Genomic DNA, 49,627 nt, shown 5'->3' with positions numbered 1-49,627 from the left:
ATCAAGTGCGGATTGTGCCCGAAGAAGTGCCGGTGTGCGAATTTGGGTAACAATCAAGTGCGGATTGTGCCCGAAGAAGTGAGTGGGTGCGAATTTGGGTAACAAACAAGCGCTGATTGTGCCCGAAGAAGTGAGTGGGAATGAATTTGGGTAACAATCAAGTGCGGATTGTGCCCGAAGAAGTGAGTGGGAATGAATTTGGGTAACAATCAAGCCCGGATTGTGCCCGAAGAAGTGAAGGGTTACAAATTTGGGTAACAATCGCCCCCTCTGAACAACTAAAAAAAGTGTTATTTTTACTATAATAAAAAAGGTTGTGAATACCATGTGTTTAATCTTATTTGCATATAAGGTTCATCCTAAATACAAGCTAATCGTTGCGGCAAATCGAGATGAATTTTACCAAAGGCCGACTGCTCCTGTTCATTTTTGGGAGGATGATCCTGAGATTCTTGCCGGACGGGATTTAGAGAAAATGGGGACTTGGATGGGTGTGACCAAATCAGGAAAGTTTGCAGCTTTGACCAATTACCGTGACCCTAAAGAAGTGACGGAAGGGAAACGCTCTAGAGGGGAATTAGTGGCAGATGCCCTGCAGTACAAAGGCGATATGAAGGAATATATGGAGAGTTTAAGTAGAAATAATAACTGGTATCCTGGATATAACCTGCTGGCAGGGGATGGGGATGAGCTATACTATTATTCCAATGTTGGACAGGAGTTAATAAAACTAAAACCGGGGATCTATGGTGTCAGCAATCATTTACTGAATACAGAGTGGCCAAAAGTACAAGCTGGCAAGGAAGGGCTGGCTGGTTTATTAAATACCTATCATGAGGATTATATTGAGCCGCTGTTAACACTTCTCCAAAAAGCAGACAAGGCTCCAGATGAGATGCTGCCTCAAACGGGCGTCTCGTTAGAATGGGAAAGAATGCTGTCACCGATGTTTATTAAGAGTGAAAATTATGGGACCAGGAGTTCAACGGTTTTATTAATGAATGAAGAAGAAATTCACTACGTGGAGCGAGTTTTCACTTCTAATGAGGTAAATACTCAAGAATACACTATTAAATTGTAATAAAAAAACTAATCAAACGTTTGATTAGATCGGTTGCTAAACTAATCAAACGTTTGATTAAAAATTTTCTGAGTAAAATAAGGGTCCTTTAGGAATCCGTTGTACCTTTATCATTGGACTTTGCGGCCTCCGCATGTTTAACGCCTTTGCTTACATAAGGTTTAGCGCTTTTTGCCTTTTTTGCGCCAGCCTGCCAACGATTCCACCCCTTTTTACCTGTTCCTCTGCCTATTCCACTTTTCGCTTTTGCCTTGGGCATCTAACCACTCCATCATGTTCGAAGAAAGAATTTTTCTAAAATTAGGTCACCTGAGTTTCGTTCCCAAAAAAACCTAAAGCATATTTAATGCCCTCTTCAATTTCGTTTGTATCATAACCTTGTAAATCCTCATGGGTAATCTCCAGAGTTGTTCTTGACAAAGAATAGCCGCTGTCTAAATTAATATCAAGAAGTACCTCAAACCCATTCGCGGTATTCGTAATACTAATAATATCATAATCCAGTATAGGTGCACCTGTTTGGTATTCAAAGGGTTCTAATTCTGACATAACCACACCTCCAACATTACTTCTAGTGTATATTCGAACATAGGTTGTACAAAAGGAGGAACATTTATTTACCCTTCGTCACAAACGATCAAACAAAAAGGGGAAACGAATTGATATTTTGTCTAATGACAGAATGTTCTCAATAGGTATAATTAATATTAACTGAATTTTTACATAATTATAGTAAAAGACTCCAAGTATACCACCAAATAAAAGGAGTGATTTACATGCAGCGGCAAAAGCTATTAATTAATGGAGAACGTTTAAAAGACGAGCTTGAACGATTTGCGAATTTTGGCAGGACTGAAAACAATGGAGTGACCCGGCTTTCGTTATCGGAAGAGGATCGGGCAGCCAGGGATTTTTTTCGAACATGCTGTGAGGAGATTGGCTTAAATGTCAAGGTTGATGATATGGGCTGTATGTATGCCACGCTTGACGGAGTGGAGAATAAGCCTCCGATTTTAATAGGATCCCATTTGGATTCTGTTAAAAAGGGCGGCAGGTTTGACGGAGTATTAGGCGTATTAGCAGGCTTGGAAGTAGTTCGAACACTTGTAGAAAATAATATTAAGCCTCGCGTCCCGATTACGATTGTCAATTTTACAAATGAAGAAGGCGCAAGATTTGAACCTTCGATGATGGCTTCAGGGGTGCTGGCAGGGAAATTTGATAAGAATGTAATGGTGAATAAGAAAGATTCTGCAGGAATTGCCTTTAGTGAAGCACTCAAATGTATTGGGTATGAAGGGGAAGCAGAGAATCGTCTAAAAGAGGGTACTGCTTTCTTGGAATTGCATATTGAACAAGGTCCGATTCTTGAAAAAGAGAACCTTTCAATCGGTGTTGTGGAATGTGTGGTGGGGATGGCCTGCTATGACATAGAAATAACAGGTGAGTCTGACCATGCTGGTACGACACCAATGAGCATGAGAAAGGATGCGCTATTTGCTGCCAATAACGTTATTAACGAAATCCGCAGGGTATTAGGTCCATTAGATGAAGAGCTCGTCTTTACGATTGGCAGGGTGAATGTGTATCCGAGTATCCATACTGTCATTCCGAATAAGGTGATATTTTCCTTGGAGGCCAGACATAAGGATCCGGAGATAGTTCGTACGTTTAAAAACTTTGTTGAAAGTCTTCCAATCTTTGGATTAAATGAGGGCTGTGAGATAAAAACAACAAAGCTTTGGGAGCGGGATACTGTTTGGTTTGATACTGAAATTGTAAATCAATTAGAAAAATCGGCGCAATCACTGGGATATAGTAATAAAAGAATGGTTTCAGGCGCGGGACATGATGCTCAGTTTATTGCCAGCCTTGTGCCTTCAGCGATGCTGTTTGTTCCTAGTTTTAATGGAAAAAGCCATTGTGAAGAAGAACTGACCACGTGGGAAGAATGTGAAAAAGGCGTAAATGTTCTATTAGATACCGTTATGGCTCTATTATCAAAATAAAAAGAAGGAGACATCAGTGACTGTGACTGGTGTCTCCTTTTTTGGTTATTGATTCGATTCCTTGATTATTTCAGCATAGAATTTAATAGCCTGGATAAAATTATCTTTACTAATGTGTTCGTTTGTACCATGCATCCGGTTTAAATCCTCGGAAGTAATCTGCACGGGTAAGAATCGGTAGGTGTTATTGGAGATAGAGTCATAATGCTTGGCATCAGAACCAGCAAACATTAAGTAGGGGGCAATAACAGCCTCGTTATAAACATTCCTGGCAGCCTGCTGAATTGATTTAAATTCCCATCCATTAATGGAGGAGACCTTTGAAGCTTCACTGCCAGAGATTTCGACCTTAATCTCTTCATCTTCAATTGTATCTTCAATAAAGGTTTTGACATCCTCTAAAGAATCACCAGGCATCAGGCGGTGATTAATGATGGCAGCTGCTTTCTCAGGTAAGGCGTTATACTGTTCTCCTGCTTGGAAAATAGTTGGAGCGATCGTGGTTCGTATTAAAGCGGCTGTTGCAGGCTTCTGTAACAAGATTTGTTCAATAATGGGTTCAAAAATGACTTTATTTGCAAATACATATTTCATCGCAAAGCTCATTTCGGGTGCAACATATTCAAATAAGTCTTCGCCAGGACCGCGCAGGTCGCCCTTAAACTGTGTGTCCTCCAGCTTAGCAATCGCACTGGCAATTCTACCGATATTCGTTTTGTCTTTCGGCTGAGAGGAGTGACCACCGCTTCCTTCAATGGACAATTGGGCAGTGGCAGAACCTTTTTCGGAAACTCCAACGACTCCCACAGGCTGGTCAACGCCGGGGACCATATTTTCAACAATCGCTCCGCCCTCATCCAATACAAAGTCGAAAGTAATTCCTCTCTCTTTAAGAGTATTGACAATCGCTAAAGCTCCTTCATCTCCGCCAATTTCTTCATCAAAGCCAAACATCAAATAGATATCTCTAGAGGGCTTGAAGTTATCATTGACTAAAAACTCAACTGCTTCTAGAATTCCTATTACTCCAATTTTGTCATCCAATGTACCGCGTCCCCAAATTTTTCCGTTTTCTACTGTTCCGCTGAAAGGAGAATGTTCCCAGTTTTCTTCTGTTCCTTCTAAAACAGGAACCACATCATAATGACTGGTGAGTCCAATCGGGTTTTTAGTGGAATCTGCTCCTTTCCATTTAAAAATAAGAGCATATTCATTAATTTTTTCAAGCTCTAGGTGTTCGTGAACACCAGGGTAGCTCTCCTCGAGGAATGAAATAAACTTAGTAAATTCTGCAAAGTCAAACTTACTTCGGTCCTGGTAGGAGACGGTTTTAAATGTAATAGCTTGAGACAAGTGATCAACCGCTTTTCCCTCGTCAATCACAATGTCTGTTGGTTTAGGAGACGGTTGTTTAGAATTTACCATAAATGAATTGAAAGCGGTTACAATAATAAATACTAAAACCAGTCCGCCAATGATACGAAGAATTATTTTTCTTTTTTTCATATAAGGCTGCCCTCCATTCTTAATTTAATAATTCAATATTATGAAGGGAAAAACCTTTAATAGAATAGTTGATTTTCTATCCTAATTGGCTATAAAATTTATATCTGCATGAAAAGAAATAGGTCTGTGGAAAATAATTTGATTTTCGAAAACCTGCTAAATCTGATTTCTTGGTAAATTGAGGAACTATTTTAAAAATTCTTTGCAGTTTGGCACAATATTTTGTATATTAATATAGTTCATATTGTAGTTATTTTCTTATTTATCAATAAGTTATTTCAGGAAAATAATATATAATAGATAATTTTTGTAAAATGTGGATGAGCATTCCTTTTTTATATATTCAGCGGAGGGTTTTTATGGAGCGGAAATTACCATTAATAGAAATTATTGCGTTAGGCTTTTTTATGTTTGCCTTATTTTTAGGGGCTGGAAATATAATCTTCCCTCCACTATTGGGACAGCAAGCAGGAGATTCACTATTCACCGCCATAGTTGGATTTCTAGTAACGGGTGTTGGATTGCCGCTATTGGCTGTGTTTACAATCGCTAGATCAGGCGGAGATTTAAATGACTTATCTAACAGAGTGCATCCCACATTTGCGAAGGTTTTTCCAGTTATTATTTATTTAACGATCGGGCCATTCTTCGGAATCCCTCGAACCGGTACAGTAACTTATGAAATTGGTGTTGCCCCTTTTTTATCAGATGAAAGCAATATGGGGTTATTTATTTCAACATTCGTCTTTTTCCTTATCACCTTTTGGCTGGCACTTAATCCAGCAAAGCTAGTGGATCGTGTGGGGAAAGTCCTTACACCATTACTTTTACTATTGATTGTTGTGATCTCTATCAGAGGATTTGCTGCTCCGATTGGCTCTATTGAAGAGGCGATAGGAAAATACAGAGATGGAGCGTTTTTTGGCGGGTTTGTCGAGGGCTATTTAACAATGGACGCGATTGCTGCTCTCGTTTTTGGAGTGGTTGTAATAAATCGCGTGCAGGAAATGGGAATAAAGAGTGAATCTATCATCCGGTCTTATACAATAAAGGCAGGGATAATTGCAGGGCTTGGGTTATCATTTGTCTATATATCTTTATCCTATATTGGAGCTACAAGTGTTAAGGCTATTGGAGTTCAGGAGAATGGCGGTGCTATTCTTTCATCTGTTACTTCACTGTTATTTGGTCCATTCGGATCCATCATTCTTGCGTTGGTTATTACGGGAGCATGTCTAACCACTTCAGTAGGATTGGTTGCTGCATGCTCGGAGTATTTAAGTCAACGGTTTACGAGACTTTCTTATCCTGTGCTCGTTACGATTCTTTGTTTATTTAGTTTTATCATGGCAAATTTAGGATTAAGTCAGTTGATTTCTGTTTCAATTCCTCTCTTAATTAGTATTTATCCGATAGCGATTGTCCTGATTTTATTATCACTGCTGCAATCTTATATTCCGGTTTCAAGGGGAGTTTATATTGGTGCCATCATTGGAGCTGCGTTGATTAGTATTTACGATGGTTTTACCACTGCAGGAATTGAAATTGAATCCATTTCAACAGCTCTCACATTTATTCCACTTTACTCAAATGGATTAGGATGGCTGATTCCAAGCATTTTGGGCGGACTGTTAGGATTGTTATTAAAAAATACAAAGCCTCTTAGCTGAGGGGTGAGGGGCAGGGGGATGGTTCTCCTGTCCTTTTTTTGCATGAAAAGTGAATGAAAAAAGTCCAGGAGAACCGTCCCCATGGTCACATGGTCACCTTTAAGAGGAAGTGATCTGTCCGCCGTTAACGTGAAGGGTTTGCCCGGTCATAAACCGGGAATCGTCTGATGCTAGATAAACATATGCTGGGGCAAGTTCAAACGGCTGACCTTGGCGCTGCATCGGATTACTTGCAAGTGGAACTTGATCGGCAGAGAAGCTGGAGGGAATGAGCGGCGTCCATACCCGTCCCGGTGCAACCGCATTAACTCGGATTCCTTTATCGACTAAATTATTTGCCAATGCCCGTGTAAATCCTACATTCGCAGCTTTTGTCGCAGAATAGTCTATTAATTGGTCATTCCCGTAATAAGCGACGACGGATGCTGTATTAATAATGGAACTGCCTGCCTTTAGGTGTGGCAGCGCAGCCCTGGTAGTGTAAAAGTGGGAGTAAATATTAACCTTAAAGGTATCATCAAACTGCTCATCGGTAATGTCTAGTAAACTTAATTGCTGAAATTGAATGCCAACATGATTGCAGAGAATATCAAGTTTTCCGAAGGTTTGGACCGTTTTTTCGACTATTGCAATACATTGCTGTTTTTCCCTTAAGTCACCAGGCAATAAGAGACAGCGCTGGCCAATTTCTTCAATGCGTGCCCTAGTTCGGTTTGCATCTTCATGCTCATCCAAATAAGAGATGGCAACATCTGCTCCTTCCTTAGCAAAAGCAATTGCCACAGCCGCTCCTATTCCGCTGTCGCCTCCAGTGATAAGTGCAGCCTTCCCTGACAGTTTTCCACTGCCTTTGTAATTCGGATTTTCAATGATGGGCATTGGAACCATCAACTTTTCAACACCAGGCTGGCGAAGCTGCCGCTGCTCCGGAACCGTAAGAGGAATATCTTCATAACGTGTTATTTTACCGTAATGGGGATACATAGGATATTTTTGATTATCTTGTGTCACGGGAACCCTCCTAGAAAACCATTTTGGGTTTACTGTATGATATGTGGGCAAATGCCGTGCATGGTCTAACACATTCCTCCGGAGTTTTGAATAGAGTGAAGGAAAAATGGGGAGGTATTAAAGCTTGTACTTTTATAGATTAAACCGTGAAGTGAAGCTGTTGTTAATCAATCATTCGAATGAAAAAGAAGAGATTCAATATAATTCCAATGCAAAGCCATTGAAGATGCCTAAAATAGGTCCAAGACCGCCGTATTACACGAATCCCAGATATGAACCATATTTCCCTATAATCTAGAAGACTAGGCCTGGCGGCCTAGTCTTCTATCTTTTTTTACTACTTTTTGTCATTTTTAGGGGGACATGCGGATGGTTCCTGTAGCCTTTTTTTGCAGGAATAGTGAATGAAAAAGACCAGGAGAACCGTCCCTCTGGTCCCCTGGTCCACTCGCCTCGGTGACTTAAGCGGAGGTTTTCCAGTTAAGTTGCAGAATGGAGCTCGTTTAGGGATATATAAGGGGAGAATTTCCGGTTATTCAATGCAAAATAGGCTTTTTTTACATTTTTCAAGTCAATAGGCGGAATCTCTCCGTCTATTAAGCCACTTTTTTATGAAAATTAACATTTAAGCGGAATTCTTCCGCATATTGAGCGGGGCACGGGTGGGCGGGACATGGGGACGGTTCTGATGCCCTTTTGTTACAGGAAAAGTGATTGAAAAAAGACCAGGAGAACCGTCCCCCTGGTCCCCCCCCGGCCAGTCCTGCATCACTCCCGAATTAATGCCACACGATATGGGAAAAGGACAGCTTCCATGATTCCTTCTTTTACCGCTGGGTCATTTTCCATCAATTCTCTTGCTTCTTCCTCGGAGTCAACCTCGAGGATGACGATTCCCATTCCCGATGGGTCCATATTCAATGTTCTGCCTGCTAGGATTAGTTTTCCTTCTTGCAGTAATCCTTGAAGTACCTCGAAGTGATGCTGCACAATTCCTTCTTCTCTTTCTGTCCAATTGGCCTCATCGAGTAATGAAGGTATCAGGTTAAGCTTGTATAAAAATTGTAACTTTTCCATGGACGAACTTCCTCCTATAATAAAGGCTTGCAAATACGGTAATGACCTTTATTAGGCAGATAGCCTAAACTTCTATTTAGGTTTTGCATGGCTCCATTTCCAGCTTCCGTTTCTGTTGTCATACTGTAAGCCCCTTCATCGAGGGCTGCTTGTATGGAAAGAAGCTTTAAAGCTTTGGCAATGCCGCGTCCGCGATAGTATGGGCTTACCCCTGTATAATCCGTATACAAGACCCCGGTTTCTTCGGTACTAAACAGTGTGGACACCCCAACAAAGGTATCACCATCCATAGCAATAAATACCCATTTCTCTATGGAACAATCTTCTGGGAGTGCCTCCTTACGCCACACAGGAAAAGCGGGAAGGTCCCCAATCTGGCCTGGGTTGTCTTTGGATGTTTCTACATACAATTCATATAATCTCTTTTCTGACTCTTCACCAGCTATATCAGCTAAGGTAACAAAGGTAATACCAGAATCTATTAATCTATGTACGGTATCTCTTAATTTAGTTGTGTCTAGGTTCTTCAGGTCTAACTTTAACTCAAAAATATGTGCATCCAGTAGAAAACCATGCTTTTGTGCAAAGGGAAGGGATCCTGGAATCCAGTCCTTTATTTCTGAAAGTAAAACGGAAGCTTTCTGACTCGCGGCCCAATTCTCAAGATAAGAAAGAATCAATTCTCCGACACCTTGTCTTTGATAATCTGGGTGAACGCAAAAAGTACTCGCCAGTTCACCAGGATCACTCCACGGAGCTCTCCATGAGGAACCATATCCAATTACTTTCCCATCTGTATTTTCTGCTAACACTCTTATTCTCCCAAAACCTGTCAAGAGGCCAGTCTCATTTAATGCAAGTGTAGATGTTTGTGGGATATGGCGATCTTCTTCTCGAAGAGCTTCAACCGTAAGAGAACCAGGTTCAATAGAATTAAACAGTTGAGCTAAGTGTTTATAATCTTCCGGTACCTGAAGTTCTCGCAGCCTTACTTTAGTAGATGCATTATTATTTACTGCCACTGGCACTTCCTCCAACTTTTTTTGATTAGATTTAATAGTATTCTATTTTTCCCTAATAAAATCCTTCTCTTAACAGAAGCTGGAAATGACAGTTCCTCCGAAAAAATAGTAAAATAGGTATTTTAGGGGGGATTAGCATCATGGCAAAGAAATCACAAATCGAACGGGCGAGGAAAGAGATACGTGAAGGGATAGATGAAACAGCAGCGGCAGCGTATGCCGTTGAAACTAGATATAAAGGATCTACTTTTTCATGGAAATCAGCAAGAATACTAGGTCTCAAAAATATGGTTATGGTCCTTATAGTACTGGCTGTGATCCTTACAGGTGCCTGGGTATTTACAGGGAGTACCTTTAGTAAAGAAAGTACAACCTTCGTAGAACAGGTACAAGATTTGGCTGTTCTAGCAAGTGCTGAGGCACACGTAAAGGTGATTATGGAACAAGAGGATAACAAGTTATTTGGCAAGGATATTCAAGTAGATATTCCAGGCACAAAGCGAGAATTATTACTGGTTGTCCCGGCAACAGTGATTGCGGGCGTTGACCTTAAAGCAGTAACCGCAGACGATGTAAAAATAGATGAAAAGAACAAAGTAATGGAATTGACTCTTCCTCATGCAGATTTCCTTCAAGACCCAGCCATTGTGATGGATCAAGTGAAAACCTTCTCGGATGAAGGATTTTTCCGCAGCGAAACAAAATGGGATGAAGGTTTTAACCTTGCGGCAGAAGCGCAGGATGAGATTCTAGCAGAATCCAAGGCTATTGGACTGCTGCAAACAGCTGAAAAAAATGCCGAGAAAGTCCTAAAAGAATTTTTCGGAAACCTAGGTTATTCAGTAAAAATTTCATTTAAGTAATATATTAACGAAGGCTGTCTTAACGATATGTTAAGATGCCTTTTTTTAAGCCAAGAAATTGGATTATTGTAAAATAATAGAATAAAGTGTAAAATTACACTAAAGTCATATAAGTGATTTTTTAAGGAGGGGTATGTATGGGGAAAAATAAGCTTCAGATGTTTTTGTATTTTGGTGTCATTCCACTAGTTATCTCATTCATCACATTAACCATTACAATAAACAATTTTTTGATTGCGACGATTCTGCCGCTTTTCATTGGCGGGTGCATTGCTGGGGCAGTGGCCAGTAGAACACTAATTAATTCGGATTATAAAAGAGGGCTGCCTCTTATATTCCTTTTTCCGCTGGCATATACCGCTGTTCTTTGGGCTGTATTCATGCTGATAAACGGCGGCTTTTATGGAGCAGATTCTTGGTTAATTTACGGTATTTTACATATTGCTATGGCGCCAATCTTCTTTATAACGATGCTAATGGGTGAGGGGAGGTTGTTTCTATGGGCACCATTAGCCTATGAACTGGCCTTTGTTTCTGCTATTTTCGTATCACTCCTGATCAAAAAGGTGCGCCCTGCTTTTAACAAGAAGCAAGCAGTGACAATTCTTGTGATAATCATTTTGGCAATAGGTACAGGGCATGGTGTTCAGTGGCAGCGAAGTAAGACAGTACTGCCAACATATGGCTTTGAGTATGGCGGCGGCTATTCTTCTACAGATTTAACACCATATGACGTAACAAATCCAGGGAATATTCTGCCTAGACTAGACACTCCTTCTACCTTTACGATAAAAAATCCCGGCGAAATGCCTATATTAGATGGGGCAGAAGCAGCCTATCCTGTCTATTCAGCTTTTGCGAACACAGTCTATGAAAACATTAGTAAAGTAGAAAACGCATGGGATATTGTCAGTTTCACCAATACGATTTATTCCTTTGAACGGCTATTAACCGGTGAAGTGGACATTTACTTTGGTGCAGAACCATCAAAAGAGCAGCTGGAAATGGCTGAAAAGTATGGAAAAGAATTGGTTATGACGCCTATTGGCAAAGAAGCATTTGTGTTTTTTGTTAATCCAGATAATAAAATAGATAGTTTAGATGTTTCTGAGATTCAGAGTATCTATTCTGGGAAAATAAAGAATTGGTCAGAGCTTGGTGGGAAGAATGAAAAGATCATTGCCTTTCAGCGCCCCAAAAATTCAGGGAGCCAAACGCTTCTTGAAAAGATTATGGGAGACAACCCAATCATCGAGCCGTTGAAGGAAGATGTGCCAGAAGGGATGGGCGGTATTATCGAACAGGTGGCTGATTATCGGAATTACGATAATTCAATTGGTTTTTCCTTTCGCTTTTTCGTTACCGGTATGAGGAACAATCCGGGGATAAAACTGCTTGGTATTAATGGAGTAGAGCCCTCTCCTGAGAATATCGCCAGCGGAAAATACCCTTTCACGGCGCACCTTTATGCGATAACAGTAAAGGATAACAATAACACCATGATTGAACCCTTTTTGGAGTGGATGAAAGGAGCTCAAGGACAAGAGATTGTTGGGGAAATTGGTTATATAAAGAATTGAAATGGATTCAAAAACTTATAATTATAAAAAGAGGAACATCTTCACGATAACGAGGGTGTTTCTCTTTTTTTTTATTTTTTAGTAGTTAGAATAAAATTTGTAAAATTATTAAACAAATTATCTAAAAAATATTGCAATTGCAAAAACATATATGCTAGTATACTAGTGTACTGAAAGCGATTTCAGAAAAATTAAATTAAACAGGGGGATAATATGAAAAAACTTACTCTAGTTTTATTGTTTTTATTGGCAAGTATTCTTGCTGTAGGTTGCAGCAGCAGCAGTTCCTCAGAATCTAAAGGAAAAGATGATAAGGTTTATACTTTAAAAATGTCAACACAACAAGCTGAAACATCTCCAATCGTAAAGGGATTCTATGAATTAGCTGATAGATTAGAAGAAAAGTCAGAAGGCAGATTAAAAATGGAAGTATTCCCAAGTGCACAGCTTGGAAGCGATGACGATGTAATTGAACAAGCTGAGCAGGGAGTTAACGTAGCAGTTCTAACTGACGGAAGCCGTATGGGACTTTACGTTAAGGACATGGGTGTAATTGGTGCACCGTATTTAGCAGATAACTATGAAGATGTTTTGAAAATTACGCAAGGCGATACATTTAAAACGTGGGAAAAAGCATTAGCTGATGAGCATGGCATTCGTGTTCTTTCTTTCAACTGGTATGATGGACCAAGACATTTCCTTACAAATGAACCAATTGAAAAGCCGGAAGATCTTAAGGGCCTAAGAATCAGAACACCTGGTTCACCAGTATGGCAGGAATCTGTTAAAGCGATGGGTGCAACTCCAATTGCAATGCCTTGGGGAGATGCCTATTCTGCAGTACAGCAAGGAGCTATTGATGGAGCGGAAGCGCAGCATACATCAACATATCCTTCAAGAATGTATGAAGTTGTAAAGTATGTAAACAAGACAGGTCACTTCCAATTAATCAATGGTATTATCGTTGGTGAAAAATGGTTCAGCACTTTACCAGAAGATTTGCAAACGCTTTTATTAGAAGAAGCAAAAGCAGTAGCAGAAGTTAACGCGAAAGAAATTGCAGCTATGCAGGCAGAGTTAGAAGACAAATTAGTAGCAGAAGGTATGGAAATTGTAGAACCGGATGTAGAAGCATTCAAAAAAGCTGCTGAAAAAGCTTATGACGTCTTAGGATTAACAAAGTTAAAAGATCAAATCCATGAAGAGATGGGCAAGTAAAAGCATTAAAGAGGGGATCTTATGAAAAATTTATATGGGTATTTTTGCAAATTCGAAGAAACGCTTGTAAAAGGTTTTTTGGTCTCTATAACGTTTCTAGTTTTTATATCAGCCATATTTAGAACAATTAAATACCCTTTGAATTGGGCAGTAGATTTATCGATGTTATTATTTGCTTGGGTAGTATTTCTAGGTGCCAATATGGCACTTAGAAATACAGAATTAGTTAATGTTGATCTATTTATTAATAAATTTTCTGCGAAAATCAGAAAAGGTATTTATATCTTTTGGAACATTATCATTATTCTTTTCTTGTTCTTTTTAATATGGCATGGAATCCCCCTAGCGATGGAAAGTACAAGCAGACAATTCCAGACATTGGGAATTAGTTATTCTTGGGCGACCATTAGTGTGCCTGTTGGTGCGTTATTAATGATAATTACTACGTTCATAAAAATATTTAAAGCTCTCAAAAAAGAGAACTGGTAGGGGGAGCGTATGTTACTAGTCTTAGGAGTATTTCTATTTTTCTTGTTTTTTGGAATGCCTGTAGCTTTCGCTATCGGAATCTCAGGTTTAGTCTTTTTCCTGACAACACCAGACGTGCCGTTATCGATTGCGGTGCAAAGAACATTAACTACATCACAATCATGGACCATGCTTGCGATACCTTTGTTTATATTTGCAGGGCATTTAATGAACAGTACTGGTATTACGAAAAGGTTAATTACATTGGCCAATGTCCTGACTGGTCATATGTATGGAAATCTTGCACAAGTAAGTGTTGTGCTTAGTACGTTAATGGGTGGAGTTTCAGGTTCTGCGGTTGCAGACGCTGCCATGCAGTCACGAATACTGGGACCTGATATGATAAAAAGAGGATATAAGCCTGCATATGGTGCAGCAATAAATGGCGTATCATCTTTAATTACAGCAACGATACCTCCAAGTATGGGTTTAATTATCTATGGATCAATCGGTGAGGTTTCGATTGGAAGGCTTTTCGCGGCGGGAATTTTGCCGGGGATTATGATGATGATTGTTCTTATGGCTGCCGTATCTTACACGAGTAGAAAAAATAATTATATGCCGGAGAGAAAAAAGCCGCCTGGCATTAAAGAAGTTCTGCTTGCAGTAAAAGACGGTATTTGGGCATTGATTTTCCCTATCATTCTAATTGTCGGAATCCGATATGGAATATTCACGCCATCTGAATCAGGGGCGTTTGCTGCTGTCTATGCTATCTTTATTGGCGCGGTAGTTTATAAAGAACTAACGTGGAAGAAATTCTTCGAGACGGTTCAAGAAAGTGCTATTGATATTGGTGCAATAATGCTCATCATCTCTGTCTCTGGGATTTTTGGATATGGAATTGTATATGATAACGTAACAAGCGGTCTGTCTGATCTCATTACAGGAATTACAGACAATCAATATATGATGTTTGGTATCGTTATCCTTGTATTAGTTGTAGCGGGAATGTTTGTGGAAACAACGGTTATCACGTTGCTGCTCACACCGATTTTTGTTCCAATTGTTACAAGTGTGGGGATTGACCCAGTTCATTTCGGACTAGTCATGATGACAGTTACAACTTTTGGGATTATTACACCTCCAATGGGAGTTTCATTATTCACAGTTTCACAGATTATGGGCTGCTCGCCTCAAGACACAGTAAAAGAGGCAATACCGTTCTATTTTGCAACAATGCTGGTAGTAGCAATTATGGTATTCTTCCCAGATTTAATATTATTTGTTCCAGATATGATATTTGGTAAATAACGAAAGTTTAAGCAAATGGGTTGAATCGACAAGTAGTCTCTGCCCTAAGGGCACCGGATAAAGCCTGGTGACCTTAGGCAGGGCTATTAGTGGTAAACCTTTGCTTTTTTTTTACCTTAAAGCAGTTCATTTGATTTAATCTCATTTATTTAAGAGGTGTAACCCATGGAAGTAAGAACAATGCAAAGGAATGAAAAAGGTTCGCGGAGAAACTATGTTTATACCTATTTATATAAAAATATAATAGGTTTAAGCCTTCAGCCAGGCAGTGCTCTGTCTGAAAATGAAATAGCTAAACAACTAAATGTGAGCAGAACGCCAGTTAGAGAAGCCATGATTCAATTAGCAAAGCAGGATTTAGTAGAGATTGTTCCACAGATAGGAACATTTGTGTCTTTAATAAATCCAGCATTGGTAGAAGAATCACGTTCGATGAGAGAGACTTTAGAAATTGCTAATATTAAAGAGGCTGCTGAAAAAATATCAGCAGGATACTTGCTGGAATTGGAAACCATGATTAAAAATCAAAAAATCGTTATCGAAGAGGGAAATTATCGAGAATTTTTAACATATGACGATGCGTTTCATGAGCTTATTTTTAAAAGCTTGGGGAAAGAACGAACTTGGCAGGCGATTGATCAAATGAATTCCCAATTTAAAAGAGTAAGAATTCTAAGGTTATTAACAACCCCCACCCAAGACTGGATAGAAATTATGAAAGAGCATGAAGCCTTGTATTCAGCCTTGAGAGAGCGGGATGCCTCTTTAGCTCAGAAATTAATGAAAGAACATTTAATTAAAGCTAAGTTTCATCTTGATGATTTAAAGGCTGTACACCCTGATTTTTTTATTAACTAGTTATGTAGGTTAAGGGTTTCACTGTGCTTCTTGTGTTGAAATGGAGGAATTGGATAATGAATATGACGTTTCGCTGGTATGGCAGGGGTAATGATACAGTTCAACTAGACCAGGTTAAGCAGATTCCTGGTGTTAAAGGAATTGTATGGGCGCTCCATCATAAACCGGTTGGGGAAGCTTGGGGAAAAAATGAGATTAAGTCGGAAGTGGATTATATCAAGTCTTTTGGTTTTCATGCAGAAGTGGTTGAAAGTGTGAATGTGCATGAGGCAATTAAATTAGGAAATCAAGATAGAGAATCTTATATAGAAAACTACAAGCAAACCATCCGAAACTTAGGTGAATTCGGAGTTAAGGTAATTTGCTATAATTTTATGCCAATTTTTGATTGGACACGTTCAGATTTATTCCGAGAACTGCCAGATGGTTCGACTGCACTATTTTATGAAAAAGAGATTGTTGAAAACCGTGACCCAAAGGAACTCATCCAGACGTTTTCATCATATTCGGATATGACGCTGCCTGGGTGGGAGCCTGAAAAAATTGGACGTATTAAAGAGTTATTCGATGCTTATAAGGATATGACAGAAGAGGATTTATGGGAGAACCTTCGTTATTTCTTGGAGGAGATTTTACCTGTAGCGGAAGAAGCAGGCATCAAAATGGCCATTCATCCAGATGATCCACCATGGTCCATTTTCGGCCTGCCGCGGATCATGACGGGAAGAGAAAGCTTAAATAAGCTGCTTTCTATTTCTAATTCTCCATCAAATGGGATAACTTTCTGTACAGGTTCATTAGGATCGAGTCGAAGCAATGATATGGTGGCACTTTCAGCTGAATTTGCCCATAAGTCACCTTTTGCACATATCCGTAATGTGAAAATATTCGATAATGGCGATTTTATAGAGACATCGCATTTAACTTCAGATGGCTCCATTGATATTAAAGGCGTGGTAAAAGAGCTGTCAGCCATCAACTATGATGGGTATGTAAGGCCAGATCATGGGCGCCATATCTGGGGGGAAAAGTGCAGGCCAGGCTACGGTTTGTATGATCGTGCACTAGGTATCATGCACCTTTTAGGTTTATGGGATGCTTTTCAAACTATGAAAAAGGAGAATCATTAAATGTTTCCAATACATGAGAACTTAAATGGAAAAACTGCTGTCATTACTGGAGGGAGTGGAGTGCTTTGTTCAGAAATGGCGCGTGAACTTGCTCGCCAGGGTGTAAATGTAGCAATCATTAACCGTACAGTTGAAAAGGGTGCTGCCGTTGTAAGTGAAATTGAGGCTGCCGGTGGTAAAGCCATTGCGGTAGCTGCTGACGTTCTTGACAGGGCCTCTTTAGAAAATGCAAAGGCAGCTGTTATTGATGCATTTGGCGGTGTTGATATCTTAATTAATGGTGCAGGTGGAAATCATCCGGACGCGATTACAGATGTTGAAACCCATTTAGAGGGTCCAGCTGATAAATCATTCTTTCAACTAGATGAAAATGGATTCTCAAAAGTGTTTGCAACTAATTTTACGGGTACATTTTTAACAAGCCAAGTATTTGGATTAGAACTGCTAAAACAAAAATCGCCGATTATTATCAATATCTCTTCTATGAGCTCGTATTCACCAATGACAAAAGTACCTGCATATAGTGCAGCCAAATCGGCTATTAACAATTTTACCATGTGGATGGCGGTACACTTTGCTGAAACAGGCTTACGCGTGAACGCAATTGCACCAGGTTTCTTCTTAACCACGCAAAACAAGAACCTGCTTTTAAAAGAAGATGGAACGTTTACGTCTAGATCAGAAAAAATCATTTCCAGCACACCGATGAAACGTTTCGGTGAACCAAAAGAGCTTTTAGGTGCACTGTTATGGCTTGTTGACGAAGAATATTCAGGATTCGTCACAGGTATAACTGTTCCTGTAGATGGCGGGTTTATGGCGTATTCAGGCGTATAGATTAGAAGGAGGGATTAGATTATTTTGGCGGAAAATATAATAAAGTTGGATACAACAAGGCCGCTTAAGTTATCTTCAGCTCGAGCTTGGCGAACCTATTTGGGAGGGAAATTAATCGAGGAACTCCATGGGGCAGAGCAGCCAGTGGATAATCATTTCCCTGAAGAATGGATTATGTCGATTGTATCTGCACGAAATGTTGGCCGTGAGCATATAACAGATGAAGGTTTAAGTAAAATAGAACCTTCTGCAGATGTAGCCCTAAAGGACTTAATAAATAGCAGCCCTAAAGAATTATTGGGAAAAAGACATTATGATAAGTTTGGCCAACAAACAGGAGTATTAGTGAAAATTATTGATTCGGCTGAGCGATTGACTGTCCAAGTGCATCCGGACAGGGACAAGGCTCAGGAGCTATTTCAATCAGCGTATGGAAAAACAGAATGTTGGCATATTTTAGGCGGTAGAGTAATCGATGGTGAACCACCCTATGTTTACTTAGGATTTAAGCCTGGTGTAACAAGAGAAGAATGGGAAAGATTGTTCTATGAGCAAGATATCAAAGGGATGCTTGACTGTATGCATAAGTACTATGTTAAATCTGGAGATACTTTCCTAATAGAAGGCGGTACCCCGCATGCGATAGGTTCTGGATGCTTGTTAGTTGAAATTCAAGAGCCAACTGATTATACGATTCGTATCGAAAAAACATCACCGTCTGGTTTTAAAATAGACGAATTCATGTGTCATCAAGGTCTAGGGTTTGAAAAGATGTTTGAATGTTTTAATTACGAAAGTTATACAAGGGAAGAGACTTTAAATAAGTGGCAAATACCACCTTCACTAGTAAATGAAACAAGGGGCAATAAAGAAATTGAATTGATTGGATACAATAACACACCTTATTTTCGGATGACACTTGTTGAAGTAGAGAATGAAATCGAAGTCAAAGGTGATGGAGTTTTTTCAGGATTATATTTCCTTTCCGGTAATGCTGTAGTGACAACAGATGGGGAAAGTCAGCAAGCTAAAAAGGGAAATCAATTTTTTATTCCAGCGGATGTTTCAAAATTTACCATTCAAAATCAAGGTCAAGAAGCAATCAAGGTATTGCGTTTATTTGGACCGAAGGCAGACTAGGATACAAACGAAGGCACCTTACAAAGGTGCCTTTTATTAGAAGGAGGAATAGCAAATGAAAAAGGTAAGATGGGGAATTCTAAGCACTGCAAATATCGCACAAAAATCATTAATTCCAGCATTTGAACGGGCAAATAATGCTGTGGTCGCAGGAATTGCCTCTAGCAGTGGAAAAGCTGAAGAGGTTGCAGCACAGTTTAATATTGAAAAATCATACACTAGTTATGAAGAAATGCTGCAAGACCCAGACATAGACGCAGTGTATATCCCGCTGCCAAATCATTTACATAAAAAGTGGACCATTGAAGCTGCTAAACATGGAAAGCATATTCTTTGTGAAAAGCCAGCGTCACTAACAGCAGAGGAAACAAAGGAAATGGTGGAGTTCTGCCGCGAGAGCAATGTTAAATTTATGGAAGCCTTTATGTACCAATTTCACCCGCAGCATGAAAGAGTCAGAGAAATTATCAAAAGCGGCGAGATTGGAGACGTTAAATTCATGCGATCCAGCTTCTCATTTTCCCTTGCACAGCGAGAAGACACTATCAAACTGGATCCGAATAAGGGCGGAGGAAGTCTCTATGATGTAGGCTGTTACCCGATACATTCCATTCGGAACATATTAGGTGTAGAGCCAATCGAAGTGGATGTTCATGCCAATGTGGATGCAGACTACCAGGTAGATACCGCAGCCTACGGATATATGCAAATGGAAAATGGCGTTACTGCTCAATTTGATTGCAGTTTTGATATGGTTTTTCGAGCAGAGTATGAAGTGATTGGGACAAAGGGTCAAATAAAGGTTCCTAGAGCATTCCGCCCAGACCATTATGGGGGAGAAGGACTGGTTATTGTTCAAACAGGAGCGGTAAAGAGAGAAGAAAGTATATTTGCTGATATTTATAGAGAAGAGGTGGAGCATATCTCACAGGTAATCTTGGATGATAGCGAACCATCTTATACAGGTGAGAATGCAATCCAAAATATGCGTGTCATCGAGGCCTGCTATCAATCTATTAAATCGGGAAATATTATTAAGTTAGTATAACAATTAAACGGCATAATTCCTAAATATTCTTAGGAGTTGTGCTGTTTTTTGTATTATACTAGAAACCAGCTTGTATTAATTACCAATTCAAACATAGTGTTTTACCACTTTAACGAGAAATAGTATTATAGGGAGAGGCTGAATTTTCAGGCAGATTAATGAAAGGGGGAACTGAGCGTGACAACACTACTAGAAATGAAAAATATTTCAATAGAATTTCCAGGTGTAAAAGCGTTAAATGAAGTATCTTTTTCTACAGAAACAGGAACAACTCATGCTCTTATTGGTGCCAACGGTGCTGGTAAATCAACGTTGATGAAAGTTCTCTCGGGAGCCTATAATCATTATACTGGAGAAATATATTTAGATGGCAAAGAGGTTACCATAGGTTCGCCGAAGGATGCACAGGACCTTGGTATTCAAATTGTTTACCAAGAAGTAGATACGGTACTTATTCCCTATCTAACGGTTGGAGAAAACATTATGTTGAATGAAACCGTTAATGATATGGGGAAAAGGCAGTTCGTAAGCTGGAAGCATATACACGAAAAGGCTACAGAAATACTAGCTGGTATTCATGTGAACATCTCATCGAAGACATTGGTAAGTGAATTAACATTAGCCCAAAAGCAAATGGTTCTCATTGCCAGGTCATTAGTAAAGCAATGTAAATTCCTGATTTTGGACGAGCCGACTGCACCGTTAAGTCACTCAGAAACGAGTGAGTTGTTCCGGATTGTCAGGGATTTAAAAAGCAGAAATGTCGGAATTATTTTTATTTCACATCGACTGCCAGAGCTGTTTGAAATCTGTGATGAGATCACCGTCATGAGAAATGGTGAATTTGTTAGTAAGGAAAAGATTGCACAGACTTCTCAAAATAGAGTAGTAGAGTATATGCTCGGTGAGAAATTAGAGGAACAATTCCCTAAATATAATGGGCAGATTGGACAAAATGTCCTCGAGGTTAAGGGACTTTATGACAATGGGATGATTAAGAACTTTACGATGGATGTCAGAGCTGGAGAAATTGTCGGAATTGCTGGACTTGTGGGTGCGGGGAAATCAGAGCTTTGTAAGGCGTTATTTGGTGCCTCAAAAGTTACCGCAGGTGAGATCAACATTCATGGGAAAAAGGTAAGAATAAAAGATCCGAATCAGGCAGTTAAACAGGGTTTGGCCTTTGTTCCAGAGGAAAGAAGAAAAGAAGGGATTTTGGTGCAGGAGACAGTAGCTGCTAACCTCACTGCTGCAAGTCTTGGGAAGTTTTCGAAGTTTTTGAGTTTCCTTGACTTTAAGAGCGAGAAGAAAGCGGCAGTTGAGATGATTCATAGTTTAGGAATCAAGACGCCATCTGAAGAAACTAGGGTACAAAATCTTTCAGGTGGGAATCAGCAAAAAGTAGCGATTGGAAAATGGCTGATTGCAGATGCTGAGGTCTACATATTTGATGAACCCACTAAGGGTGTAGACGTTGGGGCGAAGAAGGATATTTTTGAACTTATTTCTGAACTAGCGAAACGCGGAAAATCAATTATCTATGCATCGTGTGAGTTTTCGGAAATTTTAGGAATTACTGACCGTGTTTATGTTGTTTATGATGGACAGGTGGCCAAAGAACTGGAAACCAATTCAACAAATGAAGAAGAATTATTATTTTATTCAACAGGGGGTAAATAGAATGAGTACAAACCCAGAAATTCAACAAAAAATGCCCTCAAAAAAGGGATTTGAATTATTTGATTTTTTATACAAATACGGTACGATTATAACCATCATAGCGTTAATTGTTATTTTTTCAATTACGAGTCCAGCATTTATGGATGGAGCAAATATCGTTAACATTCTAAGATCTATTTCGATTGTCACCATCATTGCGGTCGGGATTACAATATCCTTGTCGGTGGATGGATTTGATTTATCCGTCGGTTCTACGGTTTCACTAACAAATGCAGTTGTGATTTCAATGTTTGTTTGGTTTTCACAAAATATCTTCGTGGCATTGTTAGCAGCGATTGGTGCCGCACTAGTCGTGGGGGCATTTAACTCGTTTATGATTGTAAAGGTGCGTATTCCAGATATGCTCATGACCTTGGCAACTATGTTTATCATTCAAGGGATTGCTTTGACCTATACAAAAGGCGCTACCGTTTCCCAAAACATGGTCATGCCGGATGGGACGTTCTCAACGGGAATGATTCCAGAAGCCTTTTCAAAAATCGGACAGGTGCCATGGATTATTATTATCATGATTGTAGTGGTTCTTATCGTCCATATTTTTCTGAATTATACAAAACATGGGCGGTATATGTACGTAATTGGCGGGAACAAAGAAGCGGCCAGATTATCCGGTATTCCCGTTAACAAATATAAAATTGCGGCTTATCTCATGTCTGCCACCTTTGCAGCAATTGGTGGTATTGTCCTTGCATCACGCGTTATGACAGCAGAAATAAACTCAGGTGCTCCTTATTTAATGGATGCAGTTGCAGCGGCTTTTATTGGGTCATCCGTGCTGGGTGCGGGCAAGCCAAATGCTTTTGGTACCTTCGTTGGAGCTGTCTTAATTGGGATTCTGCAAAATGGTCTCGTCATGATGTCAGTTCCGTATTACGCAATGGATATCGTCAAGGGAACAGTTCTAGCTCTTGCCTTAGCATTAACATATTATAAAAAGAAATAATTTGGAGGGGTTCATAATGAAGGATTTTACGGTTGAATATTTTACAATGACAGAAGAAGATGCGATCGACTATGCAAAAACCATCAAACTTTTTCCTCTAGATGCAGAATTGACTTGTAAAGAAATTGGTGATGGAAACTTAAACTATGTTTTTAAGATAGAAGATGTAAAAAACAACCAATCTATCATTATTAAGCAGGCTGGTCCGATTGCCCGTATCTCCGACGAATTCAAACTATCGCCTGACCGAAACCGGATTGAAAGTGAGATACTAGGACTTCAATATAAGCTGGCACCTGGATTTGTACCAAAGGTTTACAATTATGACCCTGTAATGAACTGCACGGTAATGGATGATTTATCCGATCATGAGATTATGAGAAGTGCTCTTTTAAAACATAAGAAATTCCCGCTATTTGCGGACCACATTTCTACTTTTCTAGTAAATACCTTATTATTAACTTCTGATGTTGTAGTAGAACATAAAGAGAAGAAAGCCCTAGTGAAGCAATTCATTAACCCAGAGCTTTGTGAAATAACGGAAGACTTGGTTTATACCGAACCGTTTTATGATTGCCCGCGTAACGAAGTATTCGAAGGAACGAAGGAATTTGTCAAAGAAAATATCTGGAATGATAAAAAATTAGTGCTGGAAAGTGCGAAGTTGAAATTTGAGTTTATGACAAATGCTCAGTCGTTGCTTCATGGCGATCTTCACACAGGATCTATTTTTATAAAAGAAGATTCTACTAAAGTAATTGATCCTGAATTCGCTTTTTATGGACCGGCTGGCTATGATATTGGAAATGTGATTGCCAATCTTATTTTTGCTTATGCAAATGGAAAATTTACTATTGAAGACGAAGAAGCAAGAGACGATTATTTAAATTATCTTGTCACAACCATTAAAGATGTTATAAATTTATTTACAGTTAAATTCAACAAAGCCTGGGATGAACATGCAACAGAACGAGTGGCAGGCTATGAAGGATTTAAGGAATATTACTTAGATGCTATTTTAAGAGATACTGCAGCGGTTGCAGGACTTGAGCTTTTACGAAGGATTATTGGGCTTGCGAAGGTGAAGGATTTAACTTCCATTGCAGACGCACAAGCGAGAGTGCTTGCAGAGACCATTTGTTTAACCGCTGGAAAAGCATTTATTCTAAATCGCGAAACCATTAAAACTGGAGCAGACTTTATCAATGTGATTCAATCTGCTGAACTTACATCTGTGAAAGGGGCATAAGCTCGTGCAAAACCCAGTTACTGTGATCCAATCTGTACGACTAGATGATGAGAATGATACATTAGTATTATTAGATCAAACGGTATTACCAAATGAAACGAATTTCCTAGAGCTTAGGGAAATGGAAGATATATGGGATGCAATTTATCAATTAAAGGTACGCGGAGCACCGGCAATCGGAATTGCTGCCGCTTACGGTGCCTATTTGGGAACAAAGAAGTCGACAGCAGAAACCTATGAAGCGCTTTTTGCAGACTTTACGAAGGTGAAGGATTACTTGGCTTCATCACGGCCAACAGCTGTTAACTTGTTCTGGGCATTAAATCGGATGGAGGCTCGATTTAAGCAGGAAGCAGGAAAAAGTGTTGGTGAAGTAAAGGCTGCACTTAAAGAGGAATCCGAGGCAATCCGCCGAGAGGATGAAAAGATTTGTGAAGCAATTGGAGAACATGCTTTGTCCTTACTGGAGCCAGGCTGGGGATTACTGACGCATTGTAATGCGGGAACGATTGCAACGGCTAAGTACGGCACGGCATTAGCTCCAATTTATTTAGGTCAGGAAAAAGGCTATGACTTCAAGGTGTATGCAGATGAAACAAGACCATTGCTTCAAGGCGCACGCTTAACTGCGTGGGAGCTTCAGCAAGCTGGGGTCGATGTTACATTAATTTGTGATAATATGGCTTCCATCGTGATGAAGGAAGGCAAAATTCAGGCAGTCTTAGTTGGCTGTGACCGCGTCGCTGCCAATGGAGATGCAGCCAATAAAATTGGAACTTCAGGTGTGGCGATTCTTGCTAAGCATTACAACATTCCATTTTATGTCTGCGCACCGCTTTCTACAGTCGATTTGGAGTGCCAAACAGGGGATGACATTCATATCGAATTGCGCCATTCTGAGGAAATTACTTCTAAATGGTATGAGAAAACGATGGCACCGGAGGGTGTTCAAACGTATAATCCTGCTTTTGATGTAACGGACCATTCCTTAATTACGGGGATTGTTACAGAGAATGGGATTGCTTATGCGCCGTATACGGAGAGCCTTCCGAAAATGTTTGGAAAATAAAATAATATGGTGAAAGCAGTTTAGGCACAAGAAAAGACGTATGAATTGGCATACGTCTTTTTTTTTAGGTCTAGGAGCATGAGGGTCAGTATTTATCTGATGGCTGGGGAGAGGGTTGAGCACCTAAGATGGAAAATAGACGGACCAATTCCGCTTATTTTAAAAAAAGCATCGATATTAGTCTTTATAGACGGAGGGATTCCGCCTATTACCTCAAAAAACGTGAAAATAGGAGATTTTGCTTTGCATAAGCGGAAAACCTCCTCTTATATCCCCTGAAACGAGCTCCATTTTGCAACTAACCGGAAATTCTCCGCCTATTTTGCTGGGATACTAGATAAAGGGGCAGGTACTAAGCAGAACTCAGTTTTTTCTATTTTCTAACAAATTGACTTACCTTACATAAAATAAGAATATTGATGGTAGCAGGATAATGATAAAGGAGTTCTAAATTATGAAAGATAAGCAAACGTACCTTTCCGACCAGGAAGCGAAGGAAATGATCTGTGAAGTCGGAAGACGAATATATAACCGAAATTATGTAGCAGCCAATGATGGAAATATATCCGTGAAAGTGGGGACTAATGAAATTTGGACAACACCTACCGGAGTGAGTAAAGGCTATATGACGCCTGACATGATGGTTAAGTTGGACCTTTCTGGTAACGTCCTTGCCGGAAATTTGAAACCATCATCCGAGGTCAAAATGCATCTAAGAGTGTACAATGAAAACCCAGAAGTGAACGGAGTTGTTCATGCGCATCCTCCGGTTGCAACCTCCTTTGCAATAGCTGGTATTCCGCTTGATAAACCAGTTTTACCAGAGGCTATTGTGTTGTTAGGGAATGTACCGGTTGCCCCGTATGCTCTACCGGGAACACAAGAAGTACCGGATTCCATTGCCCCATACTGCAGGACACATAATGCCGTCCTTTTGGCCAACCACGGAGCATTGACATGGGGAAGGGATTTAATGGAGGCTCATTTTCGGATGGAATCTCTTGAACATTACGCTACGATCTTAATGTACTCCAATAATGTCTTGAAAAAAGCCAACGAATTAAATGGTTCCGAAATCGCTGATTTAATCAAGATCCGCGAATCGATGGGAATAAAAGCAGGCGGCGTACCTGTAAGGGGGAAAGAAGAAAAGGAAGGCTGAAGTTAGAGAAATCAGTATATAACCCAATCAGTGAAGTTTTAAATCTTAACCAACTTTAATTATCATGAGAATTTCAATAAAAATAGAAAGCCATTTAACAGATCTAAATTGTTAAATGGCTTTTCTAATTATTTTTTAAACAAAGTAACCCGTTAATAAGAGATGCCTTTTTGTTGATTTCTATAAACCTATCCTTATTCTGTTTCAAGACTGGATAGAAATATAATACATTGTACATAAAGTTCTCCTCTCTTCTTTACCAGAACTGCAATTCGATATAAATGAATAGAGTGTCAGTTTGCAAACTCTTTTACCGCTTCAAATAAATACTCCAAATTCCTACCCCCGTGATAACAATATCTTAGATTATTAAGTATATAAGATTTAGAATAATCGAACAAATATAATCGCAAATTAGGAAAAGAAATCAGGGGCCTCTCGCTATAGACTTAAGGTGAGGGGGAAAGAAGATGAACATTTTAAAGAACAAGGATCCATATCAGGTCTATATTTACACCTGTTTCTTATCACAATTATTTTTTACCTTTGTATTTACGGTAAACTTGTTATATCACGTGGAAACGGTTCAACTTAATCCATTGCAGCTGGTGTTAGTCGGGACGGTTTTGGAGGCGACTGTTTTCCTTTTTGAGATCCCAACTGGAATTCTGTCTGACCTAAAAAGCAGAAAGCTATCTGTGATTATTGGCTTTTTCTTAATTGGGATAGGTTTTATCATAGAGGGGATGTTTCCGATTTTCACAGCAGTGATTCTATCTCAAATTATCTGGGGGATTGGGTACACCTTTACGAGTGGCTCTCATCAAGCGTGGATTGCAGATGAGATTGGGGAAGAACGGGCTTCTTCAGCCTATGTCAAAGGGGCCAAGGCAGGTAATCTTGGAAAGGTCCTTGCCATTCCATTGAGTATGCTGGCAGGGTATTATCTGCTCAATTTACCAATTGTCTTAGGCGGTATTGGGCTGGTAGTGCTATCGATTCTTTTAGTTTTCTTTATGAAAGAGGAGAATTTTAAACCAGCAGAAAAGGTGGAGAGAGTTTCGGTCTGGAAGAATATAAAGGAAAACATGAGACAAATTCTTTATTTTTCCAGAGTCAATTCTCTCATGAGAATCCTTTTTCTGATTGCGTTGTTTTTTGGCTTTTATAGCGAGGGCTTTGACCGGCTGTGGATTCCCCACTTAATTGAGCAATCAGGGCTATCAAATCTATCAGACAGTCAGTTAGTGTTATTGATGGGCGGGGTGCAATTCATTGTCGTTCTTTTGACATTTGCAGCGCTCCACTTTATTGATCATAGTTCCATCCACCAGCACCTAAAGCATATTTACGTAGCCCTTTTTATTGGGAGCATTCTCATTATCGGTTCATTAATTGGTTTTGCCTTTACCACATTTGCTGTTGGATTGTTCATTTTCTATATCATCATTCAAATTTCACGAAGCATTATGTATCCGTTAGAGACCGTTTGGCTGAATAAAATGATCCCAGATTCTTCTACGCGTGCTACCTTTTTTTCAGTCAAAGGCCAGGTAGACGCAATCGGACAAATTGGCGGCGGTCCCGTAATAGGTGTGATTGCTTCAAACTTTACGATTAAAATAGCAATAGTGTTTAGTGCGCTTATTTTAATGCCTGTTCTTTTCTTATATAACCACATCGTGAGAAATACGCGAGGGTGAGTATTCTAAGGGCTTACGGTTTTACCTTAATACGTAAAGTTAGCTAAAATGTAAATCAATTGGCACCGCAGTTTTGCGGTGCTTTTTAACTTTTTCTTAGTTTATAGAAAGCTAACGTGAAACCAATTATTACACAAATAAGTCCGCCTAACCCAGTTGTAAATATAGATAGTTCTTCTTTTAAAAAGAACGTACATATACCTAAAAATATTATAATTAACCAGCCTAAGACATTAATCCTGTTAAGTTTCATTCCACCGACTCCAACTGTTTTATTGCAGTGTGTTTACGACTTCTAAAAACTCTTCTTTTGTATATTTCGGTTTACTTCTTTCTGGATTTTCTATTAAAGAAATTTCGTGTGTAATATCGTCATCAGTCCATAAGATTACTCTTTGTAAACCATCCTTTGTTTCGCTGTATGTGGCTACTGTACCATTTTTTAGTTTCACGGTTTCAGTATCTTTAGACTCGTTACTTGGGGTACTAGGGATATGAAATGTGTTTAATGTTATATTCCAATCGCCTTCTTCACTGGCATAAATAAGATAACTTAGAACAATTTTTCCATTTGAATCATAGACTGGTTCGCTTGTGTATCCGAAGTCCACCGTATATGATTCTGATAGCAGCTTAGTAGGAAAAAGCATTTCATCTTTACTATCTGATGGTAAAGTTTCGATAACTTTTTTTATTTCGTCAGGTAATTGTGCGCTTCTATTCTCGAATGATGTTTTACTTGAACACGATGCAAGTAAAAAAATAACTAGTACACTAAACAAAATCTTTTTCATCAACAAATTCCCCCTATGTCACTCTCTCCTTTTATATACGACCCTATTGGATAAAAGTTCCAAAAATGTTTTGGGAATTAAAATTTGCAAAAATAATGTTTCCTTATACCTTCTACTCGGAGAAAAATATATATTCCTTTTCTGTTTCAATAAACAATTCTCTATAGCCAGCCCAATTTTCAGAAGTGCTAAGCTCAATCGCATTGATAATGTTACCTTTAATACAGAAATTAAAGTTTTCCTCCTTACTTATTCTCTTATCAACATAAATTCCTGCTGCGGTAGGATATTCTAAATCATAGCTGTCAAGTGGATGTTCTTTTCTTATATTTAATAGCTTTTCTTTCATTTCATTAGCTCTGGTTGAGATATAGTTAAACGTACTTTTGTTACTCACCTTCAAGAATCTATACTTTGTCATTTCTTTCATTATCCAATAGTCATAAATGTTAGTGGCAAACTCACGATCATATTCATATTTCCATTCTTCAACATCAAAAAGAAATCTTACCCACAATGATATTAACCCATCTAATTCATTTTCGAAATTGTCTTTTGCACCTCTATAAACCCAAAATTGAGGATCGTACTCCTTTCCTGTGAAAGCAATCGTGCTATGTATCATCTTCTTGTTACTGCCTAAAATATATTGAATGATCTCATCTTTTTTATCCTGTAACTCCTTTATGTTTAAAAGGTTCAATACGAATTCACCTCTTTTATACTTCCGTGTTCTATATACGAAATAATTAGATGAAAGGTCTCAAAAAGTTCCAGGCACAACCACAATTATTTAAGGATTCTATTTCGCCGGAGCGCTTCTTTACTACAAATACTAATAATATTTGAAGAAAGTAAGCCGTCCTTGTAAAAAAAAATATAAGGGGAATGCTAGATGATGGTGAGGTGTTTACCATAAGAAACTTTTTTTCACCCCTTTTACTTTGTTAGGAAAGTGACAAAAGGTTTCTCTAGACCCACCCGAAGTCTTTGTTCCATAATAAATAAGGTAGTTTTAATTTGGAGGAACAAAATGGAAGAGCAGGCATATTTGGATTTGAAAAGAGGAGAACGTGGAGCAATTGTTAGTATTATTGCTTATATTTGTTTGTCCTTATTAAAAATAACAGTTGGATATATCGCGGATTCAGAAGCCTTAAAAGCTGATGGTTTTAATAATGCCACAGATATCATTGCCTCGATTGCTGTACTAATAGGTCTTAAACTTTCCCAGCGCCCGCCTGATGATGATCATCCATATGGACATTGGAAGGCGGAAATGGTCGCCTCGATGGTTGCTTCATTTATTATGATGGGAGTAGGATTACAAGTTACATACGTGGCAATTTCAAGTGTATTTAAAGGATTTGAAAAATCCCCCGACTTACTATCTGCATGGACTGGCCTCTTTTGTGCTTTCGTCATGTTTTTTGTGTATCGTTATAATCGGAAATTGGCAGAAGAAATAAACAGCCAATCGGTTATGGCTGCTGCAAAAGATAATCTTTCCGATGCTTGGGTTAGTATTGGTACCTTTGTTGGCATAATCGGGTCCCAATTTGGGCTGCCTTGGCTTGATCCGGTTACAGCGATTATAGTGGGATTAATCATTTGTAAAACTGGATGGGAAATCTTTCGTGAAGCTTCACACCATTTAACGGATGGATTTGATCAAGAGCAATTAGATTCATATAAGACTACTGTTATTAATTGTAACGGTGTTAAAGGAGTTAAGGATATAAAAGCGAGAAATTATGGCAACAACGTTGTCGTCGATGTCATCATACTGGTTAATTCCAATTTGGATTTACATCATGCACATGACATTGCAACGATTGTTGAGGATACATTGATGAAGGAACACAAAGTATATGATGTAATTGTTCATGTTGAGCCGAAATAGATTTGCGTTTAAACTTACAATTTTACCTCTAATTGTCTTACATAAAATGTTTAGATAGCACGTAATAATTGGATATAAGTGTAAAAATGAAATAAAGTTTGTAAAAAAAACTTACTCACTGCTAACGAAGCAGTTTCCTAAAAAAGAATGTCTGCCAATACCATACATTTTCTTCCTTGTCTGAGGACGGCGGGTACTAGCATACTAATGATATATCACAATTATCAGCAAGGGGGAAATCATGAGCAAAACAGAGGAATTAAAAAAGGAATTGCAGGTCTTGACCAGCCGGCGTGATCGAATGCAACAGAACCTTTATGAAGTAGAAAAACGCATTAACGAAATTGTTAATGAATTGAAGAAAAAATAAAAGATTGGCAAGTAAATCCTACATATTAAAAGATAATTCCTATACTGTTATCAGTTATGCTAGTTAGTTTTAATCAAAAGAAAGCAAACAATAATAAATTAAAGTGCTATATTTTAGAAATGGGCTCAGTGTGAACTGAGCCTTATATTTATTAATGTTAGGTTACACTTTCGATTGCATTTTCGGGTTTTGTGATAGGAAACGTGACCCGATAGCGGTTTAGCCCTTTTTTCCCTAAAATGCTCCTTATTTCTATTCCTAGAAGATTCATCCCCTGTCTCTTATAGGAATATGAATCTCCATATAGATTCTTTCATAATCCCAGTGGTGGCAATGTTCATCATAGTATTCAAAGTCATAGGCCTCGTCATCCACTTCATAAGAGGATTGTGGGAACCAGTCTTCTAAAATATATTTCCATGTTCCTTTGATCGCGGAAGCAAACTTCTCCACTTCAACCAAGGGAGTTCTGAACACAGCATATGTAGCTGCTGGTATTTGTAAGGATGTTAGTTCAGCCGGCAGTGCAGTATCGTTGTCTAAATCTACAGCAAATAAATAGATAAATTTATCTTCTGCATCTGAAGGACTTAGATTAATGCAGTACTCTCCATGCTTTTTAGGGGCTAGGTATTGATACAGCATTCTTTCAATAGAACCGTCTGCAAGCCCTTCTTGGTCCCATATTGCCGGTGCATCTCTTGTGTAAGATACATTTTCCATATTAATGGAGAAGGTTTTACCTGCAACAAAGAAGGACGGTCTCTCCACAATCATCGGCTGCATGACGATTCCGCCAGTGTTCTTTTGATGAATAGACAACAAATCCAATTTTTGCGGCAGCGATTTGGGACAATGAATCTTATATAAACTTGGAGGGCTGCCGAAGCATTTTTTAAAAGCTTTTGTAAAACCAGCATGGGTGTCAAATCCATAATCCAAGGCAATTTGAATGATTTTTTTACCATTAACCAATTCATGCAAGGCATATTGCAGCTTTCTCTTTACAACATAGTCCATCAATGTAAACCCAGTATGCTTCTGGAAAACACGATAGAAATGGTAGGGGGAATATCCCGCCAATTTTGCTAAGTGCTCTGGTTCAATTTCTTCTCTTATATGTTCTTCGATATAATCAATCACTTGCTGGAGCAGGAGTAACTGTTGGATATCGCTCACCTCATATCTATTAAGCTTTTTTGATAACAGCATCAAAATATAATTTGTTGAAATTCTCCGAGTTCTACTTCATTATAAGGATAGAGACATTTTTAGGAAATAAGTATATTTAGGATGAAGGAAGTAGATTATGACGGAAGAAAATATAACCCGAATTGATTTGGATGGCAAAGAAATTATATTAATTGGTACCGCTCATGTTTCTAAACTAAGTGTAGAGCAGGTTAAAGAGGTTATTGACAGGGAGCGTCCAGATTCTGTTTGTATTGAATTGGATGACCAACGCTACAAGTCGATTATGGAAGGCAGTAAATGGAGAGAAACAGATATCTTTAAGGTCATTAAAGAAAAGAAGGCTACACTCCTGTTAATGAATCTTGCCATTTCTTCGTTTCAAAATCGATTAGCGAAGCAATTTGATACAAAACCAGGACAGGAAATGATCCAAGGGATTGAATCAGCAAAAGAAATAGGTGCTGAGCTTGTTTTGGCTGATCGTAATATCCAAATTACATTCTCGCGGATTTGGGGGAATGTAAGTGTCTGGGGAAAGGCCCAGCTGCTCACTTCAATTTTCTACAGTATTTTCAATAAAGAATCTATTTCTGAAGAAGAACTAGAGAAAATGAAAACGCAGGATACATTGAATGCCTCGCTTGCTGAAATCTCGGAAGCCTTTCCCAGGTTAAAGAAACCTTTAATTGATGAACGAGATCAATACCTAGCTCAGAAAATTAAAGAAGCACCCGGGAAAAAAGTTGTGGCAGTTCTAGGGGCCGCACACGTTCCAGGAATCACAAAAGAGATTCACAATGAACAGGACTTACAAGCTCTCACAAAAACAAAGCCAAAATCTAAAACACCGCAAATCATCGGATGGGCAATTCCAGTGTTAATTGTTGCAATTATTGCACTAACCTTCTTTCTCAATCCAGCCGCTGGTATGGATCAAGCAATTAGCTGGATTCTCTGGACTGGGATCTCAGCAGCTATTGGTGCTGCTGCAGCATTAGGACACCCGCTGGCTATTTTATCAGCCCTATTGGCCGCCCCAATCACGGCCTTACACCCATTGCTGGCAGCAGGGTGGGTATCGGGAATTGTACAAGCTTACATCAAACGCCCAAGTGTCGCTGACTTTGAAACACTATCAGAAGATGTTTTCTCTATTAAGGGCTTTTGGCGAAATAAATTTACAAGGGTCCTTCTGGTTATCATTCTTACCAATATTGGGGGTTCCTTAGGAACCATAATTGGGGGAGCAGATGTAATTCGTCTTTTCTTAAATAATTTTTAAAGTGGTGCCTTCCTTAAGGGAAGGTGCTTTTTTGTATGGTGTAAAATGTTGTCGAACGTTTACAAGGTAATGGGGCTGCCTGCTGAAGTAGAATAGAAGTAATAGACTACGAGAAGGGGTTGAAAATGGTTGAATATTTATCTTATCCGTCATGGTGAAGCAGAGCATAATGTGGATAAAACCGTGATGGCACATACGCATGACTCGCAGCATAATTTAACGGAGCTCGGTCATAAACAAGCAAAGGTAACGGCAGAATTCTTCAAAACAATTGTCACTCCAAAGACTGTTTTGTACAGTTCTCCTTATTTACGTACGATGCAAACGGCTCAAGCCATTCATTCTGCCTTGCCAGAGGGTATTCCTTTTTACGAGAATCCATTAATAAGAGAGTGGGAACTAGGCAATCTTTATGACTTTACCGACCGCACACCTGAGAAGAAGAAGGAATTCAAAGCAGCAGGTCAATTTTATTTTCGCTTTCAGAATGGGGAGTCATTAGCAGATGTGTATTTACGTGCAACGATGTTCATGAATACCGTGGTAGAGCGTGCGAGACAGCAGCAACGCTATGAAAATGTTGTTATTGTCACACATGCAGCCTTTATTCATATGCTGCTAACGTTTTTGATGAATTGGCCGATAGAGGATTTGAAGGATTTTAAACCAGTAGAAAATGCCTCTGTTATAAAAATAAATGAAGTAGATGGAGATTATCTCTACGAGAAAATATTTGTTCCGATTGTTAATTAAAAGGCTAATAAGTGCACCCTCAATGTTCTGATTGGGGGTGTGTTTTTTTATGTTACGTTACTGCAGAATAGTTTTTTTATTTTTTAAAATAGTAAAATTTTACTTTATTGCTGAAAATAGCAATTGGAAACGTTTGCAAGAAAGTTTTAAATAATTTAAATTGACTGAAAAGTATAATTATATTATTATTCTAATAATAGATTTAATCTTTCGTAAAACGAAGGATTAGTAAATTCATCCAAGAAAGAAGGGACTCTTATGTCGCAGATGTTAGCATTAGTCATTTTAGTGGCCATTTTATTTATCGGAGATTTAATTGCAGTACGAACCAAGGCATGGGTACCTTCAATATTCGTTTGCGCGGTCTTATTCCTTTTAGGATATTGGACATTCTTCCCGCAGGATATCGTTGCACTTGCAGGTGTTCCGCCAGTTGTTGCGACGATGATGATGTACTTATTAATTACAAATATGGGAACTTTATTATCGCTACAGGAATTGAAAAAACAGTGGAAAACCATTGTTATTGCCCTTTCAGGAATTTTAGGAATTATCGCTGTTTTATTTGGAATTGGAACATTCATTTTTGGTTATGAGACCATTGTAGTTGCCATTCCTCCTTTGGTGGGCGGTGTCGTATCTGCCTTGATTATGTCAGAGGGAGCGAAGGAAGCAGGTCTTGCTACTTTATCTGTTTTTGCCATTGTTATTTATGTTATGCAAGGTTTTGCTGGATACCCTATCACTTCTATTGTTTTGAAAAAAGAGGGTAAGAGGCTCTTGAAGCAATACCGCAGCGGACAACTTTCAAATGAGGCTGCAGCAGAAATTGCGGCAACAACAGTGGAAGTGAAACCTGAATTAAAGCTCTTTAAAAATATGCCAGAGAAATATAATACAGATTTCTTTAAGTTTTTAAGACTATCATTGGTAGCATACCTTGCCTATCTTACTTCAACTCTAGCAGCACCAATTGTTACGATCAGCCCGTTTGTTCTCTGCTTACTGTTCGGTGTTATCGCAACAAGTGTTGGATTCTTGGAAAAGCAGGTATTACAAAAAGCAAATGGTTTCGGATTTGCCTTGATGGCACTTATGCTCTTTATTTTTGACGGTTTAAAACAGGCGACACCAAGCATGATGCTTGAAATTATTTATCCGCTTGTCGGCACCATTGTTTTAGGGGTCATCGGGATGTATATCTTCTCCTTCATTGCAGGAAAGATTCTAAAGGTGAGCAAGGATATGGCGTTCGCCGTTTCACTGACGGCTTTGTACGGATTCCCAGCCGATTACATTATCACAAATGAAGTCATTAAATCCTTAACAGAGGATGAAAAAGAACGAGAAATACTGACTAGCCATATGCTCCCTCCTATGCTGGTTGGAGGTTTCATCACCGTAACCATGGTATCGGTCGTACTAGCAGGGATCTTTGTAGGATTCTTGTAAGAAAGGGTTTGAGGTAAATGGATACAAAAGTAGAAACAAATCTTGAAATGGTGAAGTCGCGAGTGGAAAGTCATATTGACACCTTGAGTACCTTTACTGCTACACCTGGTCAAGGTACCACTCGGCTAACTTATAGTTCAGAGGACCTGCAGGCTCGTAAGTATATTAAAGAGAAAATGAAGGAATACGGTCTGGATGTTCGTGAGGATGGGTTTGGGAATATTTTTGGAAAGCTTGAAGGAACATTGAAGGATGCGCCGAGCGTCCTGATCGGTTCTCATTTTGATTCTGTCCCCAATGGCGGTTCCTATGATGGTCCTGCGGGAGTAGTGGCAGGACTCGAGGTTGCAGCGCTTTTCACTGAGAATGGAGTAAAACCAAAATATCCGCTGGAAGTAATTGCCTTAGTTGAAGAAGAAGGTGCGCGGTTTGGCGGAGGATTAATGGGATCCCGCGGAATCGTTGGGTTATTAAAGGAAGAAGAATTTAAGAGTTTAATAGATAAAGATGGTATTACCGCAGTAGAAGCAATGAAGAAAATCGGTCTCGACCCTTCACTTCCTAAAAAGAGGGACCCGAAGACAATGAAAGCCTATCTGGAGCTGCACATTGAACAAGGTCCGATTCTTGAAGAAAAGGGGATTCCAATTGGGGTGGTAGAAGCAATTGTTGGTCTAACTCAATTAGAAGTAACCGTCAAGGGTCAGGCAGGGCATGCTGGGACAACGCCAATGGATCGCAGAGCGGATGCATTGGTCACTGCAGCTCAGATGATTGCACAATTCCCCGGGCTTGCCCAAACGGAGGGGGATGGTACGGTTGTCACAACGGGAAGATTGAATGTTTTTCCGAATGGAGCAAATGTCATTCCTGATAAAACAGTGTTTACCGTGGACATCCGTTCAGGTAAAGAAGAGAACGTATTGAATGTCATCCAAAAAGTGAAAGAATTAGCTCGTATCTATAGTGATAAAGGCATAGAGGTCTCTGTTGAACAGCTTCTATATATTCAGCCAAAAGAAATGGATAAGGATATTGTTTCATTACTAAAGAAAAAAACGAGTGAGCTGGATATCCCTAAATGTTCGATTAACAGTGGTGCAGGTCATGACGCGATGGTCTTTTCCGACTTTACGAATGTAGGAATGCTGTTTATTCCGAGTAAGGATGGGTTGAGCCATTGTCCAGAAGAATGGTCCGATTCACGTCATATAGCAAATGCTGTCCAGGTCCTATATGAGGCAGCTAAAAAGTTAACGGAGGCGGAATAGTAATGATTCATGCAAAAATAAAAGAAGCTATTGAAACATATAGTGAAGATCTAACGCAATTACGTCGGCAGCTTCATAGTGAGCCTGAGGTGTCCTGGGAGGAATTCAAAACGACTCAATTTGTCTGTGAGTACCTGGATCAATTAGGAATCAGTTATCGGAAAACAGAACCTACTGGTGTGATTGCGGAAATCAAAGGTGGCCGGCCGGGTAAAACGGTTGCCTTGAGAGGCGACATGGATGCATTACAGGTAGAGGAACTGAATAACGATTTGGAATATGCCTCCAAAGAGAATGGGAAAATGCATGCATGCGGGCACGATGCCCACACGGCTATGCTATTGATTGCGGCTAAAGCACTTAATGAAATAAAGGAAGAATTGCCAGGGAATGTCCGGCTATTGTTCCAGCCGGCAGAAGAAGTAGCAGAAGGAGCAAAAGCGCTAGTAAAACAAGGTGCAATGGACGGTGTAGATAACGTGTTTGGAATCCACATTTGGTCGCAAATGCCGACACACAAAGTATCCTGTACTCCTGGCCCATCCTTTGCATCGGCAGATTTATTTAAAGTTACGTTCAAGGGAAGAGGCGGGCATGGTGCGATACCTCATGCGTGTATTGATGCTGCAATTGTCGCTTCATCTTTCGTCATGAATGTTCAAACCGTAGTATCTCGAACCATTGATGCGCAGCATCCAGCTGTCCTAACGATCGGAAAAATGGTCGTAGGTACAAGGTTTAATGTCATTGCAGAAAATGCAGTTATTGAAGGAACCGTCCGCTGTTTCCACCCTGAAACAAGAGACCATATCGAAACCCAGCTTCAGCATTACGCGGACCAGGTTGCTGCTATGTACGGCGCAACCGCAAAAGTGGAATATATTCGCGGGACCAAAGCGGTCATTAACGATGAATCTAGTGCAAACCTAGTTCAAAAGGTTGCCGGTGAAGCGTTTGGGAATGATGTGATTTATAACGAAAAACCAACCATGGGCGGCGAGGACTTCAGTGAATATCTCGACCACGCACCAGGCAGCTTTGCCCTCGTCGGAAGTGGAAATCCTGACAAAGACACAGAATGGGCCCATCACCACGGCAAATTCAACATCGACGAAGACGCTCTTGCAACAGGAGCCGAACTCTATGCGCAATATGCTTGGGCTTATCTAAATCAATAGTGTGTGGTGCCAATGTGGTGCCTGTCACCGCTCGTGGACACTGTCCACCTCAGGCGGACAGTGTTAGAACCATAAAGAAAAGGATACCGCCAACCGGCGGTATCCTTTTCTTTATGGTTCTATTATTTATTGTTTTTTATGTTAAATTCTTTTTCTTCCCCATAACCAAGCTGAATGACTGCTGTTTTTCTGTAATCCTTTAGCAGCTCTTTTAACTCGTTGTCTCGATCAATCATGAATTCCACTACAGGAAATGCCTGCAGCAGTTGGGTTAAGGATTCTTTTGATGCAGCTGTTTCGTTTGTCGGGAAGGTATGACTAGGGATTACATATTTCACGTCTAATAGATTCTTTACCGCATAGGCAGCTTCCTTCGGTCCCATTGTAAAGTGCCCGGAAGAAGAAAGTATAGCAATTTCCGGCTGATATACATCCTGAATCAGTTTCATATCTGACATTAAGGCGGTGTCGCCAGAATGATAGAGAGTATAATCATTCTTAAAGTCAAACACATATCCCGCTGATTCTCCGGCATATACCGGAGTGCCAGTTGTTTCCCCGTAAGAGGAAGAATGCCGGGCCTGAACCATTGTTACGGTTGCGTCATCAAACGATACCGACCCGCCAATATTAATAGGAAGGACATTTTTGATTCCTTGCTGGAGAAGAATTAATGCCAGTTCGTATTGGGCGACAATCATCGTTTCCGGTTTGTGTTCTAATATCTTTGGCAGCCCGCTTGTATGATCAAAATGACCGTGTGTTAGAAAAACACAGTCGATAGATTGATAGAAACTTGCTGTATCTAACTCTTCAGGAAAACCAGGATTCAAATCGAAAAACGGATCAATTAAATAATTCTTCCCTTCCTTACTTTTCAAAACATACATCGCGTGCCCAAGACGTTGAATCTTCATAAAAACATCCCCTTTAACCATTCAGATAGAAGTCATAAACTATTCTATTTCGTACACTAGTGAATAAGAACTAGAACTCATGCCGCCAATGTTAATCTTTGTTTTCGCCGGTAAACGAACTTTGATAATAATACGCTGCACTCATATAGAAGGATAAGAGGGATGATAACTAAAATATCAGATAGTAAATCTGGCGGTGTGATTAAGATGGCTGTAACAATGAGAACGAAATAGGAGTATTTTCTAATCTTTTGTAATCGGTAGGGATTTAATACTCCAAGACTTGTCAGGAACATAATCACAACAGGAAGCTCAAACAGAAATCCAAATGGCAGTGTCATATGCAGCAGAAACTGAAAATATTTCTCTGTGGTGAAGAAGGTCGTAAACATATCCTCCGACAGGGAGAGAAGGAATTGATAGACGATCGGGAAAATGACAAAATATCCGAAGCTTATTCCTGCGATAAAAAGGAGAAATAACGCCGGAATGTAAGCAAGTGTCACTTTCCTTTCCAGTTCCTTTAATGCTGGACGAACAAACAGCCAGACTTGATAGGCGGCCATAGGGATTGTTCCTGAAATAGAAATAACACAGGATAGCATTAAATACACCCATAAAATATCGCTAGGCCCTAAAATGGCCAATTTCACCTCTAAATCCTGAACAAGCAAATGATATATATCCTCTACATAAACGAAAGCAAGAATGAGTAATACCATAAAGGTTCCGAGTATGATGATTAGTCTTTTTCGTAATTCATCCAAATGACCAATCAAATCCATGTCTTGTTGTTTCGTCAACCTTTTTCCCTCCTTAAAAAAGATGCAAGGACAACCTGCTGCCCGCATCTTTCATTGATCACTTTTTATATCATTTTTTCTTCTTTTTTGGACTGAGACTTATCAGTGGAATCATCTGAGACCAGTTCACGGGTTGATTTTTTAAATTCCTTTAAGGTGGAACCGACAGCACGGCCTAGTTCTGGCAGTTTTGATGGTCCGAATATGATTAGTGCGATCACAAGGACGAGAATTAATCCAGGAATGCCAATATTCTGAAGCATGGAAGAACCTCCTTTACATAGCTTCTTTTGTCTTTTTTCTTATATATCCAAAACTAAAAAGCTTATATTTTGCTTTATTTTTACAAAGATGACAGCGAAAGCTTTCTTCCTCTGCAATTAATTTAATATGAGGCAGAAACATAAGCTTCAAGGCATCTCTAACATGGTTTGAACAAACAAACATGATGAGGATGGCTCCTTCCGAAGTTTTACTTAAAGCTCCCGCCTTGTACGGCAATCAAACAAGAACGGCCGAATGTTTGACCAGGGTATGGATTCCAAGTACTTGGATGCTGTACATCTAAGAATAAGGTTCGTTCATCTGGCGTTAACCAAGGACCTGTTAATTCACTGCCTTTTGGTCCGGAGGCAAATTGGAAAGGTTCCCCGTATTGTTTTCCGTCAGTTGGAATCATGAATACACCACAGTTTTTATAATCAGCATACTGATTCGTTTCAGATGCACCAAAATCTTCTACCACCCAAAGGTTTCCCTTGCTGTCAAAGTGAAGGTTGTCTGGGCAAGTAATCCCGCTTTGCTGTCCGCCGGCAACAAATACTTCAAATTTGAAGGCTTCACTTGCGTGGTCACCATTGGTGGGAACAAATCGAACAATTTGTCCATGGAAATTACCGTGGCCTGTGTTGTTTGTTAATGCTAAGAAAACGGATCCGTCATGAGGGTGGATTTCTACATCTTCTGGGCGATCTAACTTTGTACCGCCAACAGCAATTCCAGCTGCACGAGCATTGGTTAAGACATCGGCTTGGTCAGCAAATTGGCTCTGAAGCTTAGAATTGGCTGCGTAATCAAGTGCAATCCATTTTTGCTGGCTCATGCTCGCAACATATAAAGTTCCGTTTTCTAAGATATCAAAATTGGCTTCTCGATTAGCAGGATTGAATTTCTTTTTGCTAATGAACTTGTAGAAACATGCATCACCTTTATCATCGCCCATATAAACAACCACTCTGCCGTCATTGGTTAAGCCCATTGCGGTATTTTCATGAGCAAAGCGTCCGAGAGCAGTGTGCTTTCGTACAGTTCTCTTTGGATCAAACGGATCAACCTCGACAACCCAGCCGTAATGTTCATCCGTGAAATTTGGCCATCCATAGTCATCGCCATATTCTGTGTTTTCTTCACAAGACAATACGGTATTCCATAAAGTACGTCCGCCGCTGCAATTTCCTAATGAACCAACTACAGTCTTAGCACCGCCGACATACTTGCTTCCGCGTGCAGGACCGGTTAATTCAATCAGGGTATTACCATCGACACGGCGATTATATGTATCATCAACGACAAGCTTCCATCCGTCTTTTTCTTTTTTTACGTGAATGACAGAACCGCCGACAGCTTCCTTTTCCATTTTAAGAAGCTCCGGATAGTTTGCTAGATTCTCCTTATTAAAAGTAGATGGATTGATTCCTAACAATTTCATATAGTTCTCAGGTTCAGGGAACTCATGATTGACCCAAATCAAGCCTTCTTCGGAATTGTTTCCGCCTTTTAAGCTATCAATTGGAAAATAGACAGTAAGGTCAGCGGCATCCCCAAATTTTTCACCCAAAGAGTTAATCTTATCACCATAAGAAGCGATAATTGAGTAGTTGTATCCCTTTGGGAGTACCACATCATTTTCCCAGGTGCGGCTTATGGCTTTGAACGGTGAAGTTAGTGATTTGCCCTTTCCAGACGGCTTTCCATTCATTAAGTGGTTTCCTGTCATAGCGCTTCCTGTTAATGTTCCAATCCCCGATGATGCGGCAACTAAAGCGGCAGTACTGCTTCCAACGTAGGTTAAAAATAAACGGCGATCCATTTTATCATTCTCCCCTTTGATTCGTTTTTGTAACTTTCACTATGATTATAGGCAGTCCTTTTGATAATGTTAATGAAGGGAATGTAAAGATTTGTAAAGAAAAAGTGAATTACTTTAATTATCTGTAAATTTAGGGGAGCACTGACAAAAAGCATGGGTTTAATTACGTAATTTATTAGTTAACTGCATCAATGTGAATTTCTTTTGTAATGTATTTGAATAATAAGAAGAACCGTGAATGGAGGGTAAAAATTATGGAAGGTTTTCACCAGAAACCAAATATTTACGTCGGCGAAATCAGCTTGAAAGTGGAAAATTTAGAAAGGGCGCTAATATTTTATCAAAATATCATGGGGTTTCAGGTTCTTGAACAGTCAGATCGCAGGGCAGCCTTAACAACAGATGGAAAAACAACATTAGTGACCCTTCTGCAGCCGGAAAATGTGATTCCGAAAGAAGGCAGAATGTCAGGACTTTATCACTTTGCAATTTTGCTGCCAAGCCGCGCAGACTTATCTGTCTTTTTGCGTCATTTACTTGGTACGGGTTACCCGCTTGGGGCAGCAGATCACTACGTTAGCGAAGCGCTCTATATTAATGATCCTGATGGAAATGGAATTGAGGTCTACCGGGATCGCCCTTCAAAAGAGTGGACCTGGAAAAATGGCTTGGTAGAAATGGCGACAGAAGAGTTGGATGGGAATGGTATCCTGGCAGAAAGTGACGGAGAATGGAAGGGTCTGCCGGAGGGGACCGTTATGGGCCATATTCACCTTCATGTGGGAGATTTGAAGAAAGCAGAAGAATTTTACACAAAGGGGCTGGGATTTGAGATTGTCAGTCATTATCCTCAAGCCGTATTCTTGTCAACAGGACGATACCACCATCATATTGCCATTAATACATGGCAGGGCGTGGGGGCACCAACTCCGCCGCCAAATAGTGTCGGTCTCAATTGGTATACAGTTGTATTTCCAGATGAGGCATCCAGGGAAGCGGCTCTTCAACAGCTGCAGCAGCTTGGTTCGCAAGTGCAAAAAGAAACAGCGTATTATACAGTAAGTGATCCATCTGGAAATCAGATTAGGATGGTAGTATAAGAATATTTTTAAGTCCTATTCCTTGTGCAGATCAGGGAATAGGGCTTTTTTGTTTTAACTGGAGGGATATGTTTGACCAGAATGTTGTGTTAGGAAAATAAGCGGAGGTTTTCCGGTTATTTTGGGAAACACCTATATTTCCTTTAAATTAAGTGGAGCTTTTCCGCTTATTGTATCCAAATCCTTGGATTTTGGCCTATTTAAAGCTGTTAAACGGAAAAACTCCGCTTAAATCAAGTTCGGAAGCTCCCTCTAGATTCAATAGCCGGAAAATCTCCGCCTATCGACTCTCTACCCTCAACGAATAATACTTGAGTCAATAATTATGTTTGGAAAATTTTCCAGTATTGGTTGTTACTGGGGTGGGGATTGTGATATAGTACATTACAACAGTAATGTACTATGGCGGAAAGGAGGAAAAGGGTTGGTACTAAATATGGACGGAAGCAAGCCGATTTATTTGCAAATCGCCGAATGGCTCGAGAGAGAGATTTTGAACGGAAATTTTGGGCGTGATCAGAAAATTTACTCGCAGTATCAGCTCGCAGAGTTGTTTACGATTAATCCGGCAACCGCCGCGAAAGGCCTAACTCTTTTGGCAGAGGAAAACATTCTTTATAAAAAACGTGGTCTTGGAATGTTTGTGTCGCCGCATGCGAAAGAAATTATCATCAATAAACGGAAAAACCAAACCTTAAAGAAATTGGTTATTGATATTGTAATGGAAGCAGAACGGTTAGCTGTGAGCAAAGAGGAACTCATTCAAATGATAAAGGATGTAAATACGGGGGAGGCAGGGAGATGAATGTTATTGAGTGCAGAGGATTGACAAAAGTCTATGGGAGAACAAAAGCGTTGAATACTCTTTCTTTTACAATGGAAGAAAATAAGATTACGGGTTTAATAGGTCGTAATGGTGCCGGGAAAACCACGCTGTTAAAAATGATTGCCGGTTTCTTGCGGGAGACTTCAGGTGAAATCAAGGTTTTTTCCGAAAAGCCATTTAATAATCTAATGGTCTCAGCTAATCTCATTTATATTCATGATCAAATGAATTTCCCGGCATCTTTAACATTGGAAGAAATACTAAATGCATCAGCAGCTTTTTATGAAAAATGGGATCATGCGCTCGCAAGCCGTCTTTTTGACTATTTTTCCTTTCCATCAGCCTGCTATTACAACGATCTTTCTAAGGGGATGAAAAGTACATTCAATATGATAGTAGGCTTATGTGCGCGATGTGCATTAACCTTGTTTGACGAACCGACTACGGGTATGGATGCAGCCGTCCGCAAAGACTTTTATCGCGCACTGCTTAAAGATTATCTCGCTTATCCCCGCACGATTTTGCTTTCTAGTCATCACTTAGATGAAATGGAGGACTTATTAGAAGATGTCCTCCTGATAAAAGAGGGAAGAGAACTGCTGCATCTTCCGATCGGAGAATTAAAAGAATGGGCCATCGGCATTCAAGGATTATCGGAGAGCGTGAAGGAATGGACGCAAAATAAAGAAGTCATTTATCTTAAGAATATCGGACTAGATCGTACGTTTGCTGTCGTGAGAAATACCCTAACGGACACTGAAAGTCAACAGGCAAAGGCATCGGGGCTTGCGTTAACCCCAGTATCCTCAAGTGATGTGTGTGTATACCTGACAAGTGAAGAAAAGGGGGGAATTGACGATGTCTTTATCAAAGACTAGGTTGCTGGATGTCGTGAAGAAGCAATATTTTTATAAATTTAAGGCTTATAAACAAGTATTTGTCTCACTCATTTTTATCCAGTTATTAGCGGTGTTTTTCTCTTTTAATGGTGTTGGAATGATGGGCTCGAGCAGTGAAAACGTTGAAATCGATATTCAGTTTTATTCTGCTGATATGGTTATTATTTTTACGATCATATGGGCTTTTATTACCGCAATTCTGCTGACAACAACGGCTTATAAAAATGATGATTTTACGTTTGTCTCCAATCGCTTAAGCAGTAATCTATCAAATCTGCTATATTTACTAACCGCAAGTATCATTGGCGGAGTGAGTGCAATGCTATCCACTTCATTCATGAAAATAATTATGTACCTTTATGGCGGCCAGGGGTATATTTCCGCTAGTCCTTCCCTTTCAGAAGTAATAATAGGATACAGTTCAACGATTCTCTACATCTTCCTCTTTTCTGGGCTAGGGTACTTTTTTGGAACGCTTGTACAAATAAGTAAAGTTTTTGCGATCGTCATTCCGGGAGTTTTTATTGGAGCAGGAATCCTTGGTGTGGGTAGTTTGGGTTATGAATGGGTGAAAAGCATCTATCAATTTATATTTACCGAATCTTCTATTTTGGTGTTTGTTCTGAAGGCTCTTATATTAGCAGCATTGCTTTTTTCAGGTTCCATTGCTTTGTCAAATAGAATGGAGGTGCGGTAATGTCTCTTCTTTTTCCTTTTCTTATCATCTTCATTGTCATCATAGCAATAGTAAGGGTAATGAGAAGCAGGGTGATGAGAAAAGTCCTTCTCGGAAGTCGTTTAGGCTGGATGCTTGGCGGATATGTTGCTATACTCCTAATTTGTACAGGTGTGAGCCCTTTGCTTCCTAATAAAGATGTAAACTACAAAACCTTAAATAATAATCAAGAACTAGAAAAAGAAAGCACAGAATTATATGAAGCAGCGATTGAGGGGAATATCGATCAGATAGACAAGAAATTCGTCAGCAAGGAATGGAGTCTCGACTATGGTGAGAAAGAGCTAACCATTGCGACCGTAAACGATGAACTTATTAGTACCCTAGTATTAGTAGAGAGAAAAACTGTGAATGATGGTAAAATAGAAGCTATTCACTACAAAACACGTTCAGGCGTAAATAACATGGAAATAACGGAACTAGAAAAACCAATTCAGATTGATTTAAATGGAAATACATTAACCATAGGGAACCCAGAAAAAGTAAAACTAAAATTCTCCCAATACCAGCAGGCATTCACACTCAACCAATTCACAGGAGAAAAAACCTTCAGACGCTCAACCCATTTCTATGGAGGAACCAGCATCCTATACCTAAAAATACCCAAGGACCTAAAACTAATCGACCACTCCAATTTAAATTATCAATTGGTAGAATAGGTTTAGGATGGTGAGGTTGGTGCCTGTCACCGTCCGTGGACAAATGGCTCATTTTGTCCACGTGGGGTGGACAGTTGTGTTAAACGTGCGAGCGGTATTGTTGTAATGGGATTTTCTCAGAGAGGAGCTGTTCATTTGAATAGTAAATTACACCCTAAACGTATTAAAGAAATGTGTGGAACAGTCTCCTTTAAACGAGGAGATTCTTTTTATAGAGCTGGAAAAGTGCATTTTGATTATTTTAGTCAGGAGCGTTGCGAGGCAAGTGTTAAAGGGACAGAAGACTTCTATGTCACCGTATATATAGAAGAAAGCGGCGATTTACGAACTTCATGCAGTTGTCCGACCCTTGCTTCGGTAAGAACGGACTGTCAGCATATTGCAGCGGTATTGATTGCTATCTATGAACACCAGCACCAAGGAACAACACCTCTTGTGCGAAGTGATGAACATGTTGATTCTTCAACAAAACAGGCGTTGACCACTGGTTTACTCTCTCTTTTCCGTGATCAGCCTAAACGGAAAAGCGGGCATCAGCTTCATTTTGAGAATAGACAAGTCCTTGTGGCGAACTTTCTCTGTAGTCCAGTCAAAATAGGGAAGGGACAGAATCTGTTAGGAATAGAATTGGAAATTGCCCATGTTAAAGTGGCGAATATCCGCCAGTTTTTAGCGAAGGTAGCAGAAGGGAAGGAAAGCGCTGTTTCCGAAGTTTTCACTTTTAATCCAAATGAACATTGCTTTCAAAAAGAGACGGATGATGTCATTCAACATTTATCCCATGTGCTGCAGGATGAAAAAATGTATGTAAGTACGATGGCAAACGACCTTAATAATGTATACAGTCCAGAGCAGTTACTCATACCGCCATCCTCCTGGGAAGTGCTCTTGTCATTATTAGTAAAGATACCATTTGTGAAAGTGGCAAATAAAGGGGAAACGTTTGAGGGGTTGGTACTAACCGAGAAAACCCTCCCGCTAATATTCACCTTTGGACCCTCAAGAGGCAGAGGTTATAACTTAAGGATTAAAGGGTTAGATTATTTAACTATACTCAACCCATATCACTTTGTTCTATATAAGGACAAGTTTATTCGGCTTGAAGAAACAGATTGCAAACGATTAGCAGACTTGAAAGAGATGCTAGAGAATTCGAAAACGAATCAAATAGAAATTCCGCTTGAACAAATGGATGATTTTATTAAAAGTGTGGTCCCTGGTTTAAAGAAACTTGGAGAAGTTGAATTACCTCAAAATTTAACGAACTCCTATCGAACAGTGCCATTAGTTGCGAAACTTTATTTGGATCGCTTGAAAAACCGACTGTTAGCGGGGGTAGAGTTCCATTACAATAATATCGTCATTAACCCGCTGGAAAACAAAGAAATACAGAATGGTCCATTATTAATAAGAGATATAGAAAAGGAAAATCAAATTATTCAACTGATGGAAGAAAGCCAATTTGCTCGTACAGACAGCGGCTATTTCTTGCATAACGAAGAGTTGGAGTATGAGTTTTTGTATCATGTTGTTCCAAAGCTGCAAAAGCTTGTGCAAATTTATGCTACAACAGCAGTCAGGAACCGTATTTTTAAAGAAAATGTGATTCCTAAGATTAGAGTAAAAGTAAAGAAGGAACGGACCAACTGGCTCGAGTTTACATTTGATATGGATAGTATCCCGCAGAAACAGATCAAAGATTTATTATCTGCACTTGAGGAAAAAAGGAAATATTACCGACTGCGGAATGGTGCACTTCTCTCATTGGAAACGAGAGAATTTGAAGAAATTCAACGTTTCTTAAAAGCTGCACCTGTACAGGCAGAAGACCTTGAAGCTGGGTTGAATGTTCCTATAGTTCGGGGGTTAAAACTGTTTGACTCTGTTGAAGACACAGCAACATTTACAATAGAAGAATCGTTCCGGCAGTTTTTAGACACTATTCAGAATCCAAGCAGGATGGCGTTTGAGGTCCCTGAATTAGTTAGGCCGATTTTAAGAGGCTATCAAGTACAGGGATACAAATGGCTGAAAACACTTGCCTCCTTTGGATTTGGAGGAATTCTTGCAGATGATATGGGACTCGGAAAAACACTTCAAAGTATCACCTATATCCTTTCAGAACTTCCGGCCATTCGAAAAAAACAGCTGCCGATTCTGATTGTCTGTCCGGCGTCATTAACCTACAACTGGCTAAGTGAAATGAATAAGTTTGCTAAAGGGGTGAATGCAGTCATACTAGACGGAACTAAAACGGAGCGGACAGCTAAACAAAAACAAGCATCTGAAATAGATGTTGTCATTACTTCATATCCTTTGCTGCGTAAGGATATCGTTTGGTACGAGAAGCAAACCTTTCATACTGTGTTTTTTGACGAGGCTCAGGCATTTAAGAATCCGATTACGCAAACCGCAAGAGCAGTTAAGAAAATACAGGCTGATTATCGTTTTGCGCTGACAGGTACTCCAGTGGAAAATTCTTTGGAGGAGCTATGGTCCATTTTTCATGTGGTATTTCCAGAACTATTTCAAGGTTTGAAGGAATATAGCCATTTAACCAAAAAACAGATCGCGAGAAGAGTTCGCCCATTCTTACTTAGAAGGTTGAAGGAAGATGTTCTGGCAGAGCTTCCTGAGAAAATAGAATCTGTTGACTTCGTTGAGTTATTACCTGAACAAAAGAAACTCTACGGGGCTTATTTGGCAAAACTAAGACATGATACCTTGAAGCATTTGGATAAGGATACCCTTCGTAAAAATAAAATAAAAATTCTCGCAGGATTGACGAGGCTGCGGCAAATCTGTTGTCATCCAGGTTTATTTGTGGAAGGCTACAAGGGCAGTTCAGCGAAATTTGAGCAATTACTTCGTATTATTGAGGAATCAAAGCTTTCGGGTAGAAGAGTGTTGATTTTTTCGCAATTTACAAAAATGCTGCAGCTTATTGGTAAAGAAATGGCTAATGAAGGTATGCCTTTCTTCTATCTTGATGGGCAAACTCCATCAGAAGAGCGGCTGGAACTCACCAATCGCTTTAATGCGGGGGAGCGTGACCTATTTCTTATTTCCCTGAAGGCTGGGGGAACGGGTCTGAATTTAACTGGTGCAGATACGGTGATCCTCTATGATTTATGGTGGAATCCAGCGGTAGAGGAACAAGCGGCAGACCGAGCGCACAGGATGGGGCAAACCAATATCGTGCAAGTCATCAAACTGGTTGCCCGCGGCACGATTGAAGAAAAAATGAATGAACTGCAGGAAAAAAAGAAAGAATTAATTGAGGAAATTATTGATTCAAAAGATAAAGGAAGTTCTTCTCTAACGGAAGAGGATATTCGAGAGATATTAATGATATGAGACAGGTACTGCTTAAAAACTAATCAAACGTTTGATTAAATCAAATCAAAAACTTTTATAAAAAAATTAATCAAACGTTTGATTAAACTGTCCAGCCTGCGTTCATACTTGAATTTGTATTTTGAAAAAAAGTATTGACTCTTTATTGTTATGATAGTAATATAGTAATTCCCGAGAGGGGACATCGAAAAACAGATGTTAGTGAAATAAATGTTTTAGAAAAAGTGTTGACTTTATTATTGAAATAAAGTAAAATAATTTCTGTTGCCAATTACGAAAAGATATTTTAAAAAAGTAATTGACACTCAGCAGCAGGAAATGTTATGATAAATCTTGTTGCTAAAAC

General features: G+C 39.5%; 48 protein-coding genes. 33 read left to right on the top strand and 15 right to left on the bottom strand.

What is annotated here, in order from left to right; translation table 11 throughout:
- The first annotated feature begins 325 nt into the window (after positions 1-325).
- Entirely contained in the window at positions 326-1,081 is a 756-nt protein-coding gene (locus tag SFC47_RS24225) for an NRDE family protein (RefSeq protein WP_411257128.1), read from the top strand.
- Between the two features lie 88 nt (positions 1,082-1,169).
- On the opposite strand, the gene SFC47_RS24220 is transcribed toward SFC47_RS24225, so the two are convergent.
- Together SFC47_RS24220 and SFC47_RS24215 are read right to left on the bottom strand one after the other, a co-directional pair.
- Positions 1,170-1,340, bottom strand: a complete 171-nt coding sequence (locus SFC47_RS24220; RefSeq protein ID WP_411257124.1) for a DUF3934 domain-containing protein — start codon at positions 1,338-1,340, stop codon at positions 1,170-1,172.
- A 41-nt stretch (positions 1,341-1,381) separates the two neighbouring features.
- A complete protein-coding gene (locus tag SFC47_RS24215; RefSeq protein ID WP_411257123.1) occupies positions 1,382-1,630 on the bottom strand; it encodes a hypothetical protein in 249 nt (82 codons plus the stop codon).
- A 227-nt stretch (positions 1,631-1,857) separates the two neighbouring features.
- Between SFC47_RS24215 and SFC47_RS24210 the strand changes: the two genes are divergently transcribed.
- Positions 1,858-3,090 carry a Zn-dependent hydrolase gene (locus SFC47_RS24210; RefSeq protein WP_411257122.1) on the top strand — a complete coding sequence of 411 codons (1,233 nt, stop codon included), beginning with the start codon at positions 1,858-1,860 and terminating at the stop codon, positions 3,088-3,090.
- Between the two features lie 45 nt (positions 3,091-3,135).
- Here the strand turns inward: SFC47_RS24210 and SFC47_RS24205 are convergent, their stop codons facing one another.
- Positions 3,136-4,596 carry a M20 family peptidase gene (locus tag SFC47_RS24205; RefSeq protein WP_411257121.1) on the bottom strand — a complete coding sequence of 487 codons (1,461 nt, stop codon included), beginning with the start codon at positions 4,594-4,596 and terminating at the stop codon, positions 3,136-3,138.
- Positions 4,597-4,955: 359 nt separating this feature from the next.
- Between SFC47_RS24205 and brnQ the strand changes: the two genes are divergently transcribed.
- Entirely contained in the window at positions 4,956-6,266 is a 1,311-nt protein-coding gene (gene brnQ, locus SFC47_RS24200) for a branched-chain amino acid transport system II carrier protein (RefSeq protein ID WP_411257120.1), read from the top strand.
- 99 nt (positions 6,267-6,365) lie between these two features.
- Here the strand turns inward: brnQ and SFC47_RS24195 are convergent, their stop codons facing one another.
- Entirely contained in the window at positions 6,366-7,250 is an 885-nt protein-coding gene (locus SFC47_RS24195; protein ID WP_411257127.1) for an SDR family oxidoreductase, read from the bottom strand.
- A gap of 151 nt (positions 7,251-7,401) precedes the next feature.
- Here SFC47_RS24195 and SFC47_RS24190 point away from each other — a divergent pair, with 151 nt between their 5' ends.
- Positions 7,402-7,575, top strand: coding sequence for a hypothetical protein (locus tag SFC47_RS24190; protein ID WP_411257119.1), 174 nt, complete (start codon positions 7,402-7,404; stop codon positions 7,573-7,575).
- Between the two features lie 470 nt (positions 7,576-8,045).
- Here SFC47_RS24190 and SFC47_RS24185 read toward each other — a convergent pair whose 3' ends face one another.
- On the bottom strand, positions 8,046-8,354 hold the full coding sequence (locus SFC47_RS24185; RefSeq protein ID WP_411257118.1) for a YciI family protein: 309 nt from the start codon (positions 8,352-8,354) through the stop codon (positions 8,046-8,048).
- Positions 8,355-8,368: 14 nt separating this feature from the next.
- Positions 8,369-9,376, bottom strand: coding sequence for a GNAT family N-acetyltransferase (locus SFC47_RS24180; RefSeq protein ID WP_411257117.1), 1,008 nt, complete (start codon positions 9,374-9,376; stop codon positions 8,369-8,371).
- Between the two features lie 140 nt (positions 9,377-9,516).
- Here SFC47_RS24180 and SFC47_RS24175 point away from each other — a divergent pair, with 140 nt between their 5' ends.
- From SFC47_RS24175 to SFC47_RS24100, 16 genes are all read left to right on the top strand, one after another.
- Complete coding sequence (locus tag SFC47_RS24175) at positions 9,517-10,239, top strand: DUF4230 domain-containing protein (protein ID WP_411257116.1); 723 nt, start codon at positions 9,517-9,519, stop codon at positions 10,237-10,239.
- A gap of 137 nt (positions 10,240-10,376) precedes the next feature.
- The gene (locus SFC47_RS24170) at positions 10,377-11,819 is read left to right on the top strand and encodes a PstS family phosphate ABC transporter substrate-binding protein (RefSeq protein ID WP_411257115.1); all 1,443 of its coding nucleotides are present in this window, start codon (positions 10,377-10,379) and stop codon (positions 11,817-11,819) included.
- A 213-nt stretch (positions 11,820-12,032) separates the two neighbouring features.
- Positions 12,033-13,037 carry a C4-dicarboxylate TRAP transporter substrate-binding protein gene (locus SFC47_RS24165; RefSeq protein WP_411257114.1) on the top strand — a complete coding sequence of 335 codons (1,005 nt, stop codon included), beginning with the start codon at positions 12,033-12,035 and terminating at the stop codon, positions 13,035-13,037.
- 21 nt (positions 13,038-13,058) lie between these two features.
- Positions 13,059-13,526: a TRAP transporter small permease gene (locus SFC47_RS24160; RefSeq protein ID WP_411257113.1), complete on the top strand. Its 468-nt coding sequence runs from the start codon at positions 13,059-13,061 to the stop codon at positions 13,524-13,526.
- Between the two features lie 9 nt (positions 13,527-13,535).
- Positions 13,536-14,819, top strand: a complete 1,284-nt coding sequence (locus SFC47_RS24155) for a TRAP transporter large permease (protein ID WP_411257112.1) — start codon at positions 13,536-13,538, stop codon at positions 14,817-14,819.
- Between the two features lie 165 nt (positions 14,820-14,984).
- Positions 14,985-15,677 (top strand): GntR family transcriptional regulator, encoded by a 693-nt coding sequence (locus tag SFC47_RS24150; RefSeq protein WP_411257111.1) that lies wholly within the window; start codon positions 14,985-14,987, stop codon positions 15,675-15,677.
- A gap of 56 nt (positions 15,678-15,733) precedes the next feature.
- Positions 15,734-16,807 (top strand): mannonate dehydratase, encoded by a 1,074-nt coding sequence (gene uxuA, locus SFC47_RS24145; RefSeq protein WP_411257110.1) that lies wholly within the window; start codon positions 15,734-15,736, stop codon positions 16,805-16,807.
- A complete protein-coding gene (locus SFC47_RS24140) occupies positions 16,808-17,644 on the top strand; it encodes an SDR family oxidoreductase (protein ID WP_411257109.1) in 837 nt (278 codons plus the stop codon).
- 24 nt (positions 17,645-17,668) lie between these two features.
- Complete coding sequence (locus SFC47_RS24135; protein WP_411257108.1) at positions 17,669-18,784, top strand: type I phosphomannose isomerase catalytic subunit; 1,116 nt, start codon at positions 17,669-17,671, stop codon at positions 18,782-18,784.
- Between the two features lie 55 nt (positions 18,785-18,839).
- Complete coding sequence (locus tag SFC47_RS24130) at positions 18,840-19,832, top strand: Gfo/Idh/MocA family protein (protein ID WP_411257107.1); 993 nt, start codon at positions 18,840-18,842, stop codon at positions 19,830-19,832.
- A gap of 195 nt (positions 19,833-20,027) precedes the next feature.
- The gene (locus tag SFC47_RS24125; RefSeq protein WP_411257126.1) at positions 20,028-21,512 is read left to right on the top strand and encodes a sugar ABC transporter ATP-binding protein; all 1,485 of its coding nucleotides are present in this window, start codon (positions 20,028-20,030) and stop codon (positions 21,510-21,512) included.
- Between the two features lies 1 nt (position 21,513).
- Positions 21,514-22,515 (top strand): ABC transporter permease, encoded by a 1,002-nt coding sequence (locus SFC47_RS24120; RefSeq protein ID WP_411257106.1) that lies wholly within the window; start codon positions 21,514-21,516, stop codon positions 22,513-22,515.
- 16 nt (positions 22,516-22,531) lie between these two features.
- The gene (gene mtnK, locus SFC47_RS24115) at positions 22,532-23,764 is read left to right on the top strand and encodes an S-methyl-5-thioribose kinase (protein WP_411257105.1); all 1,233 of its coding nucleotides are present in this window, start codon (positions 22,532-22,534) and stop codon (positions 23,762-23,764) included.
- 4 nt (positions 23,765-23,768) lie between these two features.
- A complete protein-coding gene (gene mtnA / locus SFC47_RS24110; protein ID WP_411257104.1) occupies positions 23,769-24,833 on the top strand; it encodes an S-methyl-5-thioribose-1-phosphate isomerase in 1,065 nt (354 codons plus the stop codon).
- 454 nt (positions 24,834-25,287) lie between these two features.
- Positions 25,288-25,995, top strand: a complete 708-nt coding sequence (locus SFC47_RS24105; protein WP_411257103.1) for a class II aldolase/adducin family protein — start codon at positions 25,288-25,290, stop codon at positions 25,993-25,995.
- Between the two features lie 470 nt (positions 25,996-26,465).
- On the top strand, positions 26,466-27,698 hold the full coding sequence (locus SFC47_RS24100; RefSeq protein ID WP_411257102.1) for an MFS transporter: 1,233 nt from the start codon (positions 26,466-26,468) through the stop codon (positions 27,696-27,698).
- A gap of 85 nt (positions 27,699-27,783) precedes the next feature.
- On the opposite strand, the gene SFC47_RS24095 is transcribed toward SFC47_RS24100, so the two are convergent.
- From SFC47_RS24095 to SFC47_RS24085, 3 genes are all read right to left on the bottom strand, one after another.
- Positions 27,784-27,951: a hypothetical protein gene (locus SFC47_RS24095; RefSeq protein ID WP_411257101.1), complete on the bottom strand. Its 168-nt coding sequence runs from the start codon at positions 27,949-27,951 to the stop codon at positions 27,784-27,786.
- A 19-nt stretch (positions 27,952-27,970) separates the two neighbouring features.
- The gene (locus SFC47_RS24090; protein ID WP_411257100.1) at positions 27,971-28,492 is read right to left on the bottom strand and encodes a hypothetical protein; all 522 of its coding nucleotides are present in this window, start codon (positions 28,490-28,492) and stop codon (positions 27,971-27,973) included.
- A gap of 112 nt (positions 28,493-28,604) precedes the next feature.
- Positions 28,605-29,195 carry a hypothetical protein gene (locus tag SFC47_RS24085; protein WP_411257099.1) on the bottom strand — a complete coding sequence of 197 codons (591 nt, stop codon included), beginning with the start codon at positions 29,193-29,195 and terminating at the stop codon, positions 28,605-28,607.
- A gap of 330 nt (positions 29,196-29,525) precedes the next feature.
- Here SFC47_RS24085 and SFC47_RS24080 point away from each other — a divergent pair, with 330 nt between their 5' ends.
- Positions 29,526-30,395, top strand: a complete 870-nt coding sequence (locus SFC47_RS24080; RefSeq protein WP_411257098.1) for a cation diffusion facilitator family transporter — start codon at positions 29,526-29,528, stop codon at positions 30,393-30,395.
- Positions 30,396-30,636: 241 nt separating this feature from the next.
- Complete coding sequence (locus SFC47_RS24075; protein ID WP_281271575.1) at positions 30,637-30,765, top strand: hypothetical protein; 129 nt, start codon at positions 30,637-30,639, stop codon at positions 30,763-30,765.
- Between the two features lie 267 nt (positions 30,766-31,032).
- On the opposite strand, the gene SFC47_RS24070 is transcribed toward SFC47_RS24075, so the two are convergent.
- The gene (locus tag SFC47_RS24070; protein WP_411257097.1) at positions 31,033-31,977 is read right to left on the bottom strand and encodes an AraC family transcriptional regulator; all 945 of its coding nucleotides are present in this window, start codon (positions 31,975-31,977) and stop codon (positions 31,033-31,035) included.
- Between the two features lie 97 nt (positions 31,978-32,074).
- Here SFC47_RS24070 and SFC47_RS24065 point away from each other — a divergent pair, with 97 nt between their 5' ends.
- The 5 genes from SFC47_RS24065 to SFC47_RS24045 all read left to right on the top strand — a co-directional run bounded on the left by SFC47_RS24065 (position 32,075) and on the right by SFC47_RS24045 (position 37,895).
- A complete protein-coding gene (locus SFC47_RS24065) occupies positions 32,075-33,241 on the top strand; it encodes a TraB/GumN family protein (protein ID WP_411257096.1) in 1,167 nt (388 codons plus the stop codon).
- Between the two features lie 129 nt (positions 33,242-33,370).
- Positions 33,371-33,994, top strand: coding sequence for a histidine phosphatase family protein (locus tag SFC47_RS24060; RefSeq protein ID WP_411257095.1), 624 nt, complete (start codon positions 33,371-33,373; stop codon positions 33,992-33,994).
- Between the two features lie 258 nt (positions 33,995-34,252).
- Entirely contained in the window at positions 34,253-35,446 is a 1,194-nt protein-coding gene (locus SFC47_RS24055; RefSeq protein ID WP_411257094.1) for a hypothetical protein, read from the top strand.
- Positions 35,447-35,463: 17 nt separating this feature from the next.
- On the top strand, positions 35,464-36,717 hold the full coding sequence (locus SFC47_RS24050; protein ID WP_411257093.1) for a Zn-dependent hydrolase: 1,254 nt from the start codon (positions 35,464-35,466) through the stop codon (positions 36,715-36,717).
- Between the two features lie 2 nt (positions 36,718-36,719).
- Positions 36,720-37,895, top strand: a complete 1,176-nt coding sequence (locus SFC47_RS24045) for an amidohydrolase (protein WP_411257092.1) — start codon at positions 36,720-36,722, stop codon at positions 37,893-37,895.
- Positions 37,896-38,017: 122 nt separating this feature from the next.
- Here SFC47_RS24045 and SFC47_RS24040 read toward each other — a convergent pair whose 3' ends face one another.
- The 5 genes from SFC47_RS24040 to SFC47_RS24020 all read right to left on the bottom strand — a co-directional run bounded on the left by SFC47_RS24040 (position 38,018) and on the right by SFC47_RS24020 (position 41,704).
- On the bottom strand, positions 38,018-38,812 hold the full coding sequence (locus SFC47_RS24040) for a metal-dependent hydrolase (protein WP_411257091.1): 795 nt from the start codon (positions 38,810-38,812) through the stop codon (positions 38,018-38,020).
- 77 nt (positions 38,813-38,889) lie between these two features.
- Positions 38,890-39,597, bottom strand: a complete 708-nt coding sequence (gene tatC / locus SFC47_RS24035) for a twin-arginine translocase subunit TatC (RefSeq protein ID WP_411257125.1) — start codon at positions 39,595-39,597, stop codon at positions 38,890-38,892.
- A gap of 83 nt (positions 39,598-39,680) precedes the next feature.
- Positions 39,681-39,878 (bottom strand): twin-arginine translocase TatA/TatE family subunit, encoded by a 198-nt coding sequence (locus tag SFC47_RS24030; protein WP_411257090.1) that lies wholly within the window; start codon positions 39,876-39,878, stop codon positions 39,681-39,683.
- Positions 39,879-39,891: 13 nt separating this feature from the next.
- Positions 39,892-40,062 (bottom strand): hypothetical protein, encoded by a 171-nt coding sequence (locus SFC47_RS24025; RefSeq protein ID WP_411257089.1) that lies wholly within the window; start codon positions 40,060-40,062, stop codon positions 39,892-39,894.
- A gap of 25 nt (positions 40,063-40,087) precedes the next feature.
- Positions 40,088-41,704: a PhoX family protein gene (locus SFC47_RS24020; protein ID WP_411257088.1), complete on the bottom strand. Its 1,617-nt coding sequence runs from the start codon at positions 41,702-41,704 to the stop codon at positions 40,088-40,090.
- Between the two features lie 254 nt (positions 41,705-41,958).
- Between SFC47_RS24020 and SFC47_RS24015 the strand changes: the two genes are divergently transcribed.
- The 6 genes from SFC47_RS24015 to SFC47_RS23990 all read left to right on the top strand — a co-directional run bounded on the left by SFC47_RS24015 (position 41,959) and on the right by SFC47_RS23990 (position 49,281).
- Positions 41,959-42,804, top strand: a complete 846-nt coding sequence (locus tag SFC47_RS24015) for a VOC family protein (RefSeq protein ID WP_411257086.1) — start codon at positions 41,959-41,961, stop codon at positions 42,802-42,804.
- Between the two features lie 424 nt (positions 42,805-43,228).
- On the top strand, positions 43,229-43,609 hold the full coding sequence (locus tag SFC47_RS24010) for a GntR family transcriptional regulator (RefSeq protein ID WP_411257085.1): 381 nt from the start codon (positions 43,229-43,231) through the stop codon (positions 43,607-43,609).
- Positions 43,606-44,508, top strand: a complete 903-nt coding sequence (locus SFC47_RS24005; RefSeq protein ID WP_411257084.1) for an ABC transporter ATP-binding protein — start codon at positions 43,606-43,608, stop codon at positions 44,506-44,508. The genes SFC47_RS24010 and SFC47_RS24005 overlap by 4 nt, the downstream gene beginning before the upstream one ends.
- The gene (locus tag SFC47_RS24000) at positions 44,489-45,226 is read left to right on the top strand and encodes a hypothetical protein (protein ID WP_411257082.1); all 738 of its coding nucleotides are present in this window, start codon (positions 44,489-44,491) and stop codon (positions 45,224-45,226) included. The genes SFC47_RS24005 and SFC47_RS24000 overlap by 20 nt, the downstream gene beginning before the upstream one ends.
- On the top strand, positions 45,226-45,924 hold the full coding sequence (locus SFC47_RS23995; protein ID WP_411257080.1) for a hypothetical protein: 699 nt from the start codon (positions 45,226-45,228) through the stop codon (positions 45,922-45,924). Before SFC47_RS24000 ends, SFC47_RS23995 begins: the two co-directional genes overlap by 1 nt.
- 135 nt (positions 45,925-46,059) lie before the next feature.
- Complete coding sequence (locus SFC47_RS23990) at positions 46,060-49,281, top strand: SNF2 helicase associated domain-containing protein (RefSeq protein WP_411257078.1); 3,222 nt, start codon at positions 46,060-46,062, stop codon at positions 49,279-49,281.
- Positions 49,282-49,627: the final 346 nt, after the last annotated feature.

Origin of the sequence: Neobacillus niacini (assembly GCF_046591715.1) — a bacterium.
In the GTDB taxonomy this organism is placed as follows: domain Bacteria; phylum Bacillota; class Bacilli; order Bacillales; family Cytobacillaceae; genus Neobacillus; species Neobacillus niacini_L.
This window is presented reverse-complemented; position numbering and strand designations above follow the sequence as displayed.

What these genes read in the sequence shown, in the direction of transcription:
- SFC47_RS24225 (WP_411257128.1), top strand. Translation starts at nt 326, where the DNA reads ATGTGTTTAATCTTATTTGCATATAAGGTTCATCCTAAATACAAGCTA.
- SFC47_RS24220 (WP_411257124.1), bottom strand. Translation starts at nt 1,340, where the DNA reads ATGCCCAAGGCAAAAGCGAAAAGTGGAATAGGCAGAGGAACAGGTAAA.
- SFC47_RS24215 (WP_411257123.1), bottom strand. Translation starts at nt 1,630, where the DNA reads ATGTCAGAATTAGAACCCTTTGAATACCAAACAGGTGCACCTATACTG.
- SFC47_RS24210 (WP_411257122.1), top strand. Translation starts at nt 1,858, where the DNA reads ATGCAGCGGCAAAAGCTATTAATTAATGGAGAACGTTTAAAAGACGAG.
- SFC47_RS24205 (WP_411257121.1), bottom strand. Translation starts at nt 4,596, where the DNA reads ATGAAAAAAAGAAAAATAATTCTTCGTATCATTGGCGGACTGGTTTTA.
- brnQ (WP_411257120.1), top strand. Translation starts at nt 4,956, where the DNA reads ATGGAGCGGAAATTACCATTAATAGAAATTATTGCGTTAGGCTTTTTT.
- SFC47_RS24195 (WP_411257127.1), bottom strand. Translation starts at nt 7,250, where the DNA reads ATGTATCCCCATTACGGTAAAATAACACGTTATGAAGATATTCCTCTT.
- SFC47_RS24185 (WP_411257118.1), bottom strand. Translation starts at nt 8,354, where the DNA reads ATGGAAAAGTTACAATTTTTATACAAGCTTAACCTGATACCTTCATTA.
- SFC47_RS24175 (WP_411257116.1), top strand. Translation starts at nt 9,517, where the DNA reads ATGGCAAAGAAATCACAAATCGAACGGGCGAGGAAAGAGATACGTGAA.
- SFC47_RS24170 (WP_411257115.1), top strand. Translation starts at nt 10,377, where the DNA reads ATGGGGAAAAATAAGCTTCAGATGTTTTTGTATTTTGGTGTCATTCCA.
- SFC47_RS24165 (WP_411257114.1), top strand. Translation starts at nt 12,033, where the DNA reads ATGAAAAAACTTACTCTAGTTTTATTGTTTTTATTGGCAAGTATTCTT.
- SFC47_RS24160 (WP_411257113.1), top strand. Translation starts at nt 13,059, where the DNA reads ATGAAAAATTTATATGGGTATTTTTGCAAATTCGAAGAAACGCTTGTA.
- SFC47_RS24155 (WP_411257112.1), top strand. Translation starts at nt 13,536, where the DNA reads ATGTTACTAGTCTTAGGAGTATTTCTATTTTTCTTGTTTTTTGGAATG.
- SFC47_RS24150 (WP_411257111.1), top strand. Translation starts at nt 14,985, where the DNA reads ATGGAAGTAAGAACAATGCAAAGGAATGAAAAAGGTTCGCGGAGAAAC.
- uxuA (WP_411257110.1), top strand. Translation starts at nt 15,734, where the DNA reads ATGAATATGACGTTTCGCTGGTATGGCAGGGGTAATGATACAGTTCAA.
- SFC47_RS24140 (WP_411257109.1), top strand. Translation starts at nt 16,808, where the DNA reads ATGTTTCCAATACATGAGAACTTAAATGGAAAAACTGCTGTCATTACT.
- SFC47_RS24130 (WP_411257107.1), top strand. Translation starts at nt 18,840, where the DNA reads ATGAAAAAGGTAAGATGGGGAATTCTAAGCACTGCAAATATCGCACAA.
- SFC47_RS24125 (WP_411257126.1), top strand. Translation starts at nt 20,028, where the DNA reads ATGAAAAATATTTCAATAGAATTTCCAGGTGTAAAAGCGTTAAATGAA.
- SFC47_RS24120 (WP_411257106.1), top strand. Translation starts at nt 21,514, where the DNA reads ATGAGTACAAACCCAGAAATTCAACAAAAAATGCCCTCAAAAAAGGGA.
- mtnK (WP_411257105.1), top strand. Translation starts at nt 22,532, where the DNA reads ATGAAGGATTTTACGGTTGAATATTTTACAATGACAGAAGAAGATGCG.
- SFC47_RS24105 (WP_411257103.1), top strand. Translation starts at nt 25,288, where the DNA reads ATGAAAGATAAGCAAACGTACCTTTCCGACCAGGAAGCGAAGGAAATG.
- SFC47_RS24100 (WP_411257102.1), top strand. Translation starts at nt 26,466, where the DNA reads ATGAACATTTTAAAGAACAAGGATCCATATCAGGTCTATATTTACACC.
- SFC47_RS24095 (WP_411257101.1), bottom strand. Translation starts at nt 27,951, where the DNA reads ATGAAACTTAACAGGATTAATGTCTTAGGCTGGTTAATTATAATATTT.
- SFC47_RS24090 (WP_411257100.1), bottom strand. Translation starts at nt 28,492, where the DNA reads ATGAAAAAGATTTTGTTTAGTGTACTAGTTATTTTTTTACTTGCATCG.
- SFC47_RS24080 (WP_411257098.1), top strand. Translation starts at nt 29,526, where the DNA reads ATGGAAGAGCAGGCATATTTGGATTTGAAAAGAGGAGAACGTGGAGCA.
- SFC47_RS24075 (WP_281271575.1), top strand. Translation starts at nt 30,637, where the DNA reads ATGAGCAAAACAGAGGAATTAAAAAAGGAATTGCAGGTCTTGACCAGC.
- SFC47_RS24070 (WP_411257097.1), bottom strand. Translation starts at nt 31,977, where the DNA reads ATGCTGTTATCAAAAAAGCTTAATAGATATGAGGTGAGCGATATCCAA.
- SFC47_RS24065 (WP_411257096.1), top strand. Translation starts at nt 32,075, where the DNA reads ATGACGGAAGAAAATATAACCCGAATTGATTTGGATGGCAAAGAAATT.
- SFC47_RS24055 (WP_411257094.1), top strand. Translation starts at nt 34,253, where the DNA reads ATGTCGCAGATGTTAGCATTAGTCATTTTAGTGGCCATTTTATTTATC.
- SFC47_RS24050 (WP_411257093.1), top strand. Translation starts at nt 35,464, where the DNA reads ATGGATACAAAAGTAGAAACAAATCTTGAAATGGTGAAGTCGCGAGTG.
- SFC47_RS24045 (WP_411257092.1), top strand. Translation starts at nt 36,720, where the DNA reads ATGATTCATGCAAAAATAAAAGAAGCTATTGAAACATATAGTGAAGAT.
- SFC47_RS24040 (WP_411257091.1), bottom strand. Translation starts at nt 38,812, where the DNA reads ATGAAGATTCAACGTCTTGGGCACGCGATGTATGTTTTGAAAAGTAAG.
- tatC (WP_411257125.1), bottom strand. Translation starts at nt 39,597, where the DNA reads ATGGATTTGATTGGTCATTTGGATGAATTACGAAAAAGACTAATCATC.
- SFC47_RS24030 (WP_411257090.1), bottom strand. Translation starts at nt 39,878, where the DNA reads ATGCTTCAGAATATTGGCATTCCTGGATTAATTCTCGTCCTTGTGATC.
- SFC47_RS24025 (WP_411257089.1), bottom strand. Translation starts at nt 40,062, where the DNA reads ATGTTTGTTTGTTCAAACCATGTTAGAGATGCCTTGAAGCTTATGTTT.
- SFC47_RS24020 (WP_411257088.1), bottom strand. Translation starts at nt 41,704, where the DNA reads ATGGATCGCCGTTTATTTTTAACCTACGTTGGAAGCAGTACTGCCGCT.
- SFC47_RS24015 (WP_411257086.1), top strand. Translation starts at nt 41,959, where the DNA reads ATGGAAGGTTTTCACCAGAAACCAAATATTTACGTCGGCGAAATCAGC.
- SFC47_RS24005 (WP_411257084.1), top strand. Translation starts at nt 43,606, where the DNA reads ATGAATGTTATTGAGTGCAGAGGATTGACAAAAGTCTATGGGAGAACA.
- SFC47_RS24000 (WP_411257082.1), top strand. Translation starts at nt 44,489, where the DNA reads ATGTCTTTATCAAAGACTAGGTTGCTGGATGTCGTGAAGAAGCAATAT.
- SFC47_RS23995 (WP_411257080.1), top strand. Translation starts at nt 45,226, where the DNA reads ATGTCTCTTCTTTTTCCTTTTCTTATCATCTTCATTGTCATCATAGCA.